Consider the following 57,299-nt stretch of genomic DNA (forward strand, 5'->3'; position numbering starts at 1 on the left):
CGCGCATAGGCGCCATCGGGCAGTACTGACCCATCGACGGTTTCCAGACCAACCAGTTTCCAGCGGTCGGGATCGGCCATATGCGAGCGCAGATGGGCGCGTTTGCCAAGGTAGTCCTCTTTCTTCTTGGACAGGGCCCACTGCAGGTTGAGATCCTGCGGGATCACGGTACCGTCGGTTTCATCACCAATCATGATGAAACCTTTTTCGGCCCGCAGAATGTGCAGAGTTTCAGTGCCATAGGGCATGACATTGAATTCCTTGCCCGCTTCCATCAGCGCGTCCCAGAAAGCCTGACCTTCGGAGGCCGCAACTGCGATCTCGTAGGACAGCTCACCCGAGAAGGAGATCCGATAGGCGCGCGCATTGAAGCCGCCGATCTGACCATCACGCCATTCCATGAAGGGCAGCGCGTCCTTGCTGAGGTCCATGCCGCCACCGGCTTTGTTGTTGAGCTTTTCCAGCACCTTGCGGGCCTTGGGGCCAACAACCGCCACCTGCGCATATTGCTCGGTCACATTGGCGACATAGACTTTCCAGTCCCACCATTCGGTCTGCAGCCATTCTTCCATGTGACCATGGATGCTTTCGGCACCGCCAGTGGTGGTGTGGCACAGCCAGGTGTCTTCATCGATGCGGGCAACAACGCCGTCATCAGACAGGAAGCCGTTCTCGGAACACATCAAGCCGTATCGGCATTTGCCAATCTTCAGGTTCGACATCATGTTGGTATACATCATGTCGAGGAATTTACCTGCATCCGGGCCTTTGACGATCAGCTTACCCAGGGTCGAGGCATCCAGCAGCCCGAGGTTCTCGCGGGTGTTCTTGACCTCGCGGTTCACCGCGTCATGACGGCTTTCGCCGCTGCGGGTATAGGCAAAGGGACGGCGCCACTGGCCAACCGGCTCCCAATCCGCGCCATTGGCGTCATTCCAGTCATAGATCGGTGTCTTGCGTACCGGCTGGAAGATCTCACCACGGGCCTCGCCGCCAATCGCCCCCATGGAAATGGGGTGGTAGGGTGGACGGAAGGTGGTGGTGCCGACCTGCGGGATTTCCGAGTTCAGACTGTCAGCAAGGATCGCCAGACCGTTGATGTTGCTGAGCTTGCCCTGATCGGTCGCCATGCCCAGCGTGGTATAGCGCTTGGTATGCTCAACGCTTTCATAGCCTTCGCGGGCCGCCAGCTGCACGTCAGAGACTTTGACGTCGTTCTGATAATCGAGCCAGGTCTTCATCCGCAGCTTGATATCTGCCTTGGCAGGCATCAGCCAAACAGGTTCCATCAGGCTCTCGTCTTCGGAAACACCTTTTGGGGCCTGTGTGGTTTTGGCAGGGAAGCCAGCAGCCTCGGAGGCCTGCGCACCAGCGGCGGCAGCATCTTCCAGCACCGCAGCCAGCCCCAGGTTGCCATTGGCCGAGCCACTGGCAATCACAAAGCCTGCGCCATTATCGCCCAGTGGTGGGCGCGCGGGGTCAGGGCGGAAGAAGGCGTTTTCCTTGTCCCAGTTCAGCTTGCCACCGCAGTGCGACCACAGGTGCACCACCGGGGACCAGCCACCAGACATGGCAACCGCATCGGCTTCGACCTCTTCACGTGCACCACCTTCGCCATTCTGCGCACAGATCGCCACTTTGGTGACACGCGGGCCATCCTTGACCTTGGCAATGGCGCGGCCGAGCTCAACCCGGATACCTTTTTCGCGCACGGCCTCCATCAGAGCACCGCCGCCGGTTTCGCGGGCATCAACGACGCGCACCACTTCGACGCCCGCCTCATGCAGGCACAGCGCTGTGCGATAGGCATCGTCATTATTGGTGGCAACCACGACCTTTTGGCCAGGGTTCACGCCCCAGTTCACCACATAGTCACGCATCGAGGCCGCCAGCATTACGCCCGGCACATCATTGCCAGCAAAGGACAGCGGACGCTCAATGGCTCCGGTAGCGGTGACGATCTGTTTGGCACGGATCCGCCACAACCGGTGGCGCGGACCACCCTGTCCGGGGACGTGGTCGGTCAGACGCTCATAGCCCAGCACATAGCCGTGGTCATAGACGCCTGAGCTCATGCAGCGATCACGCAGCGTGACGTTTTTCATGCCGCGCAGCTCTTCCAGGGTCTTTTCAATCCAGACCTCAGGTGCTTCGCCGTCAATTGTGCCGCCATCGACGGGCGCACGACCGCCCCAATGATTGTTCTGCTCCAGAACCAGCACCTTGGCACCGCTTGCCGCAGCCGCCTTGGCGGATTGCAGACCAGCAACACCGCCACCAACAACAACCACATCGGCAAAGAAGTAGAAGTGTTCATAGGTGTCGGGGTCTTTCAGCTCTGCCTCAGGGGCGGCGCCCAGACCTGCCGATTTGCGGATGATGGGTTCATAGACGTGCTTCCACAGCGGCCGTGGGTGGATGAACATCTTGTAGTAGAAACCAGCCGTCAGAAAGCGCGACAGCTTGTTGTTGATCGACAAGACGTCGAATTCCAGGCTGGGCCAGTGGTTCTGCGAAGCCGCCGACAGCCCCGAAAACAGCTCGGTTGTGGTGGCGCGCTGGTTGGGCTCGTAACGATCCCCGGTGCCCAGCTGCATCAGCGCATTGGGCTCTTCCGAACCCGCAGCAACAACGCCACGCGGGCGGTGGTATTTGAACGACCGGCCCATCATCACCTGATCATTGGCCAGCAGCGCCGAGGCCAGGCTATCACCGGCATAGCCCTGCATGCGTTTGCCGTTGAAGGTAAAGTCGATCTTTTTGGACCGGTCAATCAGCCGGCCCTGTTTGGCGAGACGCGTGCTCATGTGCTCAGACCTTTCAAAGTAAAGGCGAAGATTTCAGGGAGGCGGATCATTCGGAAGCATCCGAATACTCGCGCCAGCTCCAACCGGGGCGTTTTGCGGTGATCTTGTCCTTGATCTCCTGCGGCGGTTCATAGGTCTGCGCCGAGTAGGTGCCAAAGACCTCCATAGTCATGGTGCAGCGCGCGGCATGGAACCACTTGCCGCAGCCATTGGCATGGCGCCAGCGTTCAAAATGCACACCCTTGGGGTTTTCGCGCATGAACAGATAATCATGAAACTCGTCATCATTTGAACCAGGGCCATAGCGCTTCAGATGCGCTTCGCCACCAGCGGAGAGTTCAGTTTCTTCGGCTTTGACGCCGCAATAGGGGCATTCAAGGATCAGCATGGTGCTTGCTCCGTAATGTTGAATTTTGCGGCGTTAGTGCGCCACACCAGCGGCGACGCTCTCGTCGATGAACTTGCCTTCTTTGAAGCGATCGATCGTGAACTCTTCGGTCAGCGGCGAATGGCCTGTGGCCATCAGCTCTGCCATGGCCCAGCCGGATCCCGGGATCGACTTAAAGCCACCGGTGCCCCAACCACAGTTGATAAAGCAGTTGCCCACAGGCGTCTTGGAGATCAGCGGCGAGCGGTCACCGGTCACATCCACAATACCGCCCCACTGGCGCAGCATCTTCAGGCGGCTGACCATAGGGAAGGTCTCAACCAGTGCGCGCACGGTTTCCTCGATATGATGGAAAGAGCCACGCTGGGTGTAGTTGTTGGCCGCATCCGTGCCGCCACCAATCACCATCTCGCCCTTGTCAGATTGGGACATATAGCCGTGTACGGTATTGGCCATCACCACCACATCCATGCAGGGTTTGATCGGCTCTGACACCAGCGCCTGCAGCGCCACAGATTCCATTGGCAGGCGGAAGCCAGCCATTTCAGACAGATGCGAGGCATTGCCTGCAACCAACATACCCATCTTGTCGCAATCAATCGGACCTTTGGAGGTCTCAACACCCGCAACGCGGCCGTTTTCAACCCGCACACCGGTGACTTCGCATTTCTGGATGATGTCCATGCCCATGTCGGAACAGGCACGCGCGTAACCCCAGGCCACGGCATCGTGACGGGCGGTGCCGCCGCGTTCCTGCCACAACCCGCCCAAGACAGGGTAGCGCGGACCATGCAGGTTGATGATCGGCACGATCTCTTTCACCCGCTCGGGGCTGATCCATTCGGTCTGCACACCCTGCAAAGCATTGGCATGGGCGGTCCGCTTGTAGCCGCGGATCTCATGCTCGGTCTGCGCCAGCATGATGACGCCACGGGGGCTGAACATCACGTTGTAGTTCAGATCCTGAGACATGGTCTCATAGAGGCTGCGGGCCTTTTCATAGATCGCAGCCGAAGGATCCTGCAGATAGTTCGAGCGAATAATGGTGGTGTTACGACCGGTATTACCGCCGCCCAACCAGCCTTTTTCGATAATCGCGACATTGGTAATGCCGTAATTCTTGCCAAGGTAATAGGCGGTGGCCAGACCATGGCCGCCAGCCCCCACGATGATCACATCGTAATGGCGTTTCGGTTCCGGCGAGCGCCATGCGCGCTCCCATCCGGTATGATAGCGCAGGGCTTCCCGCGCGACAGCAAAGGCTGAATAGCGTTTCATGGGCGAATCCGATTGGTTCGAGACTGTTTACAAGATGCCTTAGAGGCACCTGCAAGCGGTGCCGTTTATCGTCGCATTTTTGCACTCTTGCGACATGCGGCCAATCAGGCCCTGGCGGGACAGGAGCGCGCAGCCATCCAGTTAGGTCTTTTTTCCTGTGTCTCGCATCTATAGATGGGGTCTAGTGGCGACCCTGCCCAAGACATGAGACCTATGAGGCTGCGTAACTATGGTATTCTGGATCCTGATTTCCTTTGTGGCTCTGGCAATGACCACCCTGTTGGGGCTTGTCCTGTTGCGCGCCCACAGCGTCGGAGAGCCCCCAGCCGCCTATGATCTGCGGGTCTATCGCCAGCAATTGAGCGATGTCGACAAGGATCTGCTGCGCGGTGTGATCAATGAATCCGATGCCCAGCGTGTGCGCACCGAGATCTCGCGCCGCATTCTGGCCGCTGACGCCCAGTTGCAAAAGCAAAGCACTGGCAACACCCAGCCCAAAGGGTTTAGCCGCCTGACGGTCTTGCTAACCGCAGCCCTGCTGATCGGTGGTACTCTAGCAACCTATGCCGTGCTTGGCGCACCTGGTTATGTCGATATGGGACTTGCCTCGCGCATCGAGGCTGCAGACCAGTATGCTCAGTCCCGCCCCAATCAGGCCGAGGCCGAGAGCAAAGTTCCAGCTTTGCCCAGCCCTGATCTGGAGCCCGGCTACGAAGAGCTGGTGGCGCAACTGCGCCAAACCGCAGGGGAGCGACCTGATGACGCCCAGGGTCAGGCGCTTTTGGCACAGCACGAGGCTAACCTCGGCAATTTTGTCGCCGCCTATCAGGCAAAAGAGAATTACATCCGCATCATGAGCGGCGATATAGTGGCTCAGGATTTCGGTGAGCAGGCAGAACTGATGATCATGGCCGCTGGCGGATATGTCTCCCCCGAGGCCGAAGAACTGCTGGATGGCACCCTCACGCTGGATCCCCGCAATGGTCCCGCCCGGTATTACTACGGTTTGCTGCAGGGGCAACTCAACCGTCCCGACATTGCCTTCAAGGTCTGGGCTGATACCCTGCGTCAGGGGCCCAAAGGTGCGCCCTGGATCAACGGCATCGAGGCGCAGATCGCAGAAATGGCCTTCCGCGCTGGCGTCGATTACACCCCCATTGCCCCGCCTGCGGCCCCAGGCGCCGCCGCTCCTGCCCTTGCCGGTCCCAGCGCCGAAGACCTGTCGGCAGCGCAGGAATTGACTGTCGATGAGCGCCAGGAAATGATCCGGGGCATGGTCTCACGCCTGTCCGATCGCCTGGCCACCGAAGGCGGCTCGGCGCCGGAATGGGCACAGCTGATTGGTGCTCTGGGCGTTCTGGGTGAACGGGACCGGGCCCAGGCCATCTATACCGAGGCCAAAACCCGTTTCTCGACAGATGCAGAGGCTCTGGCGGGTCTTGAAGCCGCTGCAAAACAGGCAGGGTTAACGCCATGATCTATGAAGATTTCGAGGAATTCGCAAAAGCAGCCCCCGGCTTTACCGCGCTTGCGGGTCTGGACTTTGGCGACAAAACCGTTGGCGTTGCGATCTCGGACCGAATGGGGACGGTTGCGACTCCGCTGGAAACCATCCGGCGCAAGAAATTCACGCTGGATGCCGAACATCTGTTTGAGATCGTCAAGAAGCGCGAGGTCGGCGGGCTGGTGCTTGGGCTGCCGCGCAATATGGACGGCTCCGAGGGGCCGCGCTGTCAGAAAACCCGCGCCTTTGCCCGCAACCTGTCCCGCCTGACAGAGCTGCCTATCGGGTTTTGGGACGAACGTCTCAGCACCGTGGCCGCTGAAAGAGCGCTATTAGAGGCAGATACGTCACGCAAACGTCGCGCAGAGGTTATCGATCATGTGGCGGCTTCCTATATCCTGCAGGGAGCACTTGACCGTATGAGGCACCTGAAGAATGACTAAGAGCGACGGCAAAGAGGTTTGGCAGCGGGATGAGATCCAATCTCCCTGCATCAACATATGCGTGGTCCACCCCGAGGCCCGCATCTGCACTGGCTGCTATCGCTCGATTGATGAGATCACCAGCTGGTCAAAGATGAGCAACGCGGAACGCGCTGATGTCATGGCAGACCTGCCGGGCCGCGCAGGCAACCTGACCAAACGACGCGGTGGTCGCTCCGCCCGGCTCAAACGCTGATCACCCCCGCTAGGCCTCATTGATCCAGGCAGACACCCCGCCAATCAGATCAGGGCGGAAATAGGCGATGGCGCGCCCCTGCCCCGTTGCATCAGCCCCTGGTGTCTTCTCCCAAGCAGCGACACCGTGCAGGCAGAGCCTATGCATCAGATAGGCCTCACCGGGCCGCGCATGAACGGCGACCTTTGCACAGGTTTCAAACACCTCGGCACGCGCTGTCTTATAGGCCTCGGTCACGTCAACCTGATGCCAGGTCTCAGGCGCATGTCCATGAAAGGCCGCAGCAAAACCGCGACGCATCACCTCGTGACTGCCCTCCCAGATCACTAGGGGGGCGGCCTCAGCCGGGCTTGGGTTGAGCGGAATGCCCAGCACCCAGGCATGTGGCTCTTCGACCCGGCGATTGCGGGTGGTACCAAACATCTTTACCCCATCAACATGGGCCGCATCGCGACGGGACCGGTAGCGGAAAGCGGCCTCATTTTCGCCGAAGCGCGGACGTGGGTAGCCGGGATAGACCACGGAAACCTGAGCCTTATGCAAATCCGCGATGCCACCAAAATGCTGCGCAATGAAATCCAAGGGCGCACCGCGCAAAGCTGGACCTCCCGGCAGGGTTCCGCGCAGATCATTGTCTAAGGCGTCAACGCCAATGAACCAGGTGCCCTCACAATCGAGCCACTCCGCATGGATCGGATCCTGCGCCGCCTTTTGGGCCAGTGGCCGCGCATAGGCTGCCCACTCCGCCAAGGCGCTGTCATGGTCAAACCGGGTCCAGCCGCGTTTCAAAAACTCCTGCCACTGCGTCATCGCAGCCTCCACCATTTGCACGAGAAAGCGACAAAGCCTTCAGATTTGGCTTATACCCGTCGCGCAGAGACCCTAGCTACAGCAGCTGCGGCAAACCCTACCCGGCAAGCGGCGTTCGCGATAGATCACGTCTTTGTGCATCACACCGCAATTGGCTCACGCACAAGCTGACCCAGAGCCTGTTGCACCAGTTCAGGACCTGATCCCGGGCGGCTTGCCCCCTCCGACAGCATGCGCCGCCAGGCCCGCGCACCGGGACGACCGGCAAAAAGCCCCAGCATATGCCGGGTGATCTGATGCAACCGCGCGCCCTGCCCCATCTGGGCCTCAATATAGGGCAGCATCTGCATCACCACCTCAAAGGGATCGCGCACCTCCCCGGAACCAAAGATCCGCGCATCCGCCGCAGCCAGAATATCAGTCGGCTGATGATAGGCGGCACGCCCCACCATGACCCCGTCCAGCCCTTGCTCCAATTGCGTGACAGCCGCATCCAAAGTATCAATGCCGCCATTGATTGAGATATGCATATCGGGATAGGCGCGCTTCATCTCATGCACCAAATCATAATCCAGCGGCGGGATATCGCGGTTTTCCTTTGGTGACAGACCTTTGAGCCAGGCCTTGCGGGCATGGATGGTCACACGTTGGCACCCGGCAGCGCGAATTTTTTCCAAAAACACAGGCAAGATATCGCGTGGCTCCTGCTCATCCACGCCAATGCGGCATTTCACCGTGATCTCCACGGCCACCTTGGCGCGCATCTCGGCAACACAATCTGCCACCAGATCGGGGCTCTGCATCAAAATGGCCCCAAAGGCCCCTGATTGCACCCGGTCACTGGGGCAGCCGCAGTTGAGGTTGATTTCATCATAGCCAGCTTCACCACCGAGCAACGCAGCCTGCGCCAATTCAACCGGATCCGAACCACCAAGCTGCAGGGCCACGGGATGCTCTTCCACGTTGTGATCCAGCAGATGCAAGGCGCCCCCGCGCACCAATGCAGGCGCCGTCACCATTTCCGTATAAAGCAGCGATTGATGGCTCAGCAGCCGATGCAGATACCGGCAATGTCGATCGGTCCATTCCATCATGGGGGCAACGGAAAGGCGCGCAGCCCGCCGAACATCAGAAAACCCTGTTTTTTCTTGTTTTTTTGGATTCGCCATTTTGCGCGTTTTCCCCGTTTCGGCCCGATTTAGCCCCGTTTTTGAGTGCAGTGCTACAGAATGTAGCACCGACGGCGCCGTGTAGCACTTTTTTTCGCCTGAGTTCCAGCACTCCAAATCATGCGCTGCCGGGCAACCACCCTATCCCATCGGTTTTCCCCCATTCAGCCCGATCGCCCCCGGTTTGGGTTTCAAACCCAATCAAACCCGCTTCCGAAAAAACCGAACGATCAGATGTCGCAGCCATGGAAAACCCGTGACTGAAAGGAACTCCCAGGGGAACTATCACAGAGCGCCTCAAGACCAATGGCAAGTCGAGCTTCACTGCCCAGATCCGCAAGAAGCAAAAAGGCAAGGTCATCCTCAATTTGGTCGAGACATTTACCTCGGAACAGGCCGCGAAAAACTGGCTAAAGCGTCGTGAAGCCGCATTGAAAAAGCCAGGGGGATTGTCGCGCGCCGTAAACGCGAAGGCACGCAAAAGCGTTGCCGATTGCATAAGCGATTACATCGACGCCTCCCCTGAAGGTTTTGGGAAATCAAAGTCTCAAATGCTGAGCTATTTTCAACGATTGGATTTCGGCGCGTCTGCCATAGAGGATCTTGCGGCGCGGGATTTTGTGAAACTCGCAATGGAGCTTCTTTCAGGGCTTCAAGCTCGACCTTCTGATCCGAACAAGGACACGCCATCACACGACACCTTCAAGCCCCGCAAACCTCAAACGGTCAACGGCTACATGGTGACGTTGGGCACGCTTATCCGCTTTGGTGGGCCGATCTGTGGGGTCACCATGCCGCAAGCAGAGTTCGAGGAGGCGATGCGCACCCTTCAACATCAGAAGATCGTGACGAAATCAGCGCAACGGACCCGTCGACCAACTCTCGACGAGCTCGACTTGCTGATGGACCATTTCGTCAACGGCTATCGAGCAAACCCTCGCATGGTGCCCATGCACAAAATCGTGGCTGCAGCGATCTTCGAAACCCACCGCCAAGGAGCCCTTCTACTGCAAACTTGGGCTGATTATGACCTGGCGAATGAAGCGAGGGCACATATGCGCTCGTCAGGAACTCTCGCCAGGAAACAAATCTGTCTGCGTTCTTGTCGCTGTCCGGTATTGCCATGTCTCTCTCCCAACTGTTGACAGCCTCTCTGCTACGACCTCAACTTGGGTTCAGGTCAAGAAGAAAACTCAATGACCGGTTTTTGACCAAATGAAGGCTGAAGGCTTGCCAAACCTGGTGCTGTTTTACAATGCCCAGACCATACGTGCCGTAGCATGGCCCCTCTTTCAGGAACTTGGCGAACAAATAGGCGCAAAGGAGGAGAGGAACCAAGATTGTGACGGGCAGTTTCCTGCCGCCGCAGCTTGGGTTCTGACGCCCTTCGTCACCTCGCTTCTCACAGTAAACGCCTTCGAAAATTGCCTGTGGTTCCCACCCAACTCCCGGCTTACGCACTGTTTCATGCCATTAGCGAAAGGGTTTCATCTCGCCCCCGCCAGACAGGGATGTAGGGAGGAAGAAAAAACTTTGGTTTGGTGTATTTTTCTTCTGGACGCGCAAAAATACCAAAGCTATACGGAGCCCACATTCCGGCGTAGCTCAGCGGTAGAGCAGTTGACTGTTAATCAATTGGTCGTAGGTTCGATCCCTACCGCCGGAGCCATAAAAAGCCACCAAGCTCAACAGCTTGGTGGCTTTTTTGGTTGAGTAGAGGAAATCCTGTAAAACCCTACAGTTTGCTCATAGGTTCATTGAACCAATTTCTATTCGCTTTGCCGCCTGCCCCAGCTGGTGCCCAATTTTACCCCCCCAGGAATTCTGCACGATGAAGCCGCGCGAGGTATAGCCATCAACTGCAAAAGCATGTCCCCCCGCGGCAGCTGGAGCCGGAATAGTCTTCCCTCTCCCATTCATCATAGCGCCGCGCAGCGATATTGAGCATCTATTCGCTGTCTTTTTCTGGAGCGGGGGCAAGGCAACCGGGGCATCAATCGGTTCGGTCCGCCAGAACTCCAGTGCTTTTTGATACCAGGACAGATAGGTCACAACAGCGGCAAGGCCAAAGCCGGTGCAGGCACGCTATGCGCCCTGATCAAGCGCCATCTCTGATCGGAGATACTGATCCAGAAACAAGGAGACTTGTTTGCCAGAAGGGTACTGCGAAGACAGCGACACAAGCTGTGGGCGAAATTCGCGATCTTTAAAATCAATGCGACCTGGGCGGGCGTCCAATAATGTGAAAAATGCCTCCTTGCTTGATTTCTTCAAGCAACGCTGCTGCCGATACAGCCACATGAAGAGCTCAACCTATAGAAAGTTCGCTCAAATCACTTTCCATTCCGCCTATATTACACATTTCCCGATTCCAAAAATCGACAAAGGCCTCCTCATACCACCACCTAGTAATTTGATAAGAATAATAAAACTTGTGACCCCCATAACTTCACAGAGCAACAATATCTGCCTCATGGGGGCGGGTCCGGTTTGATCAAAGACAGCAGTTCCGAGTCAGAAAGCAAAGTAAAAGGGGCGGAGGAGATCAGTCCTTCCGCCCCTTTTTTTCAGGTTGAGCTTGAGATCAGACCCCGCGCTACTGAGCCAGGCTTGGCAGGTAGAGCACAATCGACGGGAAGGCGACCAGAAGCGCGATGGTCACCCCATCGGCGATAAAGAAGGGCATTACCCCGCGGAACACATCCTGCACGCTCAGATCATCGCGCACACCAGCCACAACAAAACAGTTGAGACCAATTGGCGGGGTGATCAGGCAGAACTCGGCCATCTTCACCACCAGAATGCCAAACCAGATCGCACACATCGTCCCCGACATGCCAAAGGCACTGTCGGCAGCGGCAACGCTTTCGCCGCCATTCAGCGCCATGACCGCCGGATAGACCACCGGCAGGGTGAGCAGCAACATGCCAATGGCATCCATGAACATGCCCAGCACCGCATAGGCCAGCAGGATGCAGATCAGGATCACCATGGGCGACATCTCGAGGCTGGTGATCCAGTCAGAGAAGGCACCGGGCAGATCGGCAAAGCCCAGGAAACGCACATAGATCAGCACCCCCCAGATGATGGTGAAGATCATCACGGTGAGCTTGGCAGTTTCCAACAGCGCCGATTTGAACTCGCTCCAGCGCATGCCACGCCACAGCGCCATGCAGAAGACCACAAAGGCCCCCAGCGCGCCGCCCTCGGTCGGGGTGCCCCAGGCATCGCCGCCAAAGGGGTTGTAGACAAAGCAGATGATGATGACGACGACAAAGACGATCGGCAGCGCACCGGGCAGGGATTCAAAGCGCTGGCGCCAGGTAAAGCCTTTGACCGGGGGGCCGACGTTTTTGAACACCAGCGCAATGCCGACGATCAGCAGCACATAGACCACGGCACTAAAGGCTCCGGGAATGAACCCTGCTAGCAGGAGCTTGCCCACATCCTGTTCCACAATGATGGCATAGATCACCAGGATAGCTGAGGGCGGGATCAGCGAGGCCAGCGTGCCGGCGGCAGCCACCACGCCTGCGGCAAAGCGCTTGTTATAGCCAATCGCCAACATCTCGGGGATGGCGATACGGGCAAAAACAGCCGAGGTCGCCACGGAGGCGCCAGAAACGGCGGCAAAGCCAGCGGTGGCAAAGACGGTGGAGACTGCCAGCCCACCGGGCAGCCAGGCAATCCAGCGTTTGGCGGCCTCAAACAAGGCACGGGTGAGACCGGCATAATAGGCCAGATAGCCGATCAGGATAAAGGTCGGGATCAGGCTCAGCGCTTGGCTCGAGACCTTGGAATGCGGCACCTGCCCGGCAATTTTGACCGACACGGTGAGCGCCTTGCCAAATTTGTCGGGGCTATAGCCAAACTTGGCCCAGAAAATCCAGATCAACCCGACAAGCCCGGCCAGACCAGCGGCAAAGGCCACCCGCATGCCGACAACAACCAGCACCAGCAGGAAGCTCGTGACCCAGAGGCCAATTTCAATTGGTTCCATGTCTGCTACCCCTGCCCGCCAATGGCGTCATTGTCATGACCGCTCAATTGTTCCGCCTCAGCCGCAGCCTGTTCCGCTGCATCCTGGATAAGCGGCACCGCAACCGGAGCCTCCAGCCCCAGCACCATGGCCCGGCCGTAGCCCCAGGCCTGCAGCACCAGACGCAGGCAGAGCACCGAAAAGGCAACTGGCACCAGCAGTTTGGCAGGCCAGATCGGCAGGCCGATATCGATGGAACTGTCGCGGCTCCACAGGGGCGCTGCAAAATCAAAGGAGCGGGTAAAATGCGACCAGCTGCCCCAGACCAGGGCCAACATCAGCACCAGGATCAACAGGACAGAGATCAGTTCAAACAACCACAGCGCCCGTCCCCGCAGCGAACCGATAAGGATATCCATACGGATGTGGCTGCCATCGCGCTGCACATAGGCGATGCCCATAAAGGCAATCAGCGGCATCGCCTGTTCGATCCAGTCAACGTAGCCGGGCAGCGGCGCATTCATCGTATTGCGGCCGCCAACCGAAACAACAGCCAGCAGCATCAGTGAAAAGACTGCCAGCCCGCTGACCAGCGCAAGCAGCTGCTCCAGCCCTAGCAATTTGCGGTCAAGACGGCTGATCAGACTGCCATCTTCCAGCACCGCAGCGTTTCCCGCCATGGGGCCCACCTTTCATTAGAGGGTTCCAGGAAATAGAAAACGGGGCCGAGAGATCCCTCTCAGCCCCGATGTCATGCAGGCGCTCTTAGTTCCCAGCGCGGGTGTCTTCCAGTGTCTTCAGCACCAGATCATAGAGCTCCTGGCCTGGGATGCCCTGGGCTTCCATGTCTTTGATCCACTGTTCGCGGATCGGATCCGCCGCAGTGGCGCGGAAAGCAGCCAGTTCGGCCTCTGGCAGCATGACCTTGGCCACGCCTTTTTCTTCCAGAACGCTGTCCCATTTGTCGAGCAGCGCGCCATAGTTGGCCAGATAGTGCGAGATCGCCTCGTCTACCGAGCTGTCCAGCGCGGTGCGCTCTGCGTCAGACAGTGCGTCATAGGCGTCGGTATTGACCACGACGGGGCAGTTCACCGTGCCGGGGTTCAGGTTGGCGGTCCACCACTCAGCGCGGTTGATGGTGCCAAAGGCCAGATGCGCGTGCTGGGCAAAGGCAACGGTATCTACAACGCCGCTTTCCATGGCGTTATAGGCCTCGGTCGCGGTGACGGATGTTGGCACCGCACCAACGGCAGAGAAGGCTTTGCCGATACCGCCGGTGGCACGGACGCGCATGTCTTTGAACTCGGCAACCGCATCACGGGGCTCACCGGTGCCAACGATATTGTACTGTGGCATGGGCGAGGTCATCAGCAGCTTGGCGTTCCAGCGGGCCAGATCCTTTTGCGCCGCCTCATGGCCGTAGACGGCATGGCTCACGGCCACTTCTTCTTCCAGGGTGTTCACCCCGAGGAAAGGCAGTTCCAGCACCGTGATCGAGGGGTTCTTGTCGCGGTGATAGCCGGCACAGAACTGCGCCATCTCAAAGGCACCGATGGAGATCCCGTCAAGGTTTTCTTTGTTCTTGGACAGACCACCATAGCTGATGTTCAGGGTGAATTCGCCATTGGTCTTGGCGCTGACCAGCTCGGCCAGTTTCTCAACATGCTCGGTAAAGGCGCGACGCTTGCCCCAAACCGATACGTTCCACTCAGTCGCAGCGGCTTCACCAACGAGTGCAAAGCTGGCAGCAACCGTCACAGCGGCAGTCAAAATCGTCTTCATTCTGTTCTTCTCCCATGTTGCGCCCGTCCCTGTCCCCGGGGCCCTATCGGGCGACGGTTCGGCAGGCGCTTGGCCGATAAGCTAACGGCAAGAGACACAGCTGCCAAGCCCAGAGGGCCGCCAAATCAAAGAGTTTACATCTGCAGCTGCAAGGGGACGGGAGTGAACTGTGACCCTGCTCGGATGACGCACAAAGTCACCTATCCGGGCGCAACAAAATTGCGCAAGATGGCCTGACTTTGTCTCTATTGCGCCGAGCGAGGCACAAAATGCCGCAGGTAAAGAAGCCTCTGAAACGGCTCTCACACCCATTTAGGGTGCATTTTTCCTATCCTTTACAAAAATACCGGCCCCAAACCGTTGACTCCTAATCTCCATATTCACAAGGGTTTTTGTTTACATATTGGTAACAAATTTTCAGGTTTTACCCGAGCAGGGAAATTCATTTACAAGCAAATCGTTATTTTCCCGTATCTTATTCACTTATTTTCCACTCACCCTATGATCACCGTGAGGGAAGGAAACGGTTTGACAGTCACGCCCAGCAGTTGTGGTGTCGGACCGACTAGATATCTGGGAGGAGAACAGCATGTCACAGCAGCCCGTAGGTCAGGCCCACGCGCCATCCGAGGAAACCGTTGCCCGCGCCCATGTGGACAGTGCCAAATACGATGAAATGTATGCCGCTTCGATCAACGATCCGGAGGCGTTCTGGGGAGAGCACGGCAAACGGATCGACTGGATCAAGCCCTTCACAACGGTGAAGGACGTGAATTACAGCTTTGGCGAAGTCTCGATCAACTGGTTTGCTGACGGCACTCTGAACGTCTCAGCCAACTGCATCGACCGCCATCTGGAAACCCGCGGTGACCAGACTGCGATCATCTTTGAACCCGACGATCCTGAAGAGGCCGCGCAGCACATTACTTATAAAGAGCTGCACCGCCGCACCTGCCGCATGGCCAATATCCTGGAAACCATGGGCGTGCGCAAAGGCGACCGGGTGGTGATCTATCTGCCGATGATCCCCGAAGCCGCCTATGCGATGCTGGCCTGTGCCCGTATCGGCGCGATCCATTCGATCGTCTTTGCCGGCTTCAGCCCCGATGCGCTGGCCGCACGGGTCAATGGTTCAGACGCCAAGGTGGTGATAACCGCAGATGAGGCCCCCCGTGGTGGCCGCAAGACACCGCTGAAATCCAATGCTGACGCCGCCCTCTTGCACTGCAAGGACACGGTGAAATGCCTGGTGGTCAAGCGCACCGGTGGCCAGACCACCTGGGTGGCCGATCGTGACTATGACTATAACGAGATGGCGCTGGAAGCGAACGACTACTGCAAACCCGCAGAGATGAACGCTGAAGACCCGCTCTTTGTACTCTATACATCGGGCTCCACCGGCCAGCCCAAGGGCGTTGTACATACCTCGGGTGGCTATCTCGCCTATGCGGCGATGACCCATGAAATCACCTTTGATTACCACGATGGCGATATCTACTGGTGCACCGCTGACGTGGGTTGGGTCACCGGCCACAGCTATATCGTCTATGGACCGCTGGCCAATGGTGCCACCACCTTGATGTTCGAAGGCGTGCCAACCTACCCCGACGCCAGCCGTTTCTGGCAGGTCTGCGAAAAGCACAAGGTCAACCAGTTCTACACGGCTCCAACCGCACTGCGCGCCCTGATGGGTCAGGGCAATGAATGGGTTGAGAAATGCGATCTCTCCTCGCTGCGCCTGCTGGGCACCGTGGGCGAGCCGATCAACCCCGAAGCCTGGAACTGGTACAACGACGTGGTCGGCGGCGGCCGCTGCCCCATCGTTGACACCTGGTGGCAGACTGAAACCGGTGGCCATCTGATGACGCCGCTGCCCGGCGCCCATGCCACCAAGCCTGGCTCAGCGATGAAGCCCTTCTTTGGTATCAAGCCCGTGGTTCTGGATCCGCAGTCCGGCGAAGAGATCTCTGGCAATGGTGTTGAGGGTGTTCTCTGCATCAAAGACAGCTGGCCCGGTCAGATGCGCACGGTCTGGGGCGATCACGAGCGCTTTCAGAAGACCTATTTCTCTGACTACAAAGGCTACTACTTCACCGGCGACGGCTGCCGTCGCGATGAAGACGGCGACTATTGGATCACTGGCCGCGTCGATGACGTGATCAATGTATCCGGTCACCGGATGGGAACCGCCGAGGTCGAAAGCGCGCTGGTGGCTCATGCCGCCGTCGCCGAGGCCGCTGTGGTGGGCTATCCACACGACATCAAAGGTCAGGGCATCTATTGCTATGTCACCCTGATGAATGACCGCGAGCCCTCTGATGAACTCTTGAAAGAGCTGCGCACCTGGGTCCGCACCGAGATTGGCCCGATTGCCAGCCCCGATGTGATCCAGTGGTCCCCCGGCCTGCCCAAGACCCGCTCCGGCAAGATCATGCGCCGTATCCTGCGCAAGATTGCCGAAAACGACTTTGGCGCTCTGGGTGATACCTCGACACTGGCCGATCCTTCGGTGGTCGATGATCTGATCGCCAACCGGGCAGTAAAGGGGTAACTGGAGCATGACAAGTGATGTAATGACCCGCCCCGCTGTTCTCATTCTTCTCGGCCCTCCCGGCGCCGGGAAGGGTACACAGGCCCGCGTTCTGGAAGAGAAGTTTGGCCTTGTTCAACTCTCGACCGGAGACCTTCTGCGCGCTGCCGTGGCTGCCGGCACCGAGGCCGGTAAGGCCGCCAAGGCCGTGATGGCTTCCGGTGGTCTGGTCTCTGATGAGATCGTGATCAACATCCTGCGCGACCGTCTGGCGGAACCAGACTGTGCCAAGGGGGTCATCCTTGATGGCTTCCCCCGCACCACCGTTCAGGCCGAGGCGCTGGATGTTCTGCTGGCTGAAACCGGTCAGAAGATCAACGCCGCGATCAGCCTGGAAGTAGATGACAGTGCCATGGTGACCCGGGTTTCCGGGCGCTACACCTGCGGCGGTTGCGGCGAGGGCTACCACGACAGTTTCAAGCAGCCAGAAGTTGCCGGAACATGCGACAAATGCGGCAGTCAGAACATGACCCGTCGCGCTGATGACAATGCCGAAACCGTCGCCAGTCGTCTGGCGGCCTATCACGAACAGACCGCACCGCTAATTGCCTACTACAAGGGCAAAGACGCATTGCAAATCATTGATGCAATGGGAGAAATCGAGGCGATCTCTGGGGGCCTAACCAAGATCGTTTCCGAAGTAACGAGTTAAACTTTTAAGTTTCCAGGGGGGCCGTCGGCTCAGCGGTCCCCCACACCACATATTGGAATATCCGTGTAGATTTGCCGACCCTCCGTCGGCGGAATTGCGGAGCAATGCCCGAAGTCCTGTTTTCACGTGAAAACACCGGCACGGGCAAACAGAGAGCGCTTGCCTGATTGACCTCTCAATCGGGTCCTGGAGGAAGAAGGAGGAGCCGCAATGGCGGACCACACAACAAACGCTGCACAGACAGCCGAGGCCGATAAGGGCTATTGGCAGGCCAATGTGCGGATCATTCTTGTCAGCCTAGTGATCTGGGCTGTCGTTTCATTTGGTTTTGGCATTCTGCTGCGTCCGATGCTGTCCGGCATTGCCGTTGGTGGCACGGATCTGGGCTTCTGGTTTGCCCAGCAGGGGTCGATCATGGTCTTTTTGGGCCTGATCTTTTTCTACGCCTTCCGGATGAACAAGCTGGACCGTGAATTCGGCGTCGAGGAGGAGTAAACAATGGATCAGTTTACCATCAACCTGCTGTTTGTGGGCACGTCCTTCGCGCTCTACATCGGCATCGCGATCTGGGCCCGCGCGGGCTCCACATCGGAATTCTACGCGGCGGGTCGCGGTGTGCACCCCGTCACCAACGGTATGGCCACAGCGGCCGACTGGATGTCTGCGGCCTCCTTCATCTCGATGGCGGGCCTGATTGCCTTTACCGGCTATGACAACTCGTCCTTCCTGATGGGTTGGACTGGTGGCTATGTGCTGCTCGCGCTGCTGCTCGCCCCCTATCTGCGCAAGTTCGGCAAGTTCACCGTTTCCGAGTTCATCGGTGATCGGTTCTACAGCCCAACCGCGCGTATCGTGGCGGTGATCTGCTTGATCGTTGCCTCGACAACTTACGTTATTGGTCAGATGACTGGCGTGGGCGTGGCCTTTGGCCGCTTCCTCGAAGTCTCCAACACCGCAGGGCTGTTAATTGGCGCCTGTGTTGTGTTCGCCTATGCGGTGTTCGGAGGCATGAAAGGCGTGACCTATACACAGGTTGCGCAATACTGCGTGCTGATCATGGCCTATACCATTCCGGCCATCTTCATCTCGCTGCAGCTGACCGGCAACCCAATCCCTGCCCTGGGTCTGTTTGGCGATCATGTCGCCTCGGGTGAGCCTTTGTTGCAAAAGCTGGACGCTATCGTGCGGGAGCTGGGCTTTAACGAGTATACCGCTCACCATTCCGACACCTTCAACATGGTGCTGTTCACCCTGTCGCTGATGATCGGTACCGCGGGTCTGCCCCACGTGATCATGCGTTTCTTCACCGTACCCCGCGTGGCAGATGCCCGCTGGTCCGCTGGCTGGGCGCTGGTCTTTATCGCCCTGCTGTATCTTACCGCGCCGGCCGTGGGTGCCATGGCGCGTCTGAACATCACCGATATGATGTGGCCCAATGGCACAGATGCGGCAGCGGTTTCGGTCGAGCAGATCGAAAACGATGCACGCTATGACTGGATGGCGACCTGGGAAAAAACCGGTCTCCTGGCCTGGGAAGACAAGAACGGCGATGGCCACATTCAGTATTACAACGACAAGAATGCTGACATGCAGGCCAAAGCGGCTGAAAACGGCTGGACCGGCAACGAGCTGACCAAGTTCAACCGTGACATCCTGGTTCTGGCCAACCCTGAAATCGCCAACCTGCCCTCTTGGGTCATTGGTCTGGTGGCTGCAGGTGGTCTGGCGGCGGCGCTGTCAACGGCGGCTGGTCTGCTGCTGGCGATCTCTTCCGCTGTGTCGCACGATCTGATCAAAGGTTCGATCAACCCGAATATCTCGGAAAAAGGCGAGCTGCTGTCAGCCCGTATTGCCATGGCGGTTGCCATTGCGGTTGCCACCTACCTGGGTCTCAACCCTCCCGGCTTTGCGGCGCAGACTGTGGCCCTGGCCTTTGGTCTGGCGGCGGCCTCGATCTTCCCGGCACTGATGATGGGGATCTTCTCTAAGAAGATCAACAACACCGGTGCTGTGGCAGGTATGCTGGCTGGTCTGGGCGTCACCCTGATCTACATCTTCCTGCACAAGGGCTGGCTATTCATTCCGGGCACCAACTCCTTCACCGATGCGGATCCGCTGCTGGGCACGATCAAGTCGACCTCCTTTGGTGCCATCGGTGCCGCGGTCAACTTCACCGTTGCCTATGTGGTTGCCGGCATGACCAAGGAAACCCCGCAGGAGATCAAAGATCTGGTCGAAAGCGTGCGCATCCCACGTGGCGCAGGGGCTGCACAGGATCACTGATCCCTCCCTGGACGGGCCATTCCTTTGAGGCTAACGCCTTTATGGTCCGTCCCTTTTTATCCTCATGCCCGCCCCGGTTACTGCCCGGGCGGGCATCCCCATTCTTCCCAAGTGGCCTTTAGTCCTACAGGTGCATTGATGCCGATTTCCGAAACCGATCTGATCCGCTTTCTCACCTCCGTTCATCCCTATGACAGTCTCGAGCTGAGCAGGCTGCGGGATCTGGCGCCAAAGTTTCAAGTCCTGTCGGTCAATCCCGGTGAGACCATCTATGAGCTGGGCACCGATCTTGCCGGGCTGTATCTGGTGCATCACGGCGAGGTCGAAGTTTTTGACGAAAACGACATGGCGATCTCGATCCTGGGTCCGCGCAATTCCTTTGGTGAACGCGGGCTGACACGTGGCGGTCGCGCTGTCACCTCGGCGCGCGCCAGCATTGCAACTGTACTGCTATTGCTGCCCCGCGCGGATTTTGACGCCCTGATGCAGGCCGAACCTGCGGTCACGCGTTTCTTTGATCGCCGCCGCCCCGATGCGCCGATCCAGAACGGGCTCACCACCACCCGCGCCGAGACCTTTATGGCGGCCCCCCCCGTGACCTGTTCTGCGGGCCTCACCTGCCAGGGAGCGGCGCAGCTGATGCGTCAGCACCATATCTCCTGTGTCTGCATCAGCGATGGCGATACATTGCTGGGCATTCTGACCACCCGGGATCTGACAGAGAAACTGCTGGCCGAGGGACTGCCCTTTTCCACCCCAGTGTCGCAGATCATGACCAAAAACCCCCGCAGCCTGCCGCCCTCGGCCATTGGCTCGGATGTGCTGCATGCCATGATGGAGCACCACATCGGCCATATCCCGGTGGTGCTGAACAATCGGTTGCTTGGCATTATCACCCAGACCGACCTCACCCGGTTTCAGGCGGTCAGCTCAGCCGAGCTGGTCTCCAGCATCGCCCGCGCGGGTAGTGCCGAGGAGATGGCAGCGGTCACCGCCGAGATCCCCCGGCTGCTGGTACAGCTGGTGGCCGGCGGCAACCGCCATGAGGTGGTGACCCGGTTGATCACTGATATTGCTGATACCGCCACCAGACGGTTGCTTGCCCTTGCAGAAACGAAGCTTGGCCCCGCCCCCGTGCCCTATCTCTGGCTTGCCTGTGGCAGCCAGGGCCGCCAGGAACAGACCGGAGTTTCGGATCAGGACAACTGCCTGATCTTGGCAGATGAGGCGACAGAAGCGCATGACGCCTATTTTGCCGCGCTGGCGGAATATGTCTGTGATGGGTTGAACACCTGCGGCTATGTCTATTGCCCCGGTGATATGATGGCGACCAATAGCCGGTGGCGGCAACCTCTGCACGTCTGGCGGGAGTATTTTGGCGGCTGGATCACCAAACCCGGCCCCGAGGCCCAGATGTTGGCCTCGGTGATGTTTGATCTTCGCCCCATTGGCGGCGACACCAGCCTGTTTGCAGGGCTACAGACCAACGTCCTGGCCTCGGCCTGTGCCAATTCGATCTTTGTGGCCCATATGACCTCAAATGCGCTGAAGCATACCCCGCCCCTGGGACTGTTGCGCGGCTTTGCCACCATTCGCTCAGGCGAGCATCGCAACACCCTGGATATGAAGCACAATGGTGTGGTGCCGGTGACGGATCTGGGGCGGATCTACGCCTTGCAGGGCGAGATTGCCGCGGTGAATACCCGCGCCCGCCTGGAAGCTGGCGCCGCCGCTGGCGTCATCAGCCCCAGCGGCGCCCGCGATCTGCTGGACGCCTATGATTTGATCGCCCAGACTCGGTTGGAACATCAGGCGGATCTTGTGCGCCAGGGGCAGATACCTGACAACTATTTGGCGCCATCAGATTTGTCTGACTTTGAGCGAAGTCATCTGCGTGACGCCTTTGTCGTGGTAAAAACCATGCAATCGGCGCTGGGGCACGGTAAGGGCATGTTAGGATAGCACATCGCTTGGGGCTTATGTCGGAGCCTCCGGCGGGAATATTTTTGGAAAGATGATAGGCCCAGGGTTTCACAACACCCGGGCAGTCTTGGGGGAAAGATGTTTCTGGAACTGATCGCTGTGATTTTTGCCGGTATCGCTGTTGCCGGGGTGGTGATGCTGATCAACAGCGCCACCGGGGCGCGACTGCCGCGCTGGCTGGCGCCAGTGGCGGCGGGTCTGGCGATGATTGGTGTGACGGTTGCTTCGGAATATAGCTGGTACAGCCGCACCGAGGCCAATCTGCCCGAAGGGCTGGTGGTGGCCGAGGTGGTGGAGAGCCGCAAGCTCTATCGCCCCTGGACCTATCTGGTGCCACTGAGCGAGCGCTTTGTTGCGGTGGACCTGGCCACCCGGCGCAGCCATCCAAAGCAGCCGGACCAGCATCTGGCAGAGGTGTTCTTTTTTGGCCGCTGGGCGCCGATCAGCCAGCTCAGCATTGTTGCGGATTGTGCTAATTGGCGGCGCGCAGCGGTGGAGGCTGAGACCCGGTTTGCCGAGGATGGCAGTATTGGTGGCGTAAACTGGGTCTCCCCCCCTGCTGAAGACCCGCTCTTGACCACCACCTGCGGAGGCTGACCCCATGTTGACCCATCTGAGCCTGCGTCTGCGGATTTTCTTGTTTTTCTGCCTCCTCGCCCTGGGCGCAATTGCTGTCAGCCTGGGCAGTCTTTGGCTGAGCTATCAACGGGCAGCGACCCCAGCCCTGCTCGATCCCTTTATTTTTGCCGGCCTGCTTGGCACCTTTGCAATTCTTGGTATCTGCGCAGGCATATGGCTGCTGTTTGATGAGAATGTCGCCAAGCCAATCGAAGTTCTCGCCTCAGAGATGCGGTTGCGTGCCCATGGGGGGGTGTCCCGGGGTATTGATGCCAAGACAGCACGCTATCTGGGTGATCTCGCCCCTGCTGCGGCTGGGTTGGCCGGGCAGCTTGGTGACACCACCCTGTTGACCGCGCGCAATATCGCTGAGGAAACGGCGCGGCTGGAAGCAGATAAACGCCAGTTGACCGCGCTCCTGAGTGAGCTGCCAGTCGCAACGGTGATGCTGGGCGCAGATCATCGCATCGTGCTTTATGATGCCCAGGCGGCAGTGGTTCTGGCGCAGATTGCCCACCCTCGCCTGAATGCCTGCCTGTTTGACTACCTGGACCAAGTGGCTCTGGAAGCCGCCTATAGCCAGATGATCAAGACGGGCAAGGAGGTGCAGGCGCAGGTGACGGGCCGGGACGAGGCGCAGAGCTATCTCGTGCACCTAAAGCCACTAGGCCAGGGGGAAGGCTATGTGCTAATCTTTGATGCCGCCGTTGCCAGAATCGCCCCTGACGCCGCCCGGCCCCTGATTTACGATTTTGAGCTTCTCGAGCGCCCGCTGCAGGATATTGGCGAACGGAGCCTGAAAGATCTGTGCTTTGCGGTGTTTGATACCGAAACCACCGGACTGTTGCCACATAAGGATGAGATCGTCCAGATTGGGGCCGTCCGGGTGCTGAACGGCCGCATGATCGAGGGGGAGCAGTTTGATACGCTGGTCGACCCGCAGCGGCCCATCCCCGAGGCCTCGACCCGGGTGCACGGGGTCAGCAATGCCATGGTGCAGGGAGCCCCGGTCATTACAAAAGCGGCAGCCCAGTTTCACCTCTTTGCCAAGGATGCGGTGATTGTGGCCCATAACGCGCCATTTGACATGGCCTTTTTGCGCCGTCACGCCAAGGCAACCAGGGTAGAGTGGGATCATCCGATCCTGGATACTGTATTACTGAGTGCAGTGCTGTTTGGATCCTCGGTTCCGCACACGCTGGATGCGCTCTGTGAACGGCTGGATATCACCATCCCGCCTGCCCTGCGCCATACGGCCCTGGGCGATGCCCATGCAACCGCAAGCGCCCTGGTGCAAATGATCCCCATGCTGCAGGCGCGCGGCTTTAACAGCCTGGAACAGGTGATTGAGCAAACCCGCCGCCATGGACGGCTGCTGGAGGACCTCAATCCAGTGGACAATCACGGCAGCACATGGCAGGCAGGCGAAAAGACCTGAAGTGAGGCGCGCGATGCCAGAAACCAGTTTTATTCCCGCCGCTGACACGGCCCGGGCCTATCGGGATGCTCTGGGCTATTTTGCCACCGGGGTCACCGTTGTGACCACCCTTTCGCAAGACCGCCCCCTGGCGATCACAGTGAACAGTTTCACCTCGGTTTCGATTGAGCCGCCGCTCCTGCTCTGGTGCCCTGATCGCAGCTCGCTGCGTCACGATACATTTGTCGCCGCAGAACGCTTTGCCATTCATGTGCTTGCCGAAGATCAGCTGGAGCAGGCGCAGCATTTTGCCCGCGATGGCGAGGGGTTTACCCAGGCCAACTGGCACAAAAGCGCGGCTGGAACTCCGGCCCTGCACGGCTATATCGCCCGGTTTGAATGTCAGAAATTTGAGGCTCATCCCGCTGGGGATCACACCATCATTTTAGGGCAAGTCACAAAGGTCACCACCCGCCCAGGCAAAGGTTTGATCTTTAAACGGGGCCAGTTTGGCGGCTTTTTGGAACAGTCTTGAGGGCGCCCCCTTGTTCGCTCTGAAAACACCCAAATGAAAAACCCGCCCAACCATCAGGTTCGGCGGGTTTTCCTTTAGCCTGCCCGCCCTTAGCAAGTTTTCAGGCAAGGGCGAGAATTTGGCTTATTTCAGAGCCGCGTCGGTGATGACATGGGTCCAGGCGCCTTCTGGGGCTTTGGTGATAACCGGCGAAGAGCCACCTTCGAGCAGGGTCTGTACTGTGCGCTCATAATCGGCTGGGTCCAGGGCACCATTGCTGCCTGCGGTTAGCTTGGCCACTTCCCGCATCATACGCTGCTGGTGAACTTCGGTCTGGGCACCGGAGGCATCGTTCTCCAGAATGATTTCTGCTGCCTCATCAGGATGGGCTTCGGCATATTTCCAGCCCTGCATCGAGGCGCGCACAAAACGCTCCATCTTGGACACAAAGGCCGGATCATCCAGGTTCTCTTCCAGAACATAGAGACCATCTTCCAGCGTCGCGACGCCCTGGTCCTCATATTTGAAGGTGATCAGCTCATCCTCGGAAACACCGGAATCGATCACCTGCCAGTATTCATTATAGGTCATGGTCGAAATACAATCGGCCTGACGCTGCAGCAGTGGATCAACGTTAAAGCCCTGCTTCAGAACTTCGACGCCCATTTCACCCTTGGCTTCGGTGGAGATGCCCAGCTTGCTCATCCAGCTCATGAAGGGGAATTCATTGCCAAAGAACCATACACCCAGGGTGCGGTTTGACAGGTCAGAAGGCTCGGCAATACCTGTGTCATTCCAGCAGGTCAGCTGCATGCCCGAGCTTTTGTAAGGCTGGGCGATATTGACCAGCGGCAGACCCTTTTCGCGCGCCGCCAGGGCCGCTGGCATCCACTCAACCGTAACATCGGCGCCGCCGCCTGCAATCACCTGGGTTGGGGCAATATCCGGCCCCCCTGGCAGAATGGTGACATTCAGATCCTCAGCTTCATAGAAGCCTTTGTCCAGAGCCACGTAGTAGCCAGCGAACTGTGCCTGTGTCACCCATTTCAGCTGCAACTTCACGTCATCCGCAGCCTGGGCCGCGCCGACAGATGCAAGCGCCAGACCGGCGGCTGTCAAAATGTGTTTCATGAGATCGTTCTCCCGTTGGTTATGATGAAAGCTTGCGCGAATTTGACCCTTCGATCAAATATTTTTCTTAAGTTCTTGTCAGGCCTTCGGCCTGTTTGCGCAGCTATTGAGCATTAATTTTGAACCTGTGATCGATTTTTCACCATTCTTTCAGGTCGTCACCAGAGCGCCCCTCTGGTCTTATCCACCGCGCAGCACAGCCGACGCGATGGACTATTCTTTTAGCCCTGTTGCGAAGGGTGCCAGAAGGTCAAGCTTTTCTCGATCAGGGCGATTGTCCCGTAGAAAAACGACCCCGCCAATGCCGCCATGACAATCTCGGCCCAGACCATATCCAGCGCCAGTTGCCCCACGCTGGTCGAAATCCGAAAGCCCATGCCCACAGTGGGGGAGCCAAAGAACTCAGCCACAATTGCCCCCACCAGCGCCAGGGTTGTCGAAATCTTCAAGCCATTAAAGATAAAGGGCAAAGCTGCGGGCAGACGCAGTTTGAAAAAGCTCTGCCAATAGCTGGCCGCATAGGTCTGCATCAGATCCCGCTGCATGGCAGAGGTCTCGCGCAACCCGGCCACGGTGTTCACCAGCATCGGAAAGAACACCATGACCACTACAACGGCCGCCTTGGATTGCCAATCAAAGCCAAACCACATCACCAGAATTGGCGCGGTTCCCACAATGGGCAGGGCCGCCACAAAATTGCCCACCGGCAGCAGGCCACGGCGCAGAAAATCACTGCGATCCACCGCCACAGCCATCAGCAATGCGGCACCACAGCCCATCACATAGCCAGACAGAGCGCCCTTCAGAAAGGTCTGCGACAGATCTTTCCACAGGATCGGCAGGGATGTGGCAAAGCGCTCCGCAATCAGGCTTGGTGCTGGCAGGATCACCAGTGACACCTCCAGCCCGCGCACCAAAAGCTCCCAGACCAACAACAGCGTGACGCCAAAAATCACCGGAACCAGCAGCTTTACGGCCCGGGTCCCCGCGCTGGCACCATTGGCCAGGCGGCTGTTCACCCACCAGCCCAGACACCAGACCAAAACAGCAAGCAAAACCATCGTCATCTGGCCTCTCCCCTGCTGTCTCGCGCATTGAGAACCAAAGGGGCCCTCGACTTCATTTGGCCCAAAATATTCCGGGGGAGCCGCATTTCTGCGGCGGGGGCAGCGCCCCCTTTAGACAATTGCATCATGACGCCATCCCCATGCGTTTCAGCACATTTTTCTCAATCAACTCCAACAAGGCCACCAAAAGCCCCGCCAGGATGGCAGCCGCAAAGAGCGCAGACCAGATCTGCACCGTCTGGCCATAATAGCTCCCCGCCAATAGACGCGCGCCAAGTCCGGCAACCGCCCCCGTCGGCAGCTCGCCAACGATGGCCCCCAGCAAAGACGCCGCAATCCCGATTTTCAGTGAGGTAAAGAGATAGGGCATCGATGAAGGCAGTCGCAGCTTCCAGAACCCCTGGCTTGTATTGGCGCTATAGGTCTTCAGCAGATCCAACTGCATCGCATCGGGGCTGCGCAGCCCCTTCACCATGCCAACCACCACCGGGAAAAAGCTCAAGTAAGCCGAGATAACCGCCTTGGGCAGTATCCCCTGCACCCCGATGGAATAAAGCACCACGATGATCATCGGCGCCAGGGCAATAATCGGAATAGTCTGGCTGACGATGGCCCAGGGCATCACTGACATATCCATCACTTTTGAATGCACGATCCCCACAGCCAGCAAGATGCCAAGCCCTGTACCAATGACAAAGCCCAAGAGGGTCGCATTCAGCGTCACCTGCGCATGATAGACCAAGGAGCGTTTTGAGGTGACCTTCTTCATCACTGTGGTCTTCCACAGCTCAGAGATCACCTGATGTGGTGCCGGCAGGCGCGGACGATCCTGTTCCCAGGTCTGCGCGATGGCAAATGTGTTGTCAGCCACCAGCCCAAAACTCCCCATATCGCGCCGCACTTTTGAAGTCGCAGGCATGACTTCAGCGCCGCCACGCTCAGCTGCATCCAACACGCCCTTAATGTTCATCGGCACACAAGCCGCATACCAAAAGGCCAAAATGGCGGCGAGCACGGTCAGGACGGAAAGAAAAGTCTTCATTGCTCCCCCTCCCCTCCAGTTGTCGATATCAATGCATCAATCATCGGCATGCCCTGCCCGCAGGCCCTCGCGCACGCGGTGGGCAATATCGATGAACTCCTGACTGTCGCGAATATCCAGCGGGCGTTCGCGCGGCAGCGTGCTCTCGATCACATCAGTGATCCTACCAGGGCGCGGTGACATCACCACGATCTTGGTCGACAGATAGACCGCTTCTGGAATTGAGTGGGTGACAAAGCCGATGGTCTTGTTGGTCCGTGCCCAGAGCTTCAACAGCTGCTCATTGAGGTGATCGCGTACGATCTCATCCAGCGCCCCAAAGGGTTCATCCATCAACAGGATATCCGCATCAAAGGCCAGCGCTCGGGCAATGCTGGCCCGCTGCTGCATGCCACCTGAGAGCTGCCAGGGATACTTGCCGCCAAAGCCCGCAAGTTCTACCAGCTCCAGCACCTGCTCAACCCGCTTGTCCTGCTCGGCTTTGGAATAGCCCATGATTTCAAGCGGCAGCTTGATATTCTTGGCAATGGTACGCCAGGGGTACAGCCCCGCCGCCTGAAACACATAGCCATAGGCGCGCTGCTTGCGGGCCTCATCCGGGCTCATGCCATTGACGGTAATTGTGCCGCCAGTGGGATGTTCCAGCGCCGCCATCACCCGCAGAAAGGTGGTCTTGCCACAGCCCGAAGGACCAATAAAGGAGACAAAATCCCCCTTGTTGATGGTGAGGTTCACATCCTTCAGCGCCTGCACCGGCCCGTCATTGGTGGGAAAAACCAGATCCAGGTTCTTCGCTTCGACGACGGCCTCGGTGGATCCATTTAGGACACCGGCCTGGGTAGTCGTTTGAGTATTCATATCTTCGCCTTATTCAGACTATGCGCGGGCCGCGCGCGGTCTCCCTGGCGCAGCCCTGCTCTTCGATTTATCGCCTGTGATCAGACGCCAGTCGCGGGAATGCCTGATCGCTCAACGGGGCGCGGAGCTGTCAGTTCTTTCCAGGTCGATAGCGCCTTGTTCACGGTTGCATTGGCTTCGCGTTCCACAAAGCGGCCATGGCCTTCCTGGGTACGGATTTCGCCGTCATGCACAGCCACATGTCCCCGCGTCAAGGTAAAGCGCGGCAGTCCTTTGATCTCATGACCTTCAAAGACGTTGTAATCAATTGCCGATTGCTGGGTGCTGGCGGCGATGGTTTTGGACTTTTCCGGATCCCAAACCACCAGATCCGCATCCGCCCCCACCAGAACTGCACCCTTTTTAGGATAACAATTCAGGATCTTGGCGATATTGGTCGAGGTCACAGCGACAAACTCATTTGGCGTGATCCGCCCCGTCGCAACCCCCTGGGTCCAAAGCATCGGCATCCGGTCTTCCAACCCGCCAGTGCCATTGGGGATCTTGGTGAAATCCCCCACTCCGTAGCGTTTCTGTTCGGTCGAGAAGGCACAGTGATCCGTCGCCACCACCGAGAGCGAGCCCGACTGCAGACCAGCCCAAAGACTGTCCTGATGCTGCTTGTTGCGGAAGGGCGGCGACATGACACGCCGCGCGGCGTGATCCCAATCAGGGTTGAAATACTCGCTCTCATCCAGGGTCAGATGCTGGATCAGCGGCTCGCCCCAGACGCGTTTGCCCTGCATCCGGGCACGGCGAATGGCCTCGTGGCTGTCCTCACAGGAGGTATGCACCACATAAAGCGGCACGCCGGCCATATCAGCAATCATGATAGCGCGGTTGGTGGCCTCGCCTTCGACCTGGGGCGGGCGGGAATAGGCATGGGCCTCGGGGCCGGTATTGCCTTCCGCCAGCAGTTTGGCCGAGAGTTCCGCCACCACATCGCCGTTTTCCGCGTGTACCATGGCAATGCCGCCCAATTCCGCCAGACGCTGGAAACTGGAATACATCTCATCATCATTGACCATCAAAGCGCCCTTATAGGCCATGAAGTGCTTGAAGGTATTGATGCCACGGGTCTCAATCACGGTCTTCATATCGTCAAAGACCTGCTCCCCCCACCAGGTCACCGCCATATGGAAGGAGTAATCACAATTGGCCCGCGTCGACTTGTTGTCCCAACGCTTCAAGGCATCCAGCAGGCTCTCGCCCGGATTGGGCAGTGCAAAATCCACCACCATGGTGGTGCCGCCCGCCAGGCCCGCGCGGGTGCCGCTTTCAAAATCATCCGTCGAATAGGTGCCCATGAAGGGCATTTCCAGATGGGTATGCGGATCAATCCCGCCCGGCATCACGTAACAGCCAGTAGCGTCAAGCTCCTCATCCCCCTTCAGGTTTGGCCCAATGGCAGTGATCACGCCATTCTCAATCAAAACATCCGATTTATACGTCAGATCCGCGGTCACAATGGTCCCGTTCTTGATGACTTTACTCATGGTAAAACTCCCTGTCTCGGGCGCCTTTTACGCCCCTTTTTCTGGTTTTGGGACCAGCTCCCTGTTCAGTTGGCCCAATCAATTGTCCTGGACTTCATTTGGCCAAAAATATCCCGGGGGAGCGGCCTCCTAGGGGCCGCGGGGGCAGCGCCCCTTTCCCGCTTTAGGAAACGATTTCAGCCGTCTCCACCACCGCGTGAAACAGGACATTGCCTCCGGCTTCTGCCCAGTCCTTGCTGATCTCTTCCGCCTCATTGTGGCTCAACCCATCCACACAGGGGCACATGATCATCGCCGTTGGCGCAACCCGGTTGATCCAGCAGGCATCATGACCCGCGCCAGAGATGATATCGAGATGCGAATAGCCCAGACGTTCCGCCGCGCTGCGCACAGCCGTGACGCAGGTATCGTCGAATTTCACCGGATCAAAACCTCCGACTTTTTCAAACTCGATCTGCATATCCAGGGCTTCGACGATATCCTTACCTTCTTCGCGCAGGCGCAGCTCCATGTCCTGGATCACCTCCAGCTCAGGCGAGCGGAAATCAACGGTAAAGACCACTTTGCCAGGGATCACATTGCGCGAGTTGGGATAGACATCGATATGCCCAGCGGCACCAACCGCACTGGGGGCATGGGACCAAGCGATCTCATCCACCGCTTCCAAGACCCGCGCCATGGCAAGACCCGCGTTGCGGCGCATCGGCATCGGCGTCGACCCGGTATGGGCGTCCTTGCCGGTGATGGTCACTTGGGTCCAGCTGAGGCCCTGACCATGGGTAACAACCCCAATATCCTTGCCTTCGGCTTCCAGAATGGGGCCCTGTTCGATATGCAGCTCAAAAAAGGCATGCATCTTGCGTGCGCCAACTTCCTCATCCCCGCGCCAGCCGATACGGCTCAGCTCATCGCCGAATTTTTTGCCCTCGGCATCTGTCCGGTCATAGGCCCAGTCCTGAGTGTGAATGCCTGCAAAGACCCCCGACGACAGCATGGCCGGCGCATAGCGGGTACCTTCTTCATTGGTAAAATTGGTGGCCACGATGGGGTGTTTGGTCTTGATCCCCAGATCATTGAGAGAGCGAATGAGCTCCAGCCCGGCCAAGACCCCAAGCACGCCGTCATATTTGCCGCCCGTGGGTTGGGTATCCAGATGCGATCCCACATAGACCGGCAGCGCATCCGGATCAGTGCCTTCGCGCCGGGCAAACATATTGCCCATCTGATCCAACCCCATGGTGCAGCCCGCCTCTTCGCACCATTTCTGAAACAGCGCGCGCCCCTCGGCGTCTTCATCGGTCAAGGTCTGACGGTTGTTGCCCCCTGCGACGCCGGGGCCAATCTTGGCCATCTCCATCAGGCTCTCCCAGAGCCGATCGCCGTTGATTTTCAGATTCTGTCCCAAAGACGTCATCGCAGCTTCCTTCCTGTTCCCCCCGCTGGTCCCGCGGGTTATTCTTGGCTTGGCACCAATCGGTGGCTTTGAATCGTTGGCCGTTCTCCAATGAGTTGGATTTGACCAACTGGTCAAACTCACGCTATCACGGAGACAGCACCAGTCAAGAAATTGAGTCATTTTGACTTTGAATTCCCCATGAAAAATGGGGCAAATGCGCAAATTGCGGGCGCTCTTACCCGCATAACGGACGTGAAGGATCGCTTATCCACAATGCCCAAGGACCGATCACCTACCCGCATCCAGAAAAAGAATCGCGCCGCCATCCTGGAGGCCGCGCTCGAGGTCTTTTCAGCGCATGGATTTCGCGGCGCCACGGTGGATCAGATCGCCAGCCAGGCCGGGTTGTCGAAGCCAAATCTGCTGTATTATTTCCCCTCCAAGGAGGCGATGTTCACCGCGCTTTTGTCCGAGTTGCTGGACACCTGGCTCGACCCAATGCGGGAGATCAACGCGGAGGGCGATCCGCTGGAAGAGATCCTCGCCTATGTGCAGCGCAAGCTTCAGATGAGCCGGGATTTCCCACGTGAAAGTCGGCTGTTTGCCAATGAGATCGTTCAAGGCGCGCCGCGGATGCTGGAGGCATTATCGACGGATCTGCGGGATCTTCTGGAAGAAAAATCTGCCGTGCTCGAAGGATGGATGGCAGATGGCAAGATCAACCAGACCCATCCCAAACATCTGATGTTTTCGATCTGGGCACTGACCCAGCATTATGCGGATTTTGATGTTCAGGTGCGGATGCTCATGGGGCAGGAAGATCCCTTTAACGCAGCCCCTGAATTCCTGGAAACCTTTTATCGCCGGATGCTTACGCCGATAAGTTAAGGATAATTAACCATTTTCAGGCCGTAAAGACTTCTAGCGGCCAGATTGGTTGAGAATTGAAAAAGGGCAGCGCCGAGGCGCTGCCCTTTTTGTTTCAAATCAGCTCATTAAGATCTGAGGCTCATTCTGCCGCAGTGGCTGATGGGTTGTTGGGATGGGTCGTCCAATTGGCATATTCATCAGAGACCACCTTGCCGGTGCGCTCATCAATCTGGCCAGCCGGAACCTCTTCCATGGTGATGCAGCCTTCAATCGGGCAGACATTCACGCAGAGATTACAAGCAACGCATTCATCATCCTTAACGGTGAAAACACGATCGGCGCTCATCTCGATAGCCTGGTGCGAGGTGTCTTCGCAGGCGGCAAAGCAACGACCACAGCTGATGCAGTCTTCCTGGTTGATCTTCGCCTTGGCGATAAAGTTCAGATCCAGATACTGCCAGTCGGTCACATTCGGAACAGCCATGCCGATGAAGTCCTGGGTCGAGGTATAGCCCTTTTCATCCATCCAGTTGGACAGGCCGGAAATCATCTCTTTCACCACGTTGAACCCATAGGTCATCGCGGCGGTGCAGACCTGCACATTACCCGCGCCAAGCGCCATGAATTCTGCGGCATCCTTCCAGGTGGTAACACCACCAATGGCAGAGATCGGCAGATCATGTGTTTCGGGGCAGCGGGCGATTTCGGCAACCATGTTCATGGCAATCGGTTTTACCGCCGGGCCACAATAGCCACCATGTGTCCCTTTGCCTCCAACGGTTGGCTCTGGCGCCATCTGGTCCAGATCCACGGAGACAATGGAGTTGATGGTATTGATCAGGCTGACCGCGTCACCGCCACCATTTTTGGCCGCGCGTGCTGGGAAACGCACATCGGTGATGTTTGGCGTCAGCTTCACGATCACTGGCTTGGAATAGTATTTCTTGCACCATTCGGTGACCATCTGAATGTACTCGGGCACCTGGCCCACGGCCGCGCCCATACCGCGCTCTGCCATGCCATGGGGGCAGCCAAAGTTCAGCTCGATACCGTCGGCACCAGTGGCCTCAACCTTGGGCAGGATCGCCTTCCAGGCTTCCTCCTCGCAGGGCACCATGATCGAGACGATCACGGCGCGATCCGGATAGTCCTTCTTGACGCGGGTAATTTCCTCGAGATTGATCTCCAGCGAGCGATCAGTGATCAGCTCGATGTTGTTCAGCCCCAAAAGGCGACGATCAGCACCAAAGATCGCGCCATAGCGCGGACCATTGACGTTGACCACGGGGGGACCTTCAGAGCCGAGGGTCTTCCAGACCACCCCGCCCCAGCCGGCCTCGAAGGCACGGCGTACGTTATATTCTTTGTCCGTCGGTGGCGCCGAGGCCAGCCAGAACGGGTTTGGGGATTTAATACCCAGAAATTCTGTTGTCAGATCAGCCATTTGTCTGTTCCTTTTCATGCTCGCTTGGGGCTCTCGACCAGCAAGAGCCCCGGCTTGCTCAGCCCATCAGGCTCGCGTGAATATCCATTGCGGCGTCGCGGCCCTCGGCCACGGCGGTCACGGTGAGGTCTTCGCCACCCGAGGCACAATCGCCCCCGGCCCAGACATTCGCCACCGAGGTGCGCCCTGTGGCGTCCACCATGATCTTGCCCCCCTCCAGCTCAACCGCATCGGGCTGGCCTTCCAGGCTTTGACCAATGGCCTTGTAGACCTGCTCTGCCGCCAGGCGAATTGTCTCGCCGGTGCCACTCACGCGACCATCTTCTACTTTGGTATATTCCAGCTCGATTTCCGCAGCAGCGCCATCACCGTGAATTGCCTTGGGCATCACGTTGAACATCAAGGTCACACCTTTGGAGGCCGCGAGGTCCTGTTCAAACCGGCTGGCGCCCATTGCATCGCGGTCACGACGATAGGCGATTGTGACGTTTTCAGCCCCCAGAAGTTTGGACTGCACAGCGGCATCCACCGCCGTCATGCCACCACCGATCACCACAACATTGCGGCCCACTGGCAGTGCGCTCAGATCTTCCGCCTGGCGCAGCTCTTCAATGAAGTTCACGGCATCGCGCACACCATCCATGTCTTCGCCTGCAGCACGCAGGGCGTTCACCCCGGCCAGACCAATTGACAGGAAAACCGCGTCATAATCAGATTTCAACCCGTCCAGCGACAGTTCCGCATCCAGCTTCTTGCCGTAATCCATGGTGATACCACCAATTTTCAGCAGCCAGTCCACTTCGCGGGCGGCAAAGTTTTCGGTGGATTTATAGGCCGCGATACCAAACTCATTCAGACCACCGGCCTTTGCCTTGGCATCATAGACCACAACATCATGGCCCAACATCGCCAGACGATGCGCCGCCGACAGTCCAGCAGGACCGGCGCCAACAACGGCAACCTTTTTGCCAGTGCTTGCCGCACGGCTATAGGGGTGCACGTCCTTTTCCATCAGCGTATCAGTGGCGAAGCGCTGCAGACGGCCAATCTCGACCGGCTTGCCTTCGGCGGCTTCGCGGACGCAGGCCTCTTCGCAAAGTGTTTCTGTTGGACAGACCCGTGCGCACATGCCGCCCAGGATGTTCTGGTCCAGAATGGTCTTGGCCGCAGAGGATGGATGGCCTGCCTGAATCTCGCGGATGAACTGCGGGATGTCGATACTGGTGGGACATGCGGTCATGCAGGGCGCATCATAGCAAAAATAGCAACGATCCGCGGCCACAGCGGCCTCATGTGCGTCATAAGCGGGGTGCAGATCCCCAAAGTTGTCGGCGATATCCGCAGCGGCCAATCGCCCTGCCTGAATGCCTGATGCCTGATGGCTACTCGCCATTGGGTGTCTCCCTGACTGTGTTCTTCTTCGACTCAAAGAGTGCCACAGTTTGATTTTTTATCAACTGGTAAAATTTTGAAAGCTGCAAATTTCTACGTTAAACCAACAAAATTGTCGCTTAAGACCCTGAAAATACTCAAATGTTGCCAATGCCTATTTCTCAGGCATTTCCTGTTGCAAATTGAAAACCCGCGTTTTGACAGGGAAACAGGTTTCATTTTGAAACGCCGCACCGCAGAAATTTCAGACACATCAGCCCCAATGCACGCCCCGCGCCCCACGGTCTGAGCAAACAAAAAGGCCGGAGATCTGCTCCGGCCTGCTGATAGGGTTTTGTTCCAGGGGTCCCAGGATTAGCTGGGCAAGACAGCTGTTGCTTCGATCTCGACCTTGGCCTCATCTTCGACGAGCGCAGAAACAACAACCATGGTCATGGCGGGAAAGTGGTAGCCCATGACGGCCCGATAGGCCGCTCCGACCTCGCCCTGATGCGCCAGGTATTCAGCCTTGTCTGTCACGTACCAGGTCAGACGGGTGATATCGCTGGCCTGCCCGCCTGCGGTCTCAACCACGTCCAGAATATTGCGCAGCACCTGACTCATCTGGCCGATAAAGCCATGTTCTTCAAAAACCTGGTCCGCATTCCACCCGATCTGTCCGCCAACAAACAACAGCTTGCCCTCGGCAACCATACCGTTGGCATAGCCCTTGGCCGGCTTCCATCCTTCGGGATGTACAGAAATGGCAGGCATAGGGCTCTCCTCTTGATCACTTGCTATCTACAAACAGGTTGTTTTTTCAGCTGTTGTCGTAATATCAGGCAGAGGCAATATATTTCAAGCTTAAAATTTATAACCCTGAAGCAAATTTGACCCAATCCGCAGTCTACCTGTGTTTCAGTCAAGCAATGGGACCGGGTCTCGACATCAGGATCTAAAATCCACTTCCAGCCATTCTGTCTGCGCAACACTTTGACAGCTCAGGATCTCTCCCTTGCCGATATCGCTGTCCTCCAGAGCCATCCGGTTGCGCATATGCACCGTGCCATCGCTGATACGGGCCCGACAGGCGCCACAGACACCGGATTGGCAGCTAAAGGGAACTGACAACCCATTGGAGCGGATCGCCGCAAGCAGGGTCTGACCTTCCTCCACAGGGATGTCATGAGACCCGCTGGGCAAATGGAGCCGCAGAGTTGCCGCACATCCCGTCACGCTACTATCCAGCTCCTGGGCACCGCCAAAGCTCTCCATGTGGATCCGGTTGGCAGGCACATCCACCCCCATCAGGGCTGACTTTACGTCCCCGTTCATCGCGCCGGGCCCACAGATCCAGTACTGCACATCCTGCGCCACGGGTGGCGTTTCGCCAATGGCAGCCCTGACCGCGTCAGCATCCAGGCGGCCACTGCGCCAAAGCGAAAACCAACTCAGCAGTTTTGGTGCAGACAGGGTGTGACGCAGGGAAAACCGGTCAGGGTGCAGCGCCGCCAATTGATCCAACTCTTCGCGAAACAGGATCTCGTCAGCAGAACGATTACCAAAGATCAGATGCGCCACGGAATGGGGTTCATCGCTCAGAACGGCGTGGATCATGGCAAACAGAGGCGTGATGCCACTGCCCGCGCCAAAGAAGTAATGAGTGCGCCGGGCGGGCCGGTCAGGCGCCAAAACAAAACGACCAAAAGGCAGTGCCACCTCGATCTGATCCCCCGGTGAAAGCGCCGTGGCGATATGGTTGGAGACCAACCCGCCCTTCTCACGCTTCACCGTAATACGCAGGGGCGCACCGGGCGGGTTTGACACCGTATAGCTGCGCCGCTGCTCCGCTCCGTTCAGATCAAACCGCAGAGTGACATGCTGCCCCGCCTCCCAAGAGAAACTCTCACTCGCCCCGGCAGGAAGATCAAAGGTGACGCTGGTGGCTGCTCCGCCGATTTCTGGGCGCAGTTCTTTGATCGTCAGTCTGTGAAATTCAAACATTGTCAGCTGTCGCTTTTGCCTGAAGCGCCATAAAGTCCAGAACCGCCTGCTGGTGGTGTGTGATCGGGCTTTCGCCGACCGCCGCAGGTCCAATCTCCAGATAGGGGCTGGTGAGCGATTTCTGCTGCTGTTCGCAGGCGTAGATATCTTCCGAGGTAAAATCGCCCGAAGCCATCGGATCCTCTTCGCCCGCAGCATCCTCACCGCTGTATTTGGGACCACCAAACCCCTGCCAGAACCCGGCGCTGCGCCATTCCTGCTTGGTGAATTCCCAAGCCGAGACATCAGCGAGCTTGGTGCGGTTTTCAATCCGCGTCAGATCAGGCCCGAGGGGGGTGATTACAAAGATATTCCAGCTGTCCTCGCTGGCCCCCAGACCGATGCCGGGAAACAGCATCGGCACCCAGGCGCCCACATGAGGTTCGGGGATCACCCGCGGGCTGGGCAGGTTCTTTTCCAGCTCTTTTGCGTAATCCGGCGCCGGGGGTTCCCAGAAATGATAATGTGGTCCTTTCCAGCCATATTCAGCCCGGGCGTGATCATACATATGCAGCGTGTTGGAATGCAGATGGCTCAGGTGGTAGACGTCGATGTAGTTCTCGACCACGATCTTCCAGTTGGCCTTGATCTCGTAGCTGCGCCGCGCCTCGGGGTATTCGACCAGTTCCGCTGGATTATGCGGCCCCAACAGCGGCTCCACCTCGCCAAACCACTCCGCCAAGGTCGGCGCGTCCGCGTCCGGGTGCACAAAGAGCATGCCGCGCCAGATATCAACACTGGCAGGTTTCAGCCCCAGGCAGCCCTTATCCAGACCGCCGGGGTATTCGCTCTCCTCATCCGGCACCGAGATCAGGTTACCTTCCAGATCATAGGTCCAGTCATGATAGGGGCAGGTCAGCGCCTTTTGCGTTTTGCCAACCGCGCGGATCAACTGGGTGCCGCGATGGCGGCAGATATTGTGAAAGGCCCGCAGGCGATGATCACGTCCCATGACGATAAAGATATTGTTCAACCCGGCCTGAACCGACAGGTAGTGCCCCGGCTCGGGCAGATCCTCACGCAATCCGGCATAGCGCCAGCTGCGCGAGAAGATGAGCTGCTGTTCGCGGTCAAACCACTCTTGCGAGGTATATGCCTCAACAGGCAGACGGTGGTACATCTTGGTCATCTTGTCACCTTTCACAGCAGCCAGGCAGCATATTGTGGAAACAGGCTCACGGCGACCATCATCAGGCCAAACAAGGCCCAGAGGGTCACCACAGCCCAGAACAGAATTGGGTCTTTGGAACGTTCGACATCAAAAACCAGCGCGGTCTGCCCTGCCATGACCGAGGGCACGATCCACCATAGAAACAACAGCCCCCAGAGCCAGTAGACCTGCAAGACGGCCGCCAGCAAAAGCACAGGCAAAGCCAGATAGTTCATCACACGCATCTTACTCATCTAGCTTACTCCGGGCTGAGGTCTTGGGTCAGGCTTGCAGCCAGGATCATGGCTGATTGCTTCATCTCTGCGCGCCAGTTTTTGGGCGGCTTCAGAGGCGAGATTGAATCGAGGGTCACATAGGGCGCCACAATCCCCTGCGTGACGGCCCGAATGCGCCCTACCCTTGCCTCCGGGGCCACACGGCGCAGGGTCGCCTCCACCGCATCGATAAACCGCGCCAGACTATCCAGCAGCGGGTCGCGCATGTCGGGATAATCGGCAACCGCGACGATCAGGGCCTGCCAGGCCAGCATAAGGCGTGGATCGCTTGTCGGATCATCGCGGTAAAGCAGCTCCACCAGCCCCGCAGCGGTCTCCACCGCACCAAACTCTGCCTGCATAAACCCGGTGAGAGCGGCATATTCCGCCACCACATGCGCAGCCAAGGCTGCAGTCATCTCTTCCTTGTTGCCCAGATAGTGACGCAGCAAAGGGCGTTTGACACCTGCCTCTTTAGCGATGCGCTCCTGGGTCGCCCCGTCCAGCCCGTAACGGGCGACACAGGTCAAATAGGCGTCCAGAATTTGCTCTGACCTTTGGTCCTTCAAACTGGGGCGTGACATGGCGACTCCGTTTATTGTCATTTCTGACAAATAACCTCTGTGAGTTTTTTGTCAAGAATGACAATTAATGCACTCAAGACCTCTCACGCCCAATAGCCGCAAAGCAAAAAGCCCTGTCTCAGATCATGAAACAGGGCTCCAAATTTCTTGTGGCACTGGCGAGCCAGCGCTGATCAGCAAAGCATGTGCTTGGCCTTAGGTCATTCCCAGGGCTTCTTTGTACATCTCAAGCACCGCTTCTTCTTCGGCGATATCGTCTTTGTCCCGTTTGCGGAGCCTGATAATGGTGCGCACCACCTTTACGTCGTAGCCGCGTCCTTTGAGTTCCGCAAAGACCTCTTTTTGCTGCTCGGCGATGTCCGCCTTTTCCTGATCAAGCCGCTCAATACGCTCGACGAACTGGCGCAGTTCTCCTGCGGTTACTTTGTAGGAGTCGCTCGCTTCTTCATGGTCTGTCATGGATGCCTCATTTTACTGCTGTCATGAGATAGGGATTGGGGAAAGGGGATAGCGACAGAGCGCCCCTATCGCAAGACAGGAAACGGTCAGATGCGGTTTCTCGCCCCTCCCCGGGTCGACCTGAAGCAGGTCAGCCCGCACAAAAGACAAACAAGTCCAACTTCGGACACATGCCGCCCGCCCCGCTCCGGATCTCAACTCCCAATGGGCATCGCCTTGTGTCTAAGCTGTCAATCCGCTAATCGCACAGCTGTGCAAATGATGCAGGAGCCGCGCCATGTTTGAAATCCTCGTCTGGGCCGGAGCCGCCCTGTCGATCGCCGGTCTGATTGGCCTGATGGGCTGCATTGTGCATGTTGTCCGGGCACGTGGCAAAAACCTGAGCGACGAGGAGTTGCGCGCGGTGGTTCAGAAGGTGCTGCCCTTCAATCTCGGCGCCCTGTTTCTCTCTGTCATAGGCCTGATGCTGGTCATGGTGGGGATCTTCCTGGGCTAACAAAAACCCAGGTCAGCCAAAAACCTATCGGCAGCACTGCTTGCATCCAACCAGCGCTAGCCGCAGCCTATCCTAATTGAGGGTCAGCTCGACGGGTTTAGACCGGCATATTGTCGAACTGGCTTTCAGTTTCTTCATCAGACAGCTCTACATCCAATTGGTGCAAGCGGCGCGGAATGGTGATCCCTTCGATTCGCAATTCACTCAGCAGATGCAAAAACGCAGGACGCAGGGCCAGCCGCGCCTCTGCGGGTTCCTGGCGAATTTTCTCAGCCAGTGTTTCGGCCTTGTTCAACAGCGCGCTGGTCATGATATTTCATCTCCTCCAATACTCTTCTGCCCCGCTTAGCTATCTGCCCCTGCGCGTCTCACGTGCCGGGAACCGCTTGAATCCAGGGGTTGAGGGCACTGTAGCCAAGGCGGGAACCAAAAATGCGGAAATCATCGTAAAACTCGACAACTCTCCCTCAACATCATCAGCCTACATCTCTGACGGGTCGGGGTCCTTGAGACAGGTCAAAACCTGAGACAATTCAGGCTCTCCACCCCTTCCCAAGACCCTGGCCAAAAAGTTTCTTTGCATTAATCTCTGCTCAAAGCTACCGCAGCACTTGAAACATATTCCTTATTTTGTATATATCTATTGAAACGAAAGGGAGTGCCCACCGATGAACCCCACCGTCAAAGCCTTTTTCGACGAGGCCACCAACACTGTCTCCTATGTTCTACAGGACCCCGAAGGGTCAGCCTGTGCTGTGGTGGATTCCGTCTTGGATTTTGATCACGCCTCGGGGCGCACTGATACCAGCTCGGCTGATAAGATCATCGCCTGGATCAAAGCAGAAGGTCTGAGTTGTGAATGGGTTCTGGAGAGCCATGTGCACGCCGATCACCTCTCCGCAGCCCCCTATCTACAGGAGCATCTGGGCGGCAAGATCGGCATTGGCGCCAATATCACGGTGATTCAGGATACCTTTGGTAAGGTCTTTAATGAGGGCACCGCATTTCAGCGCGATGGCAGCCAGTTTGACGCCCTGTTTGAAGAGGGCGACAGCTTTATGATTGGCCAACTGCGCGGTGACGTGCTGCATACGCCGGGCCATACCCCTGCTTGCCTGACCTATGTGGTGGGTGATGCGGCCTTTGTTGGCGATACGCTATTCATGCCTGATTTTGGCACTGCCCGCTGCGATTTCCCTGGTGGTTCTTCTTCGGAACTGTACCAGTCGATCCAGAAGATTCTGGCCCTGCCCGATCAGACACGCATCTTTGTTGGTCATGACTACAAGGCACCTGGACGCGATGACTACGCCTGGGAGACCACGGTTGGCGAGCAACGGGCGCTGAACGTGCATATTGGCGAGGGGCGCCCGCTGGAGGAGTTCACCGCCATGCGCGATGCCCGCGATGCCACCTTGGCAATGCCGCGACTGATCCTGCCGTCGCTGCAGGTCAATATGCGTGCAGGCCAGATGCCGGAGCCGGATGATCAGGGCGATGTCTTCCTAAAACTGCCGATCAACAAGATCTGAGCCCCCACCGAAGTAGCTCAGGCGACCAAAGGATGGGCCGCCTGCCCCATTGGTCCAACCGTGGTGTTTACTGACGCCTCGCGGAATAGCCCTCGCACGCGGGGCTGCTTGGCTCTGGCGCCAATGGCCCCTCACCACTCGATACCCAAGTCAAAATAGGAACGCGCAAAATGGAAACGGATTGGATCTGGGGGCTCGTCGGAGGCGGCCTTATTGGATTGGGAGGCGCTGTCTTCCTGCTCGGCAATGGCCGCATCATGGGGGCCAGCGGCATCCTGGGTGGCCTGGTTGATGGCAGCGGCCGCAGCAACATGGCAGAGCGCCTGGTCTTTTTGGTTGGAGTGCTGGTCACACCATTGCTGCTTTTGCCCCTCTATGAGCGGGGTGTGGACACCCATTTGACCAGCAATATCGCGGTGATCGTCGTCGCAGGCCTGCTGGTTGGTATTGGCACCCGAATTGCCAATGGCTGCACCTCTGGCCATGGCGTTTGCGGCATATCCCGCCTGTCTCTGCGCGGCATAGTTGCCACCGTATTCTATATCCTGGCCGGGGGGCTCACCATTGCCCTGTTCCGCCACATCCTGGGAGTGATCTGATGCAGCGTTTGTTTCTCTCCCTTCTCTCCGGCAGCCTGTTTGGGGCTGGGTTGTTTGTCTCCGGCATGACCGACACCACCAAGGTACAGGGCTGGCTGGATGTCTTTGGCAATTGGGATCCAACCCTGGCCTTTGTCATGGGGGGCGCCATTATTCCGATGTTTATCGCCTGGCGTCTGACAACGGGGCGTCGCCCCCTCGTCGGCGGAGACTTCCCAGATGCGCCACGTCCGGAAATGGATCACCGGCTGATCACCGGCTCGGTGCTGTTTGGCATGGGCTGGGGCCTGGCCGGGCTCTGCCCCGGACCGGCAATTGCCTCTCTCAGCTACAATGGCTCTGGAGGCCTGATCTTTATGGGAGCGATGCTTTTAGGCATGGGGGCTGCACCATTTTTTGGGCGGCAACTGGACGGGCTGGCAGCAAAGGTTTAAAGACCCAGACATGGATGCACGTGTGATCACCCCCCGCTACGCCGTCTCGCCGCAAATCTCGGCCGAAGACATGCCTGCCATTGTTGCTGACGGTTTCAAGACGGTGATTTGTAATCGCCCGGATGCCGAGGTTCCACCCAGCCATCAGGCCGCTGCCATTCGCGCCGCTGCTGAGGCCGCAGGGCTGGAGTTTCGCGAACTCCCCCTCACCCATCAGACAATGACGCCGGAAAATATCGCGCAACAGCGCGCCTATTATGAGGAATGCCCAGGTCCGGTTCTGGCCTATTGCGCCTCTGGCACCCGGTGTTCGGTGGTCTGGTCGCTGGGCGTTGCCTCCGAGATGAGCCCGGACGAGATCCTAAGCAAAACGAACGCTGCTGGCTATCAACTGGATGGCCTGCGCCCAGCTCTGGAAACGATTGCTGCCAGCTCATAAGCGGATAATCGTTCGCCTCGCAGCTAGTTCCTGCACATCAGAGCCTGAACTGTGGTGATTGATACTTTTAAACTCAGGCCCGGCCATTTTCTGGTCGGGCTTGATCTCTTTTGCGCTGACACTGCCCTACTCCATGAAACAACCACGGAGGAAAGCAAGCGCCCCAAATAGAGACACTCAAACAAAAAACGGCGCAATGCACCGTTTCGTCTTATCAAATTGGTTTTGATTGGGATTGCTTCAGAAAGCAGCGCGATCAAACAGCGTCACAGCCCTGATGCGGCATCCCCCTCCAGGCCTGCGAGTTTTGATATCTCTGCCGCCGCATCATCCGGGTTGAACTGGTCCATGCCGTCGCCTAACCCGCCAAAGTCTCCCATGGGGGCCGCAGCCAAATCACCACCCAGGTCACCGCCCAGATCGCCTAAGCCAGCGCCAAGATCTGCCCCCAGGTTAGCACCCAGGTCCATTCCCAGATCAGCTCCTAAACCAGCGCCAAGGTCACCGCCCAGCCCGGCGCCAAGATCGCCGCCCAATCCGGCTGGGTCATCCCCCATCCCGTCCAGGGCAAGCCCGCCTGCCGGTGCCCCAAAGCCCATTGGATCATCCAGTGGATCCTGCAGATCCTGCGCCGCAATCCCCAGATCCAGCGCTGCGGGTTCTTCGATCATCGGCAGGGAGGGCGGGGCGTCAGAGCCGATACTATCGGCAAAACCATCGCCCAGATGCGCCGGATCAGGCTGCGCCGCCCGGCCCGTGCTCAGCCGGACTGCGCGCGCGCCGTTCAACTGCCCAAGACGTCCCTTGGCAATGGAATGCCCGGTAATATCGAGCAAATCGGTTTCATACAAAAAGGCCTGATCCAGCGGCAGAACCTCGCCCACCTTCAGGGCAGAGAATTCGTTGAGAGGGACGCGAACCTTGCACAGAATCGCTGAGAGCTCGGCGCGCATGGCGCCCATGCCACCCGCCAGCGATGGGCCTGCCTTTGCCCCGCTCAAACCCAGCTCCTCCAGGGTAGGTTCCGGCAGGATCAGCTTTAGCTCCCCCTGCATCGCCCCAACAGCCAGATCCACAGTCAAAGAGATCAGCCGGTAATCTTCGGCCTCCATTCCCAGGACCAGCGACCGCACATTTTCGATCTGGGCGCCGTAGCGATAGCCAGAAAAGATCAGCTGGTCTCTTTCTCCCTGCAACAGCGCCTGCACCTTGGAAAAGGCCTTTTCCAGGAACTCAGCCGTCATGGCGGCATCGGTTGGTGTGTAGTTGCGCTCGGATGGAGCCTTGCCCATGATCTGACCAATGGTCTGTTTCTGGATCAGCGCTGTGACCAGCGCGGCATCCATGGTTGCTGCCCCAAGACGCCCGTTGGGGCCATCCAGAACCACAAGCAGATCCTTGTCCGACAGATCCTCGGTTAGGTCTTCGGGCGCACGATTGACCTGGCGCACCGCCAGAACAGCCAAAGGCAGATCGCATTGTTCCGAGGCCGCGCGAGCAAGCGACCGGCGCAAAGCTTTGAGCGTGAAAGACCCTTTTTGAGCCGCCCCCCCATCCTTTGACGCCGCAAGTTTGCGCGCGAGTCCACCAGACCCGCCGCTACCAGCTTGCTGTTTTTCCGCTTCAGACATCAGCCATCAACCTGCACGTTTTGCGCTCCCTTTTTAATTGTCTTAACGACCGTTCGTTACCAAGATCTTTAAAACGCAGTCTCAGAGAGAATTTTCCGCTCAAATGGCAGGGAAATTCTGAAACTGCCACCACTTTGTCCAGCGAGGTATGTGATGTCGCCCCCAAGGCGCTGCATAATCTCACGACAAATCGCCAGCCCAAGCCCGGCTCCCCCGGCGCGTTCAGGGCTAACACGAGAGAATTTCTCAAAAATTAACTGCTGATGATCTGCGGGCACACCGCTGCCATTATCGGTGAAATCAATCCAAACTTCGCCCAGGCTGCGGGTCACCCGAATGGTGAGTTCCGCCGGATCACCGTCGCAATACTTCTGCGCATTGGCAATCAGGTTGATAAAGACCTGCGCCAGCCGATCCAGATCTGATGAGATCCTTATCTCTTCGGTTTTGGGATCCCTGTGCACCTGAATGGGATGATCCGATCCCGCTAAGGCGGTAGAGACCGCATGGTCCATGACCTCGCGCAGGGTGCCTGCCGACATGTTCAAACTGACCTGGCCGCTTTCCAGCACGCTCAGATCCAGCAGATCATTCAACAACCGGGTCAAGCGCAGGGCCTCATCGTGGATGATGGTGGCATAGCGGGTCTTCTCTGACAGTGGCATATCGCCGTCATCGCGCAGGATCTCGGAGAAGGCCCGGATCGAGGTCATCGGGGTGCGCAGCTCATGGCTCACCTGACTGAGAAAGGCATCTTTTTGTTGGGAAATCTGGGTCAGCTTCTCATTTGAGACCCGCAGCTGCCGTGCCGTGCGTGACAGCTCTGCCGACTGCTCCTCCAGCTGGTTGGAATACTCCAGCATCTGCGCGGTTTCATCCGCCACCGCCAACAGATCCTGTACCGAAACCGAAGAGCCGCCAACAATCTGGCCGATCATCGCATGGGCCGCCGCCGCCCCGATGGAGGCACCCAGCTCACGCTCCAGCCGCTCCAGAAAAGCCGGGGTTGGCTCTGGCAGAGTGCCACGCCCCCCTTGTCGCGCCAACTCGCGTTGGAAAAATGCCTGGGCCTCAGTGGCGCCCAAAATTCGCTGCGACATCACCATCAGATCTTCGCTCTGCGCCACCGATCCGGTCCAGCCCCGCGGGCCAGAGGAATGTTCGAACACATTAACAAACTGCGCCCCCTGCAGTCGCTCAATCGGGCTGGGAAAGGTCATCAGCGAGACGACACAAAACGCCACGGCGTTGAGGCTCATCGACCAGAGCACCGCATGTACGGTTGAATCCAGGCCCTCAATACCAAACAGCGCCTGCGGGCGCAGCCAGGACAGGCCAAACAACCCCTCGGCGAGAATGTGATCCGGCAATAGCCCGCCGCCCAGAGCAGGCAGCAGCATGGTATAGACCCAAATGGCAAAGCCCACAGACAATCCGCTCAGGGCGCCGGTGCGGGTCGCCCCGCGCCAGAACAGCCCGCCCACAAGAGCCGGCAGCATTTGCGAAATACCGGCAAAGGAGATCAGCCCCACTGCAGCCAGGGCTGCCCCACCGCCGGAAAACTTGTAGTAAAAATACCCCAGCCCCAGAATGACAGCGATTGAAATCCGGCGGGCAAACAGTACGACATTGCGCACATCCCCCGAAACCGAAGCCCCCTCGCCGCCCTGCAAATGCAGCCAGATCGGCATCACTATATGGTTCGACACCATGGTTGACAGCGCCATGGCCGCCACGATCACCATCGAGGTGGCCGAGGAAAACCCGCCCAGGAAAGACAGCATCGCCAGCCCTTGCTGGCCCTGCGACAAAGGCACGGTCAGAACAAAGAGATCCGGGTTGGATCCGGGGGGCAGCAGCTCCAGCCCGATGGCGGCGATCGGCACCACAAACATGGAGATCAACAGCAGGTAGAGCGGAAAGGCCCAGGCCGCGACCCGCAGATGGCGCTCATCCTCGTTTTCCACCACCATGACCTGAAACATCCGGGGCAGACAAACAAAGGCCGCCGCCGACAAAAAGGTGATGGTGGCCCAGCGTCCGCCGTCGACCTTCCAGTCGCCAATCCGCGAGGCATCAATTCGCGCCAGGGTTTCACTCACGCCGTCCGACAGGCCCCAGACCACAAAGATCCCCACCGCAAGCAGCGCCAGCAGCTTGATCACCGCCTCCAGAGCGACAGCGGTGACCACGCCATGGTGTCGCTCATTTGCGTTGAGATTGCGGGTGCCAAACAGGATGGCAAAGATCGCCAACCCCGCCGTCACCCAGAACACCGTGGTGGTTTCGTGGTAGCTGCGCAGCGGATCGGCCTCGGCGAAGATCGCAAAAGACAGGGTAATGGACTGAAGTTGCAGCGAAATATAAGGGGTGATACCAATCACCGCCAATACTGTGACACCAATGGCCAGCGCATTGGATTTGCCATAGCGCGCCGACAGAAGGTCCGCGATAGAGGTGACGCGCTGGCTGCGCCCAACCCGAACCAGCTTGCGCAGCCCCCACCACCAGCCAATCATCACCAAAGTCGGCCCCAGGTAAATGGTAAGGAATTCCAGACCAGAGCGCGCCGCATAGCCCACCGCGCCGTAAAAGGTCCAGGCGGTACAATAGATCGACAGCGACAGCGTATAGATCAGCGGCGAGCGCATCCATCTGGCGCTTTGGCCCCGGGCGGCGCGACGATCCGCGACAAAAGCCACAAAGAACAACAGCGCCACATAGGCCAGACAGACCAGCGCCAACACATTGAGCGAGGCCATCAGCTCCGCTCGTCCTGCGGGCCGCCATCGGTCCAGTGCCCAGCCCAAAGCTGCACGGCCAGACCAAAGGCAAAGCTGAGGGCAATCAACCCGCCCCAGACCGCAAAGATATAGGTGATCGCAGCAGAGGTCGCCATGCCGGCCTGATTGCCGGGAGCGGGATAGGGATCCGGATTTGGCCACATCAGGGGCACCGTAAACAGCAGGGCACCCAGAATCGGCAGCAACCGGGCAATATCCATCAGGCGACGGCGGCGATAGGTGCGCCGCTCCACAAAGGGGCTGTTGGGCTCAGCCTGATGTCCGGCCCCGTCGCCGCGCATTTACAGCGCCCCCGTCACTGGGCAGCGTCCTGTGACGCTGTTTGCGGGGCCTGATAGGCCTGCGCATAGAGGTCGCGGACTGCTGTCAGCACTTCGGAATTGGAAAAGGGTTTGGTCATGAACCGGGTGACCCCGGCCTTTTCCGCCATCTCACGGTCCTTCAACTGGCCCCGCGCGGTCAGCATCAGAACCGGAAGAGGTTGCAACTCCTCTACCAAGCGCAGTTCTTGAATTACTTCGAGACCACTTTTTCCAGGCAGCATGAGATCCAGGATCACCAGATCAGGGCCGGCGGCCTGAATGACCTCAGCCGCATCACTGCCATTGCCATGCACATCCACAGTCCAGTTGTCACGGGTCAACAGAAACCGGATGGCCTCAGCGATATTCGGCTCATCTTCGATTAAAACGACATGTCTGCTCATTGGCAGATATTCCTCCCAGCGCGGCTGTTTCAGGCAGTTTTGCCCTCCGTCGCGTCCTTATCCCCCACCAGACTACCCTCCTGCGCCCGCAGCTGTCAAAACTCTTCCTTCAAGATTGAGGGTTCACGGCGCGCTTCGCAGGTTTGACGCGGACAGATCCGACAACTGCTGCCGACCGGATGCGCCTGCGCTGGCACATCGCTTTGCGGCAGAATCAGCATCACCGCATGATAAAGCGGGTCACGTTCAAAGGAGCTGGGGCCGTGGTTCCAGGCCACAGCCAGGCATTCAAAACCCAGGGCGCTGCGCCCCTGTTGCACCACATTGCGCCGCAGGGGCACATCGGGGCGTTGTAATGCGGTATAAATCGGCCACAGCGGACAGGACGCGCCAAAGCGCGGCAGGGCAAAACCGGCCACTGGTTTACGAAACAGGATCGACCCCGAAGCATCACAAACCACCAGCCCGGCATCCTGCCCCAGCACATCAACCGGCAGAACTCCCAGTCGGCGCAGGACCACCGGCAGAGCGACGTTAAACCGCAGCGCCAGTGCCGATGGGTCCAACCCCTGGGACTGTATACTCTGCGCCACTTCCTTGAGCGGCATCAGTTCTGCGTCGCTTTGATATTGTTCCAATGCGCCCCGGGCAATCATCCGGGCCGAGTCACTGACCAGCTCCGGCGCTGCCGCAACCAGCTCTTTAGGGGAACTCTGCCCCTGCTCCAGATCTGGAAAGTGATAACTGTGGGACAGAAAAAACTCCTCGGCCTCTTCCTGCGGCACACCGCGACGCTCCGCGCTGCTGTCGCTTTCATCGAGAAAATTCACCAATGCCCGGCTGCTTTCGGCCAGGCGTCGGGAGTCCTCGTTAAGGTTATTATGAAAACGATCACGCCATTCCTGCTCCAACTCCCCGGTTTCCGCCAGAATTGAGGCAGTCGAGCGGATCGCGGCCGCCGTCGACAGCACCTCATGCAACGACGCCGCCAGATGCGGATCATGGGTCAGACGATCCGACAGTGTCTCAACGGTGCGTTCCAACCTGGAAATGCGCTGGTGATTGCTGGCCAGAACCTCGGCCCAGCCAGGGAAACGACCGGCAAACTCATCAGTACGGTCCAGCTCCGCCACTTTCGGGCCAGCATCCGCTGCGGCCTCCCGCAGAGCGGCAATCAGTGCCGCCTCGGCACCTTCGGTCAGCATCGAGGGTTCAACCCCCAGAACCTGTGCCAGATCCACCAGAAGTTTACCGCCGATTCTGCGGCGGTTGTGCTCAATAAGATTGAGGTAAGAGGCCGAGATTCCGGCCTTGCGCGCCAGCTCTGCCTGTCGAATACCAAGCATCAAACGCCGTTCCCGAATACGGCTGCCTGTCAACGTGTCGCGCGCCATGAGTTGCCTCCCTGTCAAAACCCCACCTTTTCAACGGCTTTCTGCATTGCAACATAACAAAATTTACAGAATACCGGTGAATACTGTGCATTTGTTTACAGAATAGATGATCAATTCAAGGGTTTTATTGCGCAATTTTACAAGTCCCTCCCATACTGATTTTGCACAAAACGTGCAGACGCCCGGGCAGAAGTGAGGAGCTGTTCAGCGTTTTACACATAAGGGAGGATTTTATGTCCAAGTCAGCATTCTCGCGTCGCGGGGTCCTGAAGTCAGGTGCTCTCGCAGGCACTGGCCTTGCGCTTCCAACAATTTTCACCGCGTCTTCCGCAGCCGCGTTCACCAATGACCCAACCGGTAGCTCGGTCACCTTGGGTTTCAACGTTCCACAGACCGGCCCCTATGCCGATGAGGGCGCCGACGAACTGCGCGCCTATCAGCTGGCCGTTGAGCACCTGAACGGTGGCGGCGACGGCGGCATGATGAACACCTTCTCGTCCAAAGAGTTGCAGGGCAACGGCATCCTGGGCAAAGAAGTCAAATTCGTCACCGGTGACACCCAGACAAAATCTGATGCGGCCCGTGCTTCGGCCAAGTCGATGATCGAAAAAGACGGCGCCGTCATGATCACCGGTGGCTCCTCCTCCGGTGTGGCCATTGCTGTTCAGGGTCTGTGCCAGGAAGCTGGCGTGATCTTCATGGCGGGTCTGACCCACTCCAACGACACCACCGGTAAAGACAAGAAAGCCAATGGCTTCCGTCACTTCTTTAACGGTTACATGTCCGGTGCGGCGCTGGCGCCAGTGCTCAAGAACCTCTATGGCACTGACCGGAACGCCTATCACCTGACCGCCGACTACACCTGGGGCTGGACGCAGGAAGAATCCATCGCGGCCGCCACCGAAGCGCTCGGCTGGAACACCGTGGAAAAAGTGCGCACGCCACTGGCTGCCACTGACTTCTCTTCCTACATTGCCCCTGTTCTGAACTCCGGTGCGGACGTGCTGGTTCTGAACCACTACGGCGGCAACATGGTGAACTCGCTGACCAACGCGGTTCAGTTTGGCCTGCGTGAGAAGGTCGTGAATGGCAAGAACTTCGAAATCGTAGTTCCGCTCTATTCGCGCCTGATGGCCAAGGGTGCGGGTGCCAACGTTAAGGGCATCCACGGGTCCACCAACTGGCACTGGTCCCTGCAGGACGAAGGCAGCCAGGCCTTTGTACGGTCCTTCGGCACCAAATACGGCTTCCCGCCCAGCCAGGCGGCGCACACCGTTTACTGCCAGACCCTGCTCTATGCAGATGCGGTTCAGCGCGCGGGTTCCTTCAACCCATGTGCCGTGGTCGAAGCTCTGGAAGATTATGAGTTCGACGGTCTGGGCAACGGTAAGACACTGTACCGTGGTGAAGATCACCAGTGCTTCAAAGACGTTCTGGTCGTACGTGGGAAAGAAAACCCCACCTCCGAGTTTGACCTTCTTGAAGTTGTCGAAGTCACACCTGCTGCACAGGTTACCTACCCTGCGGACCACCCAATGTTTGCCGGTGGTGCATTGGGCAGCTGTAACTCGGGCGCCTAAGTCAGGTCGTCTCAGCCGGGCGCTCACAGTCGCGCCCGGCACTTAATCTTTATTCTGACATCCCGGTTTCACCTGCCGCGGCCTTGGCCGTAGAGGCGTGCCGTCAAGACGGGGCATGAGGCCCTGCGCAGTCGGAATCCACCACTTCCACATCGAAGAACCCAAGGGTGGGGACAATGGACGCAATCCTATTGCAAATTTTAAACGGGCTGGACAAAGGCTCTGCCTATGCGCTGATTGCGCTAGGCCTGACACTCATTTTTGGCACGCTGGGCGTGGTGAACTTTGCCCATGGTGCATTGTTCATGATCGGCGCCTTCTGCGCTGTCACCGTGCAGCGCTTGCTGAGCCTCAGCTATGAGGTCGTCGACGAGACCCAAAAGGATTTCCTTGGCAACCCGCTGAAAGTAAAGACATCCTATGTGGAAAGTTGGTTTGGTCCAGAAATGGGCGGTGCCATAATAGACTGGGCGGTGCCCATCGCGATCATCTTTGCTATTCCTATCATGATCCTCATTGGATTTGTCATGGAACGCGGGCTGATCAAGCATTTTTACAAGCGTGAGCACGCGGATCAGATCCTGGTGACCTTTGGCCTCGCCATCGTGCTGCAGGAAGTGATCAAGTACTTCTACGGCGCCAACCCAATTCAAACAGCCTCCCCCGAGGCCTTGAGCGGTGTTGCAAATGTCGGTGCGCTCTTCGGGACGGAGATTTTCTATCCGGTCTGGCGTATCGTCTACTTCTTCTTCTCGGTTGTCATCATCGGCGGCATCTTCTCCTTCCTGCAGTTCACCACCTTTGGCATGGTTGTGCGCGCTGGTATGGCAGATCGTGAAACCGTGGGCCTGCTGGGCATCAATATCGACCGCCGCTTTACCATCATGTTTGGGATTGCTGCCGCTGTCGCGGGGCTTGCCGGGGTGATGTATACGCCGATCAACTCCCCCAACTACCACATGGGCATGGACTTTCTGGTGCTGAGCTTTGTGGTTGTGGTTGTGGGCGGCATGGGCTCCCTGCCCGGCGCCGTTCTCGCGGGTTTCATGCTGGGTATTCTTGAGGCCTTTGCCTCGATGAACGAAGTCAAATCTATCCTTCCCGGTATCGACCAAATCATCATCTACGTCGTTGCGATCATCATTCTGCTCACCCGTCCGCGGGGTCTGATGGGCCGCAAAGGTGTGATGGAGGAATAACACATGTTCGGACTTGATAATAAAGACACTCGGATGCTCTTGGTCGTCGCTGTACTGACGCTCTGCGCACCCTTCATCCTCAATCCTTTCCCCACCGACAGCGCCATGGCGCAGTTCAATGCGGGCTACCCGGATTTGATGCAACGCTTTGTGATCTTTGGCATCTTTGCCATCGGTTTCAATATCCTCTTTGGCCTCACCGGCTATCTCTCCTTTGGTCACGCGGCCTTTCTGGGTGTCGGTTCCTACTCCGCCGTCTGGATGTTCAAACTGCTGAGCATGAACGTGGTGCCTGCCATCCTGCTCTCGGTGGTGATCTCAGGCCTGTTTGCGCTGCTCATCGGCTTTGTCTCTCTACGTCGCTCAGGCATCTACTTCTCAATCCTGACGCTGGCTTTTGCGCAGATGTCGTTCAACCTCGCTTACTCAGTCCTGACCCCGATCACCAATGGGGAAACCGGTCTGCAGCTGACCCTGGACGATCCCCGTATCCTGGGTGTCTCGGCTACCGCTGACGGCTCGATCCCGGTGACCAGCCTGTTTGGTCTGGAGATGCGCTCAACCTTTGAGATGGCTGTTGGCCCCTGGGCCTTCCAGTTCAACGCTGGGTACTATCTCTGTGCGCTGATCCTGCTGGCGGCCTTCTACCTGTCGATCCGGATCTTCCGCTCGCCCTTTGGCATGATGCTGCGGGCTGTGAAGTCAAACCAGCAGCGGATGAACTATACCGGCCTCAACACCAAGCCCTACACTCTTGCCGCCTTTGTGATTTCCGGCATGTATGCGGGTCTGGCCGGTGGTCTGATGGCCTCGATGGACCCCCTTGCAGGCGCCGAGCGTATGCAGTGGACCGCGTCTGGTGAAGTGGTTCTGATGACCATCCTCGGCGGTGCTGGCACCCTGATTGGTCCGGTTCTGGGCGCAGGCTTCATCAAATACTTCGAGAACATCTTCTCCAAGATCAACGACCATGTTTTGCACGGCTGGTTCAGCTTTATGCCAGATGGGCTCGAGGACTTTGTGGTCTTCATCATTCACCCCTTCATCGGCAAGGGCTGGCACCTGACCCTGGGAATCCTGTTCATGCTGGTTGTGGTCTTCCTGCCGGGTGGTCTGGTTGAAGGTGGTCAACGCATCGCCAAATGGGTGAAGGGTCGCAAGAACAAAGACGACTCTACCTCAGCCACGAAAACCCCTGCGGAATAAGGAGACGGATTGATGGGTATTCTTGAAGTCAAAAACGTAGGCAAACGCTTTGGTGGTCTACAGGCGCTGGGAGATGTTAATCTCAGCGTCAAGGAAAACACCGTCCACGCCATTATCGGACCCAATGGCGCGGGCAAATCGACCCTGTTGAATTGCCTGGTGGGCAAGCTGATCCCCGACACCGGATCGGTGATGTTTGACGGTCAATCAGTGCTGGGGCGCAAACCCTTTGAGATCAACCAGATGGGCATCAGCCGCGTGTTCCAAACGCCCGAGATCTTTGGCGATCTCTCGGTTTTGGAAAACATGCTGATCCCCTGCTTTGCCAAACGGGATGGCGCGTTCTCCTTGAATGCGATCACCTCGGTGCCCAGCGAAAAAGACGTGCTGGAAAAGGCCGAAGCCATGCTGGAAGAGATGAACATGGCGGACAAGCGGCATATGCACGCGGCCTCGATGTCGCGCGGGGATAAACGCCGCCTTGAGATCGGCATGTGCCTGTCGCAGGAACCGCGTCTGCTTTTGTTGGATGAACCCACCGCCGGTATGGCGCGGGCCGATACCAACAACACCATTGATCTGCTGAAAGAGATCAAGGAGCAGCGCGACATCACCATCGCCATCATCGAGCACGACATGCATGTGGTGTTCTCGCTGGCGGATCGGATCACAGTTCTGGCCCAGGGCACGCCTCTGGTCGAGGATGATCCGCAGAACATCCGTGGCAACCCCAAAGTGCGCGAAGCCTATCTCGGCGAGTCGGCGTAAACGGACATTTCCCGCCCATCCTGACAGGCGACAAACCTGCGTCAGGATGGGTCAGGGCAAGAAAGGACAAGACAGATGAACGTCAAACCCGACTTCTCCAAGAACGCCAATCAGGCGACCACTGCGCCGGCCTTTTTGTCGGTCTGGGACATGCATGCCTATTATGGCGAGAGCTATATTGTGCAGGGCATCAATTTTAACGTCCATGAGGGCGAAATCCTGGCGCTGCTGGGCCGCAACGGCGCGGGCAAGACCTCGACCCTGCGCTCCATCGCGCGCATCGGCGATCCGCAGGTGACCCAGGGGGAGATCTGGTTGGATCACCAGCCGCTGCACCTGATGGAAAGCCATGAGGCCGCCACTGCAGGTCTGGGGCTGGTGCCCGAAGACCGCCGTATCATTGCCGGCCTCACAGTTGAGGAAAACCTGCAGCTGGCCCAGATTGCCCCGCCCATCGGCTGGTCGATTGAGCGCCTGTATGACCTGTTCCCGCGTCTGGGCGAACGTCGCAAGCAAGAGGGCGTGACCCTGTCGGGTGGTGAGCAGCAGATGCTGGCAATTGCCCGCGCATTGGCCCGCGACATCAAGGTGTTGTTGCTGGATGAACCCTATGAGGGCCTCGCACCGGTGATCGTGGATGAGATCGAAAAGACCCTCATGCACGTCAAGGAACAGGGCATGACTACCATTCTGGTGGAGCAAAACGCGGTACGGGCGCTGGAACTGGCAGACCGGGCTGTGATCTTGGACACCGGCGGCATCGTCTTTGACGGCACCGCAGCCGAGGTTCTGGAAAATGCCGAGCTGCGCGCCGAATACCTGGCGATCTGATCGTAAGACACTCCCCGTTGCACGGGCCAAAAGCCTAAAGCAACATCTCCCTGACCGGCCTCCCTCTGGGACGCCGGTCTTTTTTCTTGTGCCATTGAACACAACTAGGGGCGGCCCATTGTGCCGCCCCTTCTTCTTGTCGAGTCTGTATCAAGCGTTAGTAGGACAGAACCCCATTCTGGTTGGAAATGCCTTCAACTTCGATTGAGGTCTCAATGAACTCGCCACTCCTGGTCCGACAGTTTGCCGTCAGCGTCACGGATCTGAGATCGCTCAACAGCCCGATGTTGCCACAGCTCTGCTGGAACGAGCTTGGCGCGCCATCATGGGTCAGGACGCCATTCTGATTGGAGATCCCACGGATGACAATGCTGGTTTGGTTGGCCTCGCCATTCGCACGCAGGCAAGTCGCGGTAATGCCGGCGTCATTGCCCAGATAGGAAAACTGGAAGTTTGAACAGGTGTTCTGAAAGGAGCTCCCGGCCCAAGCGGCTGTGCTCAGAATTGCCGCGGAAATGGAAAGTGAACAAAGTAGCTTCATGGTAATTCCCCCTAAAGTTAAGTCGCAAAAGATCTGGCGACCGTTTTAGGAGACTAGACACCTTCGGCATTTTTGCAAGGCAACTCATCCGGGCTGAGCAAAGCAGCCCAGCTGCTACGAGGTTTTGCAACCGCTTCACAGCAACCGCGCCCGCAGTTCGGTCTTTAAGACCTTGCCATAGTTGTTCTTGGGCAGCTCTCCCACCTGGATATAGGCCTTGGGGCATTTGAAACGGGCGATCTGATCACGACACAGCGCGTCCAGCTCGGCCTCAGATGCCTGCCCAACCACAAAGGCCACCACCTCTTCGCCCCAATCCGAATGGGGACGCCCCACCACAGAGACTTCCTGGACCAGAGGGTGCATCAGCAGCACCTCCTCGACCTCGCGCGGGTAGATGTTGGAGCCACCAGAGATAATCAGATCTTTGGAGCGATCCTGCAGGGTCAGATAGCCTGCGGCGTCCAACACCCCCATGTCGCCAGTCATCAGCCAGCCATCCTTTAGGGTCTGCGCTGTGGCCTGCGGGTTGTTCCAATAGCCCGGCATCACCGCGTCACCGCGCACCATGATCTCACCCAGTTCTCCCGCTGGCAGGGACTGCCCATCAGAGGCGCCAATCCGCAGCTCAACCCCGCTTTGGGCCCGCCCCACCCCGGCAAGACGCCTCTTCCAATCAGGATGCGCCCGGTCGCTCACCTCGGAGCGTTTGAGCGCCGTGATCCCCATCGGGCATTCGCCCTGACCATAGATCTGGATGAAGATCGGACCAAAATGCGCCTCAGCCTCGATGATATCGGCCAGATACATCGGCCCACCCGCATAAATCACGCTGCGCAATCCTTCGCCCGATCTCCCCTGCGCCTTGGCCACGGCTGTCATGCGGGTGACCATGGTGGGTGCGGCAAAGATCTGCACCCGGGTAAAATGCGCCGCCAGATCAAAGATCTCCATCTCGTCAAAGCCGCCCGACACCGGGCAGACATGGGCGGCACCAACCAGAACATGCAACATGTTATAGAGCCCGGCGCCATGGCTCATCGGGGCCGCATAGAGGATCTGATCCGCCCCGGTGGCCGCATCCACATCAGAGAAATAGCTCAATGAGACCGCCATCAGCATGCGATGGGTGATCTGTACCCCCTTGGGCTGCCCGGTGGTGCCGGAGGTATAGAACAGCCAGGCCAGATCCTGTGGATTCCGTTGCATAGGGGCCGCAATGGGGGCCGATGCCAAGGCAGCACGATAGACCTCCGCGCCTGTAGAGGTCACCGGGGTCGCTACCCCTACTGCAGACAGGGCATCGTCCAGACCGGGGCTGGTAAAGACCATGGCAGCGCCTGCATCCTGCAGGATGAACTGGGCTTCACGGCCGTGCAGCTTGGCATTGATCGGCACCGCCGCCGCACCTGCATACCAGATGGCATAAAGCGTGATCAGGTAGTCCGGGCAGTTCTTCATG

53 protein-coding genes and 1 tRNA gene (2 of these 54 only partly in view) are annotated in these 57,299 nt (G+C 58.1%); 24 read left to right on the forward strand and 30 right to left on the reverse strand.

Going from position 1 to position 57,299, the window contains the following annotated elements; translation table 11 throughout:
* The 3 genes in view from ED661_RS15410 to ED661_RS15420 are tightly spaced (at most 46 nt apart) and all read right to left on the reverse strand, a layout consistent with a single transcriptional unit that may run on beyond the window.
* Positions 1-2,807 carry the 5' portion of a sarcosine oxidase subunit alpha family protein gene (locus tag ED661_RS15410; RefSeq protein WP_122074820.1) on the reverse strand. The gene continues 226 nt to the left of window position 1, outside the view, so the window shows 2,807 of its 3,033 coding nt (coding positions 1-2,807); its start codon is at positions 2,805-2,807; its stop codon lies off the left edge, out of view.
* 46 nt (positions 2,808-2,853) lie between these two features.
* Positions 2,854-3,195 (reverse strand): sarcosine oxidase subunit delta, encoded by a 342-nt coding sequence (locus tag ED661_RS15415; protein ID WP_122074821.1) that lies wholly within the window; start codon positions 3,193-3,195, stop codon positions 2,854-2,856.
* Between the two features lie 33 nt (positions 3,196-3,228).
* Positions 3,229-4,473 carry a sarcosine oxidase subunit beta family protein gene (locus ED661_RS15420; protein ID WP_122074822.1) on the reverse strand — a complete coding sequence of 415 codons (1,245 nt, stop codon included), beginning with the start codon at positions 4,471-4,473 and terminating at the stop codon, positions 3,229-3,231.
* Positions 4,474-4,702: 229 nt separating this feature from the next.
* On the opposite strand from ED661_RS15420, the gene ccmI reads away from it, so the two are divergent.
* The 3 genes from ccmI to ED661_RS15435 are packed head-to-tail and all read left to right on the forward strand — an operon-like array spanning position 4,703 to position 6,655.
* Complete coding sequence (gene ccmI / locus ED661_RS15425; RefSeq protein WP_122074823.1) at positions 4,703-5,950, forward strand: c-type cytochrome biogenesis protein CcmI; 1,248 nt, start codon at positions 4,703-4,705, stop codon at positions 5,948-5,950.
* Positions 5,947-6,420, forward strand: a complete 474-nt coding sequence (ruvX, locus tag ED661_RS15430; protein WP_122074824.1) for a Holliday junction resolvase RuvX — start codon at positions 5,947-5,949, stop codon at positions 6,418-6,420. The genes ccmI and ruvX overlap by 4 nt, the downstream gene beginning before the upstream one ends.
* Positions 6,413-6,655, forward strand: coding sequence for a DUF1289 domain-containing protein (locus tag ED661_RS15435; RefSeq protein WP_122074825.1), 243 nt, complete (start codon positions 6,413-6,415; stop codon positions 6,653-6,655). The genes ruvX and ED661_RS15435 overlap by 8 nt, the downstream gene beginning before the upstream one ends.
* Before the next feature lie 9 nt (positions 6,656-6,664).
* Here ED661_RS15435 and ED661_RS15440 read toward each other — a convergent pair whose 3' ends face one another.
* Together ED661_RS15440 and dusA are read right to left on the reverse strand one after the other, a co-directional pair.
* Positions 6,665-7,465 carry a hypothetical protein gene (locus ED661_RS15440; RefSeq protein ID WP_122075450.1) on the reverse strand — a complete coding sequence of 267 codons (801 nt, stop codon included), beginning with the start codon at positions 7,463-7,465 and terminating at the stop codon, positions 6,665-6,667.
* A gap of 140 nt (positions 7,466-7,605) precedes the next feature.
* A complete protein-coding gene (gene dusA / locus ED661_RS15445; protein ID WP_122074826.1) occupies positions 7,606-8,634 on the reverse strand; it encodes a tRNA dihydrouridine(20/20a) synthase DusA in 1,029 nt (342 codons plus the stop codon).
* Between the two features lie 368 nt (positions 8,635-9,002).
* On the opposite strand from dusA, the gene ED661_RS15455 reads away from it, so the two are divergent.
* Both ED661_RS15455 and ED661_RS15460 read left to right on the forward strand, forming a co-directional pair.
* On the forward strand, positions 9,003-9,779 hold the full coding sequence (locus tag ED661_RS15455) for a hypothetical protein (protein ID WP_162930148.1): 777 nt from the start codon (positions 9,003-9,005) through the stop codon (positions 9,777-9,779).
* Between the two features lie 449 nt (positions 9,780-10,228).
* Positions 10,229-10,303 (forward strand) — tRNA-Asn (locus tag ED661_RS15460).
* A 927-nt stretch (positions 10,304-11,230) separates the two neighbouring features.
* On the opposite strand, the gene ED661_RS15470 is transcribed toward ED661_RS15460, so the two are convergent.
* From ED661_RS15470 to ED661_RS15480, 3 genes are all read right to left on the reverse strand, one after another.
* Complete coding sequence (locus tag ED661_RS15470; RefSeq protein ID WP_122074830.1) at positions 11,231-12,634, reverse strand: TRAP transporter large permease; 1,404 nt, start codon at positions 12,632-12,634, stop codon at positions 11,231-11,233.
* A 5-nt stretch (positions 12,635-12,639) separates the two neighbouring features.
* On the reverse strand, positions 12,640-13,293 hold the full coding sequence (locus tag ED661_RS15475; protein ID WP_122074831.1) for a TRAP transporter small permease subunit: 654 nt from the start codon (positions 13,291-13,293) through the stop codon (positions 12,640-12,642).
* 85 nt (positions 13,294-13,378) lie between these two features.
* Positions 13,379-14,395 carry a C4-dicarboxylate TRAP transporter substrate-binding protein gene (locus ED661_RS15480; protein WP_122074832.1) on the reverse strand — a complete coding sequence of 339 codons (1,017 nt, stop codon included), beginning with the start codon at positions 14,393-14,395 and terminating at the stop codon, positions 13,379-13,381.
* Positions 14,396-14,984: 589 nt separating this feature from the next.
* Here ED661_RS15480 and acs point away from each other — a divergent pair.
* The 8 genes from acs (at position 14,985) to ED661_RS15520 (ending at position 24,473) form a co-directional block, all read left to right on the forward strand.
* A complete protein-coding gene (gene acs, locus ED661_RS15485; protein ID WP_122074833.1) occupies positions 14,985-16,946 on the forward strand; it encodes an acetate--CoA ligase in 1,962 nt (653 codons plus the stop codon).
* A gap of 7 nt (positions 16,947-16,953) precedes the next feature.
* Positions 16,954-17,637, forward strand: coding sequence for an adenylate kinase (locus ED661_RS15490; protein WP_122074834.1), 684 nt, complete (start codon positions 16,954-16,956; stop codon positions 17,635-17,637).
* A gap of 210 nt (positions 17,638-17,847) precedes the next feature.
* Positions 17,848-18,132, forward strand: coding sequence for a DUF4212 domain-containing protein (locus ED661_RS15495; protein WP_122074835.1), 285 nt, complete (start codon positions 17,848-17,850; stop codon positions 18,130-18,132).
* Between the two features lie 3 nt (positions 18,133-18,135).
* Positions 18,136-19,920 carry a sodium:solute symporter family protein gene (locus tag ED661_RS15500; RefSeq protein ID WP_122074836.1) on the forward strand — a complete coding sequence of 595 codons (1,785 nt, stop codon included), beginning with the start codon at positions 18,136-18,138 and terminating at the stop codon, positions 19,918-19,920.
* A 138-nt stretch (positions 19,921-20,058) separates the two neighbouring features.
* Positions 20,059-21,882 carry a DUF294 nucleotidyltransferase-like domain-containing protein gene (locus ED661_RS15505; protein WP_122074837.1) on the forward strand — a complete coding sequence of 608 codons (1,824 nt, stop codon included), beginning with the start codon at positions 20,059-20,061 and terminating at the stop codon, positions 21,880-21,882.
* 99 nt (positions 21,883-21,981) lie between these two features.
* On the forward strand, positions 21,982-22,500 hold the full coding sequence (locus ED661_RS15510; RefSeq protein ID WP_122074838.1) for a hypothetical protein: 519 nt from the start codon (positions 21,982-21,984) through the stop codon (positions 22,498-22,500).
* 4 nt (positions 22,501-22,504) lie between these two features.
* A complete protein-coding gene (locus ED661_RS15515; RefSeq protein WP_122074839.1) occupies positions 22,505-23,959 on the forward strand; it encodes an exonuclease domain-containing protein in 1,455 nt (484 codons plus the stop codon).
* 13 nt (positions 23,960-23,972) lie between these two features.
* Complete coding sequence (locus ED661_RS15520; protein WP_122074840.1) at positions 23,973-24,473, forward strand: flavin reductase family protein; 501 nt, start codon at positions 23,973-23,975, stop codon at positions 24,471-24,473.
* A 123-nt stretch (positions 24,474-24,596) separates the two neighbouring features.
* Here the strand turns inward: ED661_RS15520 and ED661_RS15525 are convergent, their stop codons facing one another.
* From ED661_RS15525 to ED661_RS15550, 6 genes are all read right to left on the reverse strand, one after another.
* A complete protein-coding gene (locus ED661_RS15525; protein WP_122074841.1) occupies positions 24,597-25,583 on the reverse strand; it encodes an ABC transporter substrate-binding protein in 987 nt (328 codons plus the stop codon).
* Between the two features lie 221 nt (positions 25,584-25,804).
* A complete protein-coding gene (locus ED661_RS15530) occupies positions 25,805-26,650 on the reverse strand; it encodes an ABC transporter permease (protein ID WP_122074842.1) in 846 nt (281 codons plus the stop codon).
* 124 nt (positions 26,651-26,774) lie between these two features.
* Positions 26,775-27,692 (reverse strand): ABC transporter permease, encoded by a 918-nt coding sequence (locus tag ED661_RS15535; RefSeq protein ID WP_122074843.1) that lies wholly within the window; start codon positions 27,690-27,692, stop codon positions 26,775-26,777.
* A gap of 36 nt (positions 27,693-27,728) precedes the next feature.
* Complete coding sequence (locus ED661_RS15540) at positions 27,729-28,550, reverse strand: ABC transporter ATP-binding protein (RefSeq protein ID WP_122074844.1); 822 nt, start codon at positions 28,548-28,550, stop codon at positions 27,729-27,731.
* A gap of 80 nt (positions 28,551-28,630) precedes the next feature.
* Positions 28,631-30,085, reverse strand: coding sequence for a dihydropyrimidinase (gene hydA / locus ED661_RS15545; protein ID WP_122074845.1), 1,455 nt, complete (start codon positions 30,083-30,085; stop codon positions 28,631-28,633).
* Positions 30,086-30,248: 163 nt separating this feature from the next.
* A complete protein-coding gene (locus ED661_RS15550; RefSeq protein ID WP_122074846.1) occupies positions 30,249-31,499 on the reverse strand; it encodes a Zn-dependent hydrolase in 1,251 nt (416 codons plus the stop codon).
* Positions 31,500-31,754: 255 nt separating this feature from the next.
* On the opposite strand from ED661_RS15550, the gene ED661_RS15555 reads away from it, so the two are divergent.
* Entirely contained in the window at positions 31,755-32,369 is a 615-nt protein-coding gene (locus tag ED661_RS15555; protein ID WP_122075452.1) for a TetR family transcriptional regulator C-terminal domain-containing protein, read from the forward strand.
* A 121-nt stretch (positions 32,370-32,490) separates the two neighbouring features.
* Here the strand turns inward: ED661_RS15555 and preA are convergent, their stop codons facing one another.
* The 8 genes from preA to ED661_RS15595 all read right to left on the reverse strand — a co-directional run bounded on the left by preA (position 32,491) and on the right by ED661_RS15595 (position 39,677).
* A complete protein-coding gene (preA, locus tag ED661_RS15560) occupies positions 32,491-33,795 on the reverse strand; it encodes an NAD-dependent dihydropyrimidine dehydrogenase subunit PreA (protein ID WP_122074847.1) in 1,305 nt (434 codons plus the stop codon).
* A 58-nt stretch (positions 33,796-33,853) separates the two neighbouring features.
* On the reverse strand, positions 33,854-35,188 hold the full coding sequence (locus ED661_RS15565) for an NAD(P)-dependent oxidoreductase (protein WP_122074848.1): 1,335 nt from the start codon (positions 35,186-35,188) through the stop codon (positions 33,854-33,856).
* Between the two features lie 353 nt (positions 35,189-35,541).
* Positions 35,542-35,940, reverse strand: coding sequence for a RidA family protein (locus ED661_RS15570; RefSeq protein ID WP_122074849.1), 399 nt, complete (start codon positions 35,938-35,940; stop codon positions 35,542-35,544).
* Positions 35,941-36,114: 174 nt separating this feature from the next.
* On the reverse strand, positions 36,115-37,170 hold the full coding sequence (locus ED661_RS15575) for a ferredoxin--NADP reductase (RefSeq protein ID WP_122074850.1): 1,056 nt from the start codon (positions 37,168-37,170) through the stop codon (positions 36,115-36,117).
* Positions 37,163-38,338 carry an aromatic ring-hydroxylating dioxygenase subunit alpha gene (locus ED661_RS15580; RefSeq protein ID WP_122074851.1) on the reverse strand — a complete coding sequence of 392 codons (1,176 nt, stop codon included), beginning with the start codon at positions 38,336-38,338 and terminating at the stop codon, positions 37,163-37,165. Before ED661_RS15580 ends, ED661_RS15575 begins: the two co-directional genes overlap by 8 nt.
* Before the next feature lie 11 nt (positions 38,339-38,349).
* Positions 38,350-38,613 carry a hypothetical protein gene (locus tag ED661_RS15585; protein WP_122074852.1) on the reverse strand — a complete coding sequence of 88 codons (264 nt, stop codon included), beginning with the start codon at positions 38,611-38,613 and terminating at the stop codon, positions 38,350-38,352.
* A 5-nt stretch (positions 38,614-38,618) separates the two neighbouring features.
* Positions 38,619-39,218 carry a TetR/AcrR family transcriptional regulator gene (locus ED661_RS15590; RefSeq protein WP_122074853.1) on the reverse strand — a complete coding sequence of 200 codons (600 nt, stop codon included), beginning with the start codon at positions 39,216-39,218 and terminating at the stop codon, positions 38,619-38,621.
* A 195-nt stretch (positions 39,219-39,413) separates the two neighbouring features.
* Complete coding sequence (locus ED661_RS15595; protein WP_122074854.1) at positions 39,414-39,677, reverse strand: DUF2312 domain-containing protein; 264 nt, start codon at positions 39,675-39,677, stop codon at positions 39,414-39,416.
* Between the two features lie 277 nt (positions 39,678-39,954).
* Between ED661_RS15595 and ED661_RS15600 the strand changes: the two genes are divergently transcribed.
* The gene (locus tag ED661_RS15600; RefSeq protein WP_122074855.1) at positions 39,955-40,173 is read left to right on the forward strand and encodes a hypothetical protein; all 219 of its coding nucleotides are present in this window, start codon (positions 39,955-39,957) and stop codon (positions 40,171-40,173) included.
* Positions 40,174-40,270: 97 nt separating this feature from the next.
* Here the strand turns inward: ED661_RS15600 and ED661_RS15605 are convergent, their stop codons facing one another.
* A complete protein-coding gene (locus ED661_RS15605; protein WP_122074856.1) occupies positions 40,271-40,483 on the reverse strand; it encodes a hypothetical protein in 213 nt (70 codons plus the stop codon).
* A gap of 358 nt (positions 40,484-40,841) precedes the next feature.
* Between ED661_RS15605 and ED661_RS15610 the strand changes: the two genes are divergently transcribed.
* From ED661_RS15610 to ED661_RS15625, 4 genes are all read left to right on the forward strand, one after another.
* Positions 40,842-41,705 (forward strand): MBL fold metallo-hydrolase, encoded by an 864-nt coding sequence (locus ED661_RS15610; protein ID WP_122074857.1) that lies wholly within the window; start codon positions 40,842-40,844, stop codon positions 41,703-41,705.
* A 170-nt stretch (positions 41,706-41,875) separates the two neighbouring features.
* Positions 41,876-42,304 (forward strand): YeeE/YedE family protein, encoded by a 429-nt coding sequence (locus ED661_RS15615; protein ID WP_122074858.1) that lies wholly within the window; start codon positions 41,876-41,878, stop codon positions 42,302-42,304.
* Entirely contained in the window at positions 42,304-42,738 is a 435-nt protein-coding gene (locus ED661_RS15620) for a DUF6691 family protein (protein ID WP_122074859.1), read from the forward strand. The genes ED661_RS15615 and ED661_RS15620 overlap by 1 nt, the downstream gene beginning before the upstream one ends.
* A gap of 10 nt (positions 42,739-42,748) precedes the next feature.
* Positions 42,749-43,177 carry a TIGR01244 family sulfur transferase gene (locus ED661_RS15625; RefSeq protein WP_122074860.1) on the forward strand — a complete coding sequence of 143 codons (429 nt, stop codon included), beginning with the start codon at positions 42,749-42,751 and terminating at the stop codon, positions 43,175-43,177.
* Between the two features lie 266 nt (positions 43,178-43,443).
* On the opposite strand, the gene ED661_RS15630 is transcribed toward ED661_RS15625, so the two are convergent.
* The 5 genes from ED661_RS15630 to ED661_RS15650 form a co-directional block, all read right to left on the reverse strand.
* Positions 43,444-44,808, reverse strand: a complete 1,365-nt coding sequence (locus tag ED661_RS15630) for a FliM/FliN family flagellar motor C-terminal domain-containing protein (RefSeq protein WP_122074861.1) — start codon at positions 44,806-44,808, stop codon at positions 43,444-43,446.
* A 68-nt stretch (positions 44,809-44,876) separates the two neighbouring features.
* Complete coding sequence (locus tag ED661_RS15635; RefSeq protein ID WP_122074862.1) at positions 44,877-47,570, reverse strand: sensor histidine kinase; 2,694 nt, start codon at positions 47,568-47,570, stop codon at positions 44,877-44,879.
* A complete protein-coding gene (locus ED661_RS15640; protein WP_122074863.1) occupies positions 47,570-47,893 on the reverse strand; it encodes a hypothetical protein in 324 nt (107 codons plus the stop codon). The genes ED661_RS15635 and ED661_RS15640 overlap by 1 nt, the downstream gene beginning before the upstream one ends.
* 14 nt (positions 47,894-47,907) lie before the next feature.
* The gene (locus tag ED661_RS15645; RefSeq protein WP_122074864.1) at positions 47,908-48,318 is read right to left on the reverse strand and encodes a response regulator transcription factor; all 411 of its coding nucleotides are present in this window, start codon (positions 48,316-48,318) and stop codon (positions 47,908-47,910) included.
* 95 nt (positions 48,319-48,413) lie between these two features.
* Entirely contained in the window at positions 48,414-49,712 is a 1,299-nt protein-coding gene (locus tag ED661_RS15650) for a helix-turn-helix transcriptional regulator (protein ID WP_122074865.1), read from the reverse strand.
* 233 nt (positions 49,713-49,945) lie between these two features.
* On the opposite strand from ED661_RS15650, the gene ED661_RS15655 reads away from it, so the two are divergent.
* From ED661_RS15655 to ED661_RS15675, 5 genes are all read left to right on the forward strand, one after another.
* Entirely contained in the window at positions 49,946-51,292 is a 1,347-nt protein-coding gene (locus ED661_RS15655) for a substrate-binding protein (protein WP_009808643.1), read from the forward strand.
* 176 nt (positions 51,293-51,468) lie between these two features.
* A complete protein-coding gene (locus tag ED661_RS15660; RefSeq protein WP_122074866.1) occupies positions 51,469-52,491 on the forward strand; it encodes a branched-chain amino acid ABC transporter permease in 1,023 nt (340 codons plus the stop codon).
* A 3-nt stretch (positions 52,492-52,494) separates the two neighbouring features.
* Entirely contained in the window at positions 52,495-53,697 is a 1,203-nt protein-coding gene (locus ED661_RS15665; RefSeq protein WP_122074867.1) for a branched-chain amino acid ABC transporter permease, read from the forward strand.
* Positions 53,698-53,709: 12 nt separating this feature from the next.
* The gene (locus ED661_RS15670; RefSeq protein ID WP_122074868.1) at positions 53,710-54,465 is read left to right on the forward strand and encodes an ABC transporter ATP-binding protein; all 756 of its coding nucleotides are present in this window, start codon (positions 53,710-53,712) and stop codon (positions 54,463-54,465) included.
* A gap of 75 nt (positions 54,466-54,540) precedes the next feature.
* Positions 54,541-55,296 (forward strand): ABC transporter ATP-binding protein, encoded by a 756-nt coding sequence (locus ED661_RS15675; RefSeq protein WP_122074869.1) that lies wholly within the window; start codon positions 54,541-54,543, stop codon positions 55,294-55,296.
* A gap of 157 nt (positions 55,297-55,453) precedes the next feature.
* On the opposite strand, the gene ED661_RS15680 is transcribed toward ED661_RS15675, so the two are convergent.
* Positions 55,454-55,837, reverse strand: coding sequence for a CVNH domain-containing protein (locus ED661_RS15680; protein WP_122074870.1), 384 nt, complete (start codon positions 55,835-55,837; stop codon positions 55,454-55,456).
* A 135-nt stretch (positions 55,838-55,972) separates the two neighbouring features.
* Positions 55,973-57,299: the 3' portion of a class I adenylate-forming enzyme family protein gene (locus ED661_RS15685; protein ID WP_122074871.1), read on the reverse strand. The gene runs 173 nt beyond the window's last position; the window shows 1,327 of its 1,500 coding nt (coding positions 174-1,500); its start codon lies off the right edge, out of view; it ends in the stop codon at positions 55,973-55,975.

The organism is Pseudophaeobacter sp. EL27, from assembly GCF_900313025.1.
Lineage (GTDB): Bacteria > Pseudomonadota > Alphaproteobacteria > Rhodobacterales > Rhodobacteraceae > Pseudophaeobacter.

Bases quoted from the DNA above. Each gene is read 5' to 3' on its own strand.
- ED661_RS15415 (WP_122074821.1), bottom strand. From the start codon at position 3,195: ATGCTGATCCTTGAATGCCCCTATTGCGGCGTCAAAGCCGAAGAAACT.
- ED661_RS15420 (WP_122074822.1), bottom strand. From the start codon at position 4,473: ATGAAACGCTATTCAGCCTTTGCTGTCGCGCGGGAAGCCCTGCGCTAT.
- ccmI (WP_122074823.1), top strand. From the start codon at position 4,703: ATGGTATTCTGGATCCTGATTTCCTTTGTGGCTCTGGCAATGACCACC.
- ruvX (WP_122074824.1), top strand. From the start codon at position 5,947: ATGATCTATGAAGATTTCGAGGAATTCGCAAAAGCAGCCCCCGGCTTT.
- ED661_RS15435 (WP_122074825.1), top strand. From the start codon at position 6,413: ATGACTAAGAGCGACGGCAAAGAGGTTTGGCAGCGGGATGAGATCCAA.
- ED661_RS15440 (WP_122075450.1), bottom strand. From the start codon at position 7,465: ATGACGCAGTGGCAGGAGTTTTTGAAACGCGGCTGGACCCGGTTTGAC.
- dusA (WP_122074826.1), bottom strand. From the start codon at position 8,634: ATGGCGAATCCAAAAAAACAAGAAAAAACAGGGTTTTCTGATGTTCGG.
- ED661_RS15470 (WP_122074830.1), bottom strand. From the start codon at position 12,634: ATGGAACCAATTGAAATTGGCCTCTGGGTCACGAGCTTCCTGCTGGTG.
- ED661_RS15475 (WP_122074831.1), bottom strand. From the start codon at position 13,293: ATGGCGGGAAACGCTGCGGTGCTGGAAGATGGCAGTCTGATCAGCCGT.
- ED661_RS15480 (WP_122074832.1), bottom strand. From the start codon at position 14,395: ATGAAGACGATTTTGACTGCCGCTGTGACGGTTGCTGCCAGCTTTGCA.
- acs (WP_122074833.1), top strand. From the start codon at position 14,985: ATGTCACAGCAGCCCGTAGGTCAGGCCCACGCGCCATCCGAGGAAACC.
- ED661_RS15490 (WP_122074834.1), top strand. From the start codon at position 16,954: ATGACAAGTGATGTAATGACCCGCCCCGCTGTTCTCATTCTTCTCGGC.
- ED661_RS15495 (WP_122074835.1), top strand. From the start codon at position 17,848: ATGGCGGACCACACAACAAACGCTGCACAGACAGCCGAGGCCGATAAG.
- ED661_RS15500 (WP_122074836.1), top strand. From the start codon at position 18,136: ATGGATCAGTTTACCATCAACCTGCTGTTTGTGGGCACGTCCTTCGCG.
- ED661_RS15505 (WP_122074837.1), top strand. From the start codon at position 20,059: ATGCCGATTTCCGAAACCGATCTGATCCGCTTTCTCACCTCCGTTCAT.
- ED661_RS15510 (WP_122074838.1), top strand. From the start codon at position 21,982: ATGTTTCTGGAACTGATCGCTGTGATTTTTGCCGGTATCGCTGTTGCC.
- ED661_RS15515 (WP_122074839.1), top strand. From the start codon at position 22,505: ATGTTGACCCATCTGAGCCTGCGTCTGCGGATTTTCTTGTTTTTCTGC.
- ED661_RS15520 (WP_122074840.1), top strand. From the start codon at position 23,973: ATGCCAGAAACCAGTTTTATTCCCGCCGCTGACACGGCCCGGGCCTAT.
- ED661_RS15525 (WP_122074841.1), bottom strand. From the start codon at position 25,583: ATGAAACACATTTTGACAGCCGCCGGTCTGGCGCTTGCATCTGTCGGC.
- ED661_RS15530 (WP_122074842.1), bottom strand. From the start codon at position 26,650: ATGACGATGGTTTTGCTTGCTGTTTTGGTCTGGTGTCTGGGCTGGTGG.
- ED661_RS15535 (WP_122074843.1), bottom strand. From the start codon at position 27,692: ATGAAGACTTTTCTTTCCGTCCTGACCGTGCTCGCCGCCATTTTGGCC.
- ED661_RS15540 (WP_122074844.1), bottom strand. From the start codon at position 28,550: ATGAATACTCAAACGACTACCCAGGCCGGTGTCCTAAATGGATCCACC.
- hydA (WP_122074845.1), bottom strand. From the start codon at position 30,085: ATGAGTAAAGTCATCAAGAACGGGACCATTGTGACCGCGGATCTGACG.
- ED661_RS15550 (WP_122074846.1), bottom strand. From the start codon at position 31,499: ATGACGTCTTTGGGACAGAATCTGAAAATCAACGGCGATCGGCTCTGG.
- ED661_RS15555 (WP_122075452.1), top strand. From the start codon at position 31,755: ATGCCCAAGGACCGATCACCTACCCGCATCCAGAAAAAGAATCGCGCC.
- preA (WP_122074847.1), bottom strand. From the start codon at position 33,795: ATGGCTGATCTGACAACAGAATTTCTGGGTATTAAATCCCCAAACCCG.
- ED661_RS15565 (WP_122074848.1), bottom strand. From the start codon at position 35,188: ATGGCGAGTAGCCATCAGGCATCAGGCATTCAGGCAGGGCGATTGGCC.
- ED661_RS15570 (WP_122074849.1), bottom strand. From the start codon at position 35,940: ATGCCTGCCATTTCTGTACATCCCGAAGGATGGAAGCCGGCCAAGGGC.
- ED661_RS15575 (WP_122074850.1), bottom strand. From the start codon at position 37,170: ATGTTTGAATTTCACAGACTGACGATCAAAGAACTGCGCCCAGAAATC.
- ED661_RS15580 (WP_122074851.1), bottom strand. From the start codon at position 38,338: ATGACCAAGATGTACCACCGTCTGCCTGTTGAGGCATATACCTCGCAA.
- ED661_RS15585 (WP_122074852.1), bottom strand. From the start codon at position 38,613: ATGAGTAAGATGCGTGTGATGAACTATCTGGCTTTGCCTGTGCTTTTG.
- ED661_RS15590 (WP_122074853.1), bottom strand. From the start codon at position 39,218: ATGTCACGCCCCAGTTTGAAGGACCAAAGGTCAGAGCAAATTCTGGAC.
- ED661_RS15595 (WP_122074854.1), bottom strand. From the start codon at position 39,677: ATGACAGACCATGAAGAAGCGAGCGACTCCTACAAAGTAACCGCAGGA.
- ED661_RS15600 (WP_122074855.1), top strand. From the start codon at position 39,955: ATGTTTGAAATCCTCGTCTGGGCCGGAGCCGCCCTGTCGATCGCCGGT.
- ED661_RS15605 (WP_122074856.1), bottom strand. From the start codon at position 40,483: ATGACCAGCGCGCTGTTGAACAAGGCCGAAACACTGGCTGAGAAAATT.
- ED661_RS15610 (WP_122074857.1), top strand. From the start codon at position 40,842: ATGAACCCCACCGTCAAAGCCTTTTTCGACGAGGCCACCAACACTGTC.
- ED661_RS15615 (WP_122074858.1), top strand. From the start codon at position 41,876: ATGGAAACGGATTGGATCTGGGGGCTCGTCGGAGGCGGCCTTATTGGA.
- ED661_RS15620 (WP_122074859.1), top strand. From the start codon at position 42,304: ATGCAGCGTTTGTTTCTCTCCCTTCTCTCCGGCAGCCTGTTTGGGGCT.
- ED661_RS15625 (WP_122074860.1), top strand. From the start codon at position 42,749: ATGGATGCACGTGTGATCACCCCCCGCTACGCCGTCTCGCCGCAAATC.
- ED661_RS15630 (WP_122074861.1), bottom strand. From the start codon at position 44,808: ATGTCTGAAGCGGAAAAACAGCAAGCTGGTAGCGGCGGGTCTGGTGGA.
- ED661_RS15635 (WP_122074862.1), bottom strand. From the start codon at position 47,570: ATGGCCTCGCTCAATGTGTTGGCGCTGGTCTGTCTGGCCTATGTGGCG.
- ED661_RS15640 (WP_122074863.1), bottom strand. From the start codon at position 47,893: ATGCGCGGCGACGGGGCCGGACATCAGGCTGAGCCCAACAGCCCCTTT.
- ED661_RS15645 (WP_122074864.1), bottom strand. From the start codon at position 48,318: ATGAGCAGACATGTCGTTTTAATCGAAGATGAGCCGAATATCGCTGAG.
- ED661_RS15650 (WP_122074865.1), bottom strand. From the start codon at position 49,712: ATGGCGCGCGACACGTTGACAGGCAGCCGTATTCGGGAACGGCGTTTG.
- ED661_RS15655 (WP_009808643.1), top strand. From the start codon at position 49,946: ATGTCCAAGTCAGCATTCTCGCGTCGCGGGGTCCTGAAGTCAGGTGCT.
- ED661_RS15660 (WP_122074866.1), top strand. From the start codon at position 51,469: ATGGACGCAATCCTATTGCAAATTTTAAACGGGCTGGACAAAGGCTCT.
- ED661_RS15665 (WP_122074867.1), top strand. From the start codon at position 52,495: ATGTTCGGACTTGATAATAAAGACACTCGGATGCTCTTGGTCGTCGCT.
- ED661_RS15670 (WP_122074868.1), top strand. From the start codon at position 53,710: ATGGGTATTCTTGAAGTCAAAAACGTAGGCAAACGCTTTGGTGGTCTA.
- ED661_RS15675 (WP_122074869.1), top strand. From the start codon at position 54,541: ATGAACGTCAAACCCGACTTCTCCAAGAACGCCAATCAGGCGACCACT.
- ED661_RS15680 (WP_122074870.1), bottom strand. From the start codon at position 55,837: ATGAAGCTACTTTGTTCACTTTCCATTTCCGCGGCAATTCTGAGCACA.